The following is a 53899-nucleotide window of genomic DNA, read 5'->3' as shown; positions in this document are numbered from 1 at the left end:
CGGCAGCGGCGCACGATCGCGGGAGATCCCCGGAGAAGTTCGCCCAGAAGGTCAGCACACGAGCTGTCCAGGGTCACCTGGCAGCCTTCCAGCGCATCGCGGACAAGAACGACGGCAACCGCGCCGCCCTGACGTCCGGCTACGAGGAGAGTGCCCGCTACGTCGAGCGCACGCTGCGCAAGGCCGGGTACCGCACCGAACGAGACCCGTTCACGTTCGACCGGGAGATCATCGACACGGCCACCCTGACGGAGAACTCCCCCGGCTCCGCCGCCTACGAGGTGGACCAGATGGAGTTCTCCCCGAACTCCCCGGTCGGCGGGGTCACCGCCGATCTCGTCGCCCCCGCCAACCCGCTCGGCTGCACCGCCGCCGCGTGGTCCGGTGTCGTCGCCACCGGCAAGATTGCCCTGGTCAGCCGCGGCGAGTGCCCGTTCGGTGACAAGGCCGTCGCTGCTGCGACCGCCGGCGCGATCGGCGTCGTCATCTACAACAACGTGCCCGACGTGCAGCTGTTCGGCACCCTCGGCGCCGAGGGTCTGGTGAACGTGCCCGTGGCCGGCGTCCGTCAGGCCGACGGCCAGGCGCTCCTCGCTGCGCTGACCGCCGGCACCGTGAACGTGACGTTGGACCTGACCAGCCACACCGAGGTGGCCGAGTCGTTCAACGTGATCGCCGAGACCAAGCAGGGCCGGGACGACAACGTCGTCATGCTCGGCGCCCACCTGGACGGCGTCGAGGAAGGTCCCGGCATCAACGACAACGGCACGGGCTCGGCAGCGATCCTCGAGGTCGCCGTCCAGCTGGCCAAGTCCCACTCGCCGCACCACAACACCGTGCGGTTCGCCTGGTGGGGCGCCGAGGAGCTCGGCCTGATCGGCTCCACCGCCTACGTCGAGGAGCTGGCCACGCAGGAGGGTGAGCTCGACCGCATCGCGACCTACCTGAACTACGACATGGTCGGCTCGCCCAACTACATCATCGGCGTGTACGACGCGGACCAGTCCACCTACCCCGCCCCCACGGGCGTCCCGATCCCCGAGGGGTCCGAGGCCACCGAGGACGTCCTGACCACCTGGTTCGACACCATCGGGCAGCCGTGGGTCGACACCGAGTTCTCCGGACGGTCCGACTACCAGGCGTTCATCCTCAACGGCATCCCGGCGTCCGGGCTGTTCACCGGTGCCGACGACGTCAAGACCGAGGAGGAGGTCGCCCTGTTCGGTGGGACGGCCGGGATCACGCACGACCCGAACTACCACTCCGTCGGTGACGACCTCTCGAACGTCAACACGACCGCCCTCGGCATCATGACGAAGGCGATCGCTGCGTCGACGTACAGCCTCGCGTGGGACACGTCGGCCATCAACGGCGTCTCCGGGCCCGGCAAGGGCTGGCAGCACCCAGCCCACGGCCACGGACCGGGCAAGCACCTCGCACCCGAGGACCGCGTCCTGCTGGAGCGCGCCTCCTGACGACCGGGGTGGCGCGCACGGGCCTCGTGCGCGCCATCCCCGGTCAGTCCAGGTCGAGCAGCCCGGCGAGCGCTCGGTCGATCGACTCCATCTCCGCGAGGGACAGGTACCCGACGCTCTCGCCCAGGCGCGCCTGCGGGTCGACCGCCGTCAGCGCGTCGCAGAGCGCCAAGGTCTCACCGTGCCCGGGGATCGTGACCGGGGGGCGGAAGATGTACGGGTTGGCGCGGGTCGACGTCGGGACCACGAGCCAGGTGCTCAGGTGGTCGAAGCGCGATGCGAGCACGACCACGGCGAACCTGGGACCGGCCTGTTCATGCCCCCGGGTGCCGCTTTCCTTGAGTCGGTAGACGTCTCCGCGCATCAGCCGGCGAGGTCGCGCAGGACCGACGCGATCTCGGCCCGGTCGGCAGGATCGGCCGCGGCCGCCCGGGCGTCGATCTCGGCCTGGCGGCGCCACTGCTCCCGACGCAGCAGCGCGATGCCCTCGCTGATGACCGCCTCGACCGGTTCGTTGCGCTCAGCGCTCAGCGCGTTGAGCGCGTCGCGGGTGGACGTGCGGACGCGGACGGTCGTGCTGTCTGACATGATCCGCAGTCTACACGTCGTCTACAAATGACGTGGCCTTGACTGCCGGGAATCGCCTGCCCTAGCGTCGACCCGCCGCCGGGCAAGCGCTTTCTCGTAGGAGTTGAGATGCACGTACGACGACGTACGGGTCTGTTCATGGTTGCGTTCACCGTGCTCGGAGTGGTGGCGAGCGGACTGGCCGGAACGGCCGCCGCCCACGACGGGCGAGGTCGCGACCGCCCCGACGCCGTCGTCGCGGCCGACGGCAGCGCCGACTTCACCAGCGTGCAGGCGGCCGTCGACGCCGCTCCCACCGGAGCCACCGAGCCGTGGGTCATCGCGGTCCGGCCCGGCGAGTACCGCGAGCTGGTCAAGGTCCCCGCGACGAAGCCGTTCCTCACGCTCGTCGGCACCGGCCGGCACGCCCGTGACGTCGTCATCGCCTACGACAACGCGAACGGCACCCCCAAGCCCGACGGCTCGGGCCCGTACGGGACGTCGGGCAGCGCCAGTGTGACGCTCGACGGCGCGGACTTCACGGCCCGCAACCTGACGTTCGCCAACCTCTTCGACGAGGCCGCGCACCCGGAGATCACCAACCGGCAAGCCGTCGCGGTCCTCACGCGCGCCGACCGGCTCGTGTTCGACGGCGTCCGGTTCCTCGGCAACCAGGACACCCTCTACGTGAACAGCTCGTCGGCAGCCGTCGTCGCCCGGGCGTACTTCCGCGACTGCTACGTCGAGGGCGACGTCGACTTCATCTTCGGCCGGGCGACCGCGGTCTTCGACGGCGGTGAGGTGCGCTCGCTGACCCGCGGCTCGACGACGAACAACGGCTACGTCACCGCGCCGAGCACCATGATCGACAACCCCTACGGCTTCCTGTTCACCCGGGTCCGCTTCACCAGCGACGCACCGGCCGGCACCGTCTTCCTCGGCCGGCCGTGGCACCCCAGCAACGACCCGAACGCCATCGGTCAGGTGCTGGTCCGCGACTCCTGGATCGGTGACCACATCGGTGCCGTCGCGTGGAGCGACTTCTCGGGCGGCTGGTCGTGGCGCGACGCCCGCTTCGCCGAGCACCACAACCGCGGACCCGGCGCCCTGGTGACGCCGGACCGTCCGCAGCTGACCCGGTCCGAGGCAGCGGCTTTCACCGTCCGCGCCTACCTGTCCGGCACCGACGGCTGGTCACCGGACGCACGTCGGCGCTGACACCGGACGTGCTCGGCGAGCGGCCACCAGTGCCGTTCGCCGAGCTCAGGCACGCCGGTACACCGACACGTGCGAGCGGGACTCGGCGGTGAGCTCGCCGCCCGACCAGTCGGCGTGGCGGCTCTCCAGCGTGAACCCGGCGAGCTGACCCATGAGGTCGAGCTCCGCCGGCCAGATGTACCGGTGCGGCGTGCGGCCGAGCTCGGCCTGCCGGCCCTCGTCGAACCGGAAGTGGTGCGAGACCACCCGCTGGTGCAGCACGTCGTAGGTGTCGAGGCCGATGTAGCCCGGCTCGTTCAGCCAGACCGTGGCCTCCACGCCCGGCGGCAGCTTGCGCAGCTCGGGCACCCAGAGCTCGATGACGAAGCGTCCGCCCGGGACGAGGTGGCGGGCGGCGTTGCGGAAGCACGCGACCTGCTCCTCCTGCGTGAGCAGGTTGGCGATGGTGTTGAACACCAGGTAGACGAGGCTGAACTCGCCGGGCGCGGTGGCCGTCGCCATGTCCCCGAGGACCACCGGCACGGCGTCCTCGTCGACCTTGGTCCGCAGCTGCTCGACCATGTGCGGGGACAGCTCGATGCCCGTGACGGGGACGCCGCGCTCCGCGAGCGGAACTCCCACGCGACCCGTCCCGATCGCGAGCTCGAGCGCACGGCCGCCGTCCGCGAGCGCGACGAGCCGGTCGACGGTCGGCCCGAGCACCTCGGGGGCGAACATGCCGACGCCGGGGGTGTCGTAGCGCCGTGCGGTCTCGGCGTCCCAGAGCTGCTCCATCCGGCCGACGATGGCAGCGGACCGGCAGCGGCGTCCACGAAAAACTCTCGGCCCCGCGGTCAGTCCAGCGCCGCGAGCTTGCGCGCCAGCACTGCTCGCTCCCGCTCGTTGCCGCACAGGTCGAGCGCGCGCTCGAGCTCGTGCCGGGCCTCGTCGCGGCGACCCAGCCGCGTCAGCAGCTCGCCCCGGACGCTCGGCAGCAGGTGGGCGCCGTCCAGCGTGCCTGCCGCCACCAGCTCGTCGACCACCGGCAGCGCCGCGGCCGGACCCTGCGCCATCGAGATCGCGACCGCGCGGTTCAGCTCGACCACGGGCGAGGGCGCCAGGCGGCCGAGCGCCTCGTAGAGCACCACGATCCGGTCCCAGTCCGTCGCCTGCACCGACGGGGCGACCGCGTGGCACTCGGCGATCGCGGCCTGGACCCCGTACGCACCGAGGCCCCGCCCCACCCGGCCGGCCGTGGCGAGGGCCGCGCGACCGCGCCGGATCGCGGCGCGGTCCCACCGTCGGCGGTCCTGCTCCTCGAGCAGGACCGGTTCACCGTCGTCGCTCACGCGGGCCGGGAACCGTGCAGCGGTCAGCTCCAGCAGGGCGAGCAGGCCGTGGACCTCGGGCTCGTCGGGCACCAGCTGCGCCAGCACCCGCGCCTGGCGGACCGCCTCATGGGCGAGGTCCTGGCGGATCCAGTCGCTGCCCGACGTCGCCGACGACCCCTCGGTGAACACGAGGTAGAGGACGTTGAGCACCGACGCCAGCCGGGCGCGGCGCTCGTCCGCCGGCGGCACCTCGAACGGGACCTGTGCCGCGCCGAGCGTCTTCTTCGCGCGGGTGATCCTGGCCTGGACCGTGGCCGTCGGCACCAGGAGCGCGCGGGCGATCTCGTCGCTGGTCAGACCGCCGACCACCCGCAGCGTCATCGTGATCTGCGCCTCGCGCGACAGCACCGGGTGGCACGCGACGAACATCAGCGCCAGCACGTCGTCGTCGATCCGGTCCGGGTCGTACAGCAGGTCGTCGACGCCCTCGCTCAGGTCCCGCGCGAGGGTGGCGTGCCGCTCGTCGAGCGCGACCCGGCGCCGGTAGGTGTCGACCGCGCGCCGGCGACCCACCGTGAGCAGCCACGCCGCCGGGCTGCTGGGGATGCCGTCGCGCGGCCACGCCACCAGCGCCGCGGCCAGCGCCTCCTGGGCGAGGTCCTCAGCCAGGCCGAAGTCGCCGGTGTAGCGGGCGAGGGTCGAGACGATGCGCGCGGACTCGATCCGCCACACCGCCTCGACCGCGTCGCGCCCGCTCCCTGACCGCGTCAGAGCCGGCCCGTCCGCTCCCGCCACGCTCGCACTCGCCTTCCCGCGGCTCTCCCCGACGACGTCAGAGCTGGCCCGTCCGCTCCCGCCACGCCCGCTCCTTCTGGATCCACTCGTTGTCCTGCGGGAAGTCGTCGATGCTCGTCACGCGACGGATCTCCGTCTTCTGGCCCGGGCCGGTCATCGGTGCGCGCTTGGCCCACTCGACGGCTTCCTCCTTCGACGCCACGTCGAGGATCCAGAAGCCGCCGAACAGCTCCTTGGTCTCGCCGTACGGGCCGTCGCTGACGACCGGCGGCTGCGAGGAGAAGTCGATGACGACCCCGTCGGCCGCGTCGTCGAGACCCTCGGCGGCGACGAGCACGCCGGCCGAGATCATCTCGTCGTTGAACCGGCCCATCGCCTCCATGATCTCGGCGAAGTCGACGTCCTGGAACGCGGCGTAGGCCTCGTCGGTGGCGCGCATGATCAGCATGTACTTCACGGTTCTTCTCCTGCCGTGTCGGGGTCCCCGTCGGACCCTCTCACCGATCAGTCGAACGGCGCAGCCACCTGATCGACATCGCCGCCGAACGAATCAGGAGAAGGTGACGGGGACGTCCTCGAAGGTCGGCCAGCGGGAGTCGACGCTGACGGCGAGCGCCTCCGTCGGGTAGAGCGGCGCCGGGAGCGTCGCCTCGAACCGCACGGGGACACCGGGCACGAGGTCGAGCGCGACCGGGTCGGTCGACCAGCGCTGGCCGGTGTTCGACAGCGTGCGGTACTCGACGAGGCGCGTGCGGTCGGCGACGCCCGGACTGAGCACGGCCTGGTCCATCAGCTCGTAGAGCGTCACGGGATCGCTCGGCCCGTCCAGCCGTTCGAGGACGATCCGCAGCCGCATCGAGCCCCCGCGCACCTCCAGGCTCTCGACCCCGATGCGCAGCTTCTCGCCGGGACGGCCGGGGGCGTCCACGGTCTGCTCGGCCTCGAGCGACTCCGGCACCGGCACGACGAGGCCGGCGCCCCCGTAGGGCCCGGCAGCCGCGGCACCGGCCGTCGGGGTCGGCGTCGGTGTCGCCTCAGGGGCCGACCCCGTGTAGGTCACCTCGACCCGCCGGTTCTGCGCCCGGTCCTCGGCCAGGTCGTCGCCGCCCTCGGGGACCTTCAGCCGCGACTCGCCGTACCCGTGCACGTCGAGCACGACGTCGGGGCGGGCTGCGGCGACCGCGGCGGCGACCGACTGGGCGCGGCGCTCGGACAGGGCCTGGTTGTACGCGTCGTCGAGCACGGAGTCGGTGTGGCCGTCGACCGTGACGGTCGCACCGGCGGGGACCTGCGCGACGAGCGCGCCGATGGCGGCGACCGCCGGCTCGGACAGGTCGCTGCCGTCGACCGTGAACAGGATGTCCGACGCGAGGGTGACCGACGTCTGGTCCTGCTCCTGCTCGACCTGCTCCACCTGCTTGGTGGCGGGAGCAGGGTCGTACGGCCGCACCGTGAAGAACGCCGGCGACTGGCTGTAGTCCCGCACCGCGAACAGGGGGTTGGTCAGGACGCCGTCGGTGAGGGCCGGGAAGTCGTCCAGCGTGAGGGGTTCGTCGTCGGTGGCCGGGGAGGCGGCGGAGACGAGCAGCCCGACGCAGACCATGAGGGCGGCCGCGGCGGGCCACCGGCGGGTGAGGGGTCGCACGGCTCAGTCCTCGTACGTCACGGGGACGTTCTCGAACGGGGCCCACGACGCGACCAGCGACAGGTCGAGCGCCTCGACCTGCTCGGTCGGTGCGGCGAACCACGCCTGGAACAGCACCGGCTCACCGCCGGCCGCCTTGGCGCTCACCGTGTCGGTCGCCCACTTCTGGCCGGTCTCGCTCAGCACGAAGTACTGCGTGAGGTGCTCCAGGTCGTTGAGGGCCGGCTGCAGGTCCCCGCTCCCGGTCAGCTCGTAGATGTTGGCCGACTCACCCTCGTCGAGGGAGTCGGGGGTGAACCAGACGCGCAGCTCCATGGTCTTGCCCTGCACGACGAGCGGTTCGACCTCGACCCGCACCGTGTCGTCCGGCTCCCCGGGGACCGGGAAGGTGGCGTCGAACACCGTGCCGGCCTGCTGCACCGTCCCGGCGGTCCCGCCTGCGGCCGATGCCGACGCGGTCGGGGACGGCTCCGGCTCGTCGCTGTCCGTGCACCCGGCGAGCCCGAGGACCCCCAGAACCACCACCGTCACGACGACCGACGAACGCATCTGTCCCTCCCTGTCGCCCGGAACGTCCGGGTCAGCGGGTACGACGGTACCGGCCGTGGGCCCGCTCGCAGGTGTCGTGCCCACCCTGTGCACGACGGGGACCGCCCTACGATGCGGCCATGGACGACCCCACCCCCACCGTCCGACGCGTCCGGGCCGACGAGTGGGAGGCCGCCCGCGCGCTGCGGCTCGACGCGCTCCAGGACGAGGCGGCCGGCATCGCGTTCCTCGAGACCTACGAGCGCGCGGCTGCCGCACCCGACGAGTTCTACCGGGACCGCACCGCCGGTTCGGCTGCCGGGGACGACGCCGTGCAGCTCGTCGCCGACGACGGCTCGGCCCTGGTCGGCTCGGTGACCGTGATCGCCCAGCGGGTCGGGTCGGTCGACTACCACGGTCGGCCGATCGAGCGGAGCCGCGCGACCGTCGTCGGGGTATACGTCCGCCGCGAGCAGCGGGGCACCGGGCTCATCGACCGGCTGCTCGACGCGGCGGCCGACTGGGCCCGCGACCTGGGGTTCGGCGAGCTCGACCTCGGCGTCCACCGCGACAACGCGCGCGCCCAGGGCGCCTACCGGCGTGCCGGCTTCGTGCCCTCGGGTGTCGAGTTCAGCAGCACGATCGGCCCGGAGATCGAGATGGTGCGGCGGCTCTGACGAGCGACGCTCAGGGCTGGCGGCGGTGGACCGACCATGCGGCGGCCGTGTCGAGGCCGCCGGCGCCCACCCGCGTGAACACCAGCCGGTCGTGCAGCCGGTCGCGCCGGCCCGCCCAGAGCTCGACCTCGTCGCACTCGATCCGCCAGCCGCCCCACCCGTCCGGCACGGGGACGTCGTCGGCCGAGCCGGTGTCCGGGTAGCGGGCCGCGTACCGCTCGTAGGCGGCGACCAGCGCTGCGCGGTCGGCGATCGGCTGCGACTGGTCCGACGCCCACGCGCTGATCCGGGAGCCCCACGGCCGGGAGGCGAAGTAGGCGGTGATCTCGTCGCGACCCACGGGCACCGCACGACCGCGGAACCGGACCGCCCGGAACATGGCCGGCCACGTCAGCGACGCGGCGACCGTCCCGGTGGAGCCGATCTCCTGGCTCTTCGCGGAGCCCAGGTCGGTGACGAAGCCCGGTCCGCGCTCGTCGAGGAAGCGCATGAGCACCGTCCGGACGTTGGGGCGACCGTCGGCGTCGACCGTGGCGACGGACAGCGCCGTCGGCTCGACGACGTCACCGCGCTCCGCCTGCCGGGCCGTCGCCTCGTCGACCCACCGCCGGACCTGCTGGAGCGGTGTCGCCGCGAGCTCGCTCTCGCTGAGGCCCTCACCCGAGTACTCGCTGCGCACGCTGCCACCCATCGCTCTGCCGCCCGGACCTCGGCGAGCGTACGTCGAGCAGCCGCATCCCGCAGCGAGCCGTGATACAGGACTTGTCTCATAGGAGACTCGTCTAGTAGGTTCCCACCATGTCCCTCAAGCACGCCGTCCTCGGGTTCCTGTCGATCGCCCCGATGACCGGCTACGACCTGCGCAAGCACATGGAGGAGTCGGTCGCGCACTTCTGGCCGGCGGACCAGGCGCAGATCTACCGCACGCTCGGTCATCTGGCCGCCGACGGCCTGGTCGACGTGCGGACCATCCCGCAGCAGGGCAATCCGGACCGCCGCGAGCACTCGATCACCGACGCGGGTCTCGCGGAGCTGGACTCCTGGCTCGCGGCGCCCGTCGAGTACGTGCCGTCGCGCGAGGTGTTCCTGGTGCGGCTGTTCTTCGTCGGGCGGCTCGGCACCGACCGCGTGCGAGCCGTGCTCCAGGAGCGTGCCGAGGAGGCGCGCGAGCTGGCGGCCGTGCTGGAGCAGACGAGGGATGCCGCACGGCAGGCGATCGCCAACCCCGGCCTGGACGTCCGCCTCCGCCTGGCCACGCTCGCCAACGGGCTCATGCACGCGCGCGCCGAGCTCGAGTGGGCCGAGGACCTGCTCGCCGAGCTGACCGACTGAGCCACCCCGACCGGACCGACCGCCACCCGGCGGCCGGGCGATGCCCCACGCCCGAAGGAGCCACCATGACCACCACCGCACCTGCACGCCCCGCCCGCACGCGTCGTCCCGCGAGCCGTCGCGGCGTGCTGGTCTACGCCGTCGGCGTCCTGGTCCTGTCCGTGCTCGGTGGCCTGGTGATGGCCTCGTCGCCGGACCCGGAGACCAGCGCGGGCGCGCTGCTGTTCGTCATGAGCCCGATCCTCCTGGCCGTCGGGCTGCGCACGATCGGTCGCGAGGGCTGGGCCGATGCGGGCCTGCGCCTGGGCCGCGAGCGCGGCTGGTACGCGGTCGCGCTGCTGCTGTTCCCGGTGCTGTTCCTGGTGCCGGTCGCGCTCGGGGCGCTGCTCGGAGACGTGCACCTGGCGCCGGGCGCGGCGGAGCGGTTCGCCGTGCTGTTCGCGACCGGCCTGGCCGCGCGGCTCACGTTCGCGGCGTTCGAGGAGTTCGGGTGGCGGGGCTACCTGGAGCCCCGGCTGGCCGCTCTCGGCGTCCCCGCGCTGCGGCGCCACCTCGCGGTCGGCGCGCTGTGGGCCGTGTGGCACGTGCCGTACATCGTCGCGTTCGGCGACGGGTACACCGGGGTCCCGCTCGGCCTCCAGATCCCGATGTTCTCGGTCGCGGTGCTCGCGATGGCCGTGATCTGGGGGGTCGCCCGGGACCGTACCGGCAGCGTGTGGCCCGCGGTGCTGGGCCACGGCATGGCCAACGCGGTGGCGTGGCCGCTGCTGTCCGCCGACGTGCTCGTCCTCGACAGCCCGCTCGTCTTCGGAGCCCGTCCTGAGAGCCTCGTCGTGCTGCCGCTCCTGGTGCTGACGGCGGTCGTGGTCTACCAGCGCTGGGGTCGTACGTCCGTCGGTACTGTCCCTGCATGACGGAGCAGGCAGTGGCGCGACGAGTCCCGTGGGCGACGATCATCGGCTGGGTCGCGCTGGTGCTGGCGGTGGTCGGCGCGACCGGTGCGGTCGTCGCCGGGGTGTTCGCCGTCGAGGGTGCCCGCAACCCGCAGTCGTTCGGCACGCTCGGCGCGGTCGTGCTCCTGATGGCCTCGCTGATCCCGTCCGTGCCTGCGCTCGTCGCCGGGATCGTGCAGGCCCGGCAAGGGCGGGCGCCTCGCTGGCGCAACCGGACCACTGTCGTCCTGGCGGCGCTCGCACCCGCCGCGGCGGTGGTCCTGCTCCTGGCCGTCGCCGTCCGAGACCTCGTCGGCTGACCGCCGCCGCACCCGGGGACGAGCACATGTCGACGAACGTCCGCGTCGTGAAGGGCAAAGTCGTCGTCGAGGACAGCTTCACGGAGGCCGAGCACCAGCTCCTTGCCGGGAGACACCGGTCCAGGACCGAGCTCGAGCTCTGGCGGACGCGCCACTCGTCACTGGTGTTCCTGCGGGACCTGCCCGCCCTCGAGAGCCTGAGCCTCATCAACGTCCGGGTCGACGACGCCCGCGCTCTCGCGGAGGTCGGCACGCTGCGGAGACTGTTCCTCAACGGCATCAAGCCCACGCCCGGCTGGGACTTCCTGGCGGGGCTGGCCCAGATCGAGGAGCTGCAAATCCTCAATGTCCGAGGACCGCTGGTCCTCCCTGACCTCTCCGGGCTCGACCGTCTGGCCACGTTCCGCATCTGGGGGTGTCGGGGACTCACGGACGTCTCCGTGCTCGAGAACACCCCTCTGCTCGAGGAGGTCGAGCTCGTCGACGCGGGGTTGACCCCGGACGATCTCGGGTCCCTCCTCGAGAAGTCGACGCTCGCGTACCTGAGCTGCACGTTCGCGACGAGACGGGACACCGACCGGTTCCACCAGGACCTGGACCGGTACGGCAAGAAGGAGCACGGCGACACTGCACCGTGACCGGACGGATATCTCCGTGCTGCGGGCAGGTCGCCGCCCCTAGGTTGTCGCGATGGAGCAGCCCCCGATCCACGACCACTACGACACCGCCTACGACGAGGACCAGCGCCTGCGGCAGGGCCTCGGCCGGCTCGAGCTGGCGCGCGTGCAGGAGATCGTCCGTCGCCACCTGCCGCCGGCCGCGCGGGTGCTCGACGTGGGTGGGGCGACGGGGGTGCACGCCGAGTGGCTGCTCGACGACGGCCACACCGTGCACCTCGTGGACCTGCTCCGGAACCACGTCGCCACGGCCTCGGCGAGGCTGGGCGATCACCCGCGGTTCACCGCATCCGTCGGCGACGCCCGCTCGCTCCCGCTGCCTGACGCGTCCGTCGACGCCGTCCTCCTGCTCGGCCCGCTCTACCACCTGACCGACCGTGCCGACCGGCTGGCCACGTGGCGGGAGGCGCTCCGCGTCGTGGTGCCCGGCGGGGTGGTGGTCGCGATGGCGATCAACCGGTTCGCGTCCTTGTTCGACGGGCTCGCGCAGTCCTACCTGTTCGACCCGGCGTTCCGCGCGATCGTCGCGCAGGACCTGGCGACCGGGGTGCACGAGAACCCCACCGGAGACCCCCGCTGGTTCACCACCGCCTACTTCCACCGGCCCGAGGAGCTCCCCGCGGAGGCGGCCGAGGCCGGGCTCGTCGTGCGGGAGACCGTCGGCGTCGAGGGCCTCGCGCACTGGATCAAGCCGCTGGCGTCCGCGCTCGACGACGACGACCGCCGCGAGGTTGTGCTCGACGCGGCGCGGGTGATCGAGGCCGAGCCCAGCCTGCTCGGCCTCAGCTCGCACCTGCTCACCGTGGCAGCGCGTCCCGCCGACTGACACCCCGGCCGACGTGGGTAGCCGAGGTCGGCTTCCAGGCACCGGAACGGCGGGCGCCCTCACACCGACGTGCGCCGTGGGCTGACTACTCGGGCGCGGCCGCCCAGACCCCCAGCTCGTTGCCCGCCGGGTCGTGGAAGTGGAACCGCCGGCCGCCCGGGAAGGCGTAGGGGCCGTTCACGACGGTCCCGCCGGCAGCCACGACCGCGTCGACGGTGGCGTCGAGGTCGGCCGAGAAGAGCAGCACGAGCGGCCCGCCGGTCCCGGGCACACCGTCCGCGCTCAGCCCGCCCACCTCGCCGTCGCCGTCGGCCGCACGGATGCCGGCGTAGCCGGGGCCGTAGTGCGTGAACTGCCAGCCGAACGCCCGCGCGTAGAAGTCGACGGCCGCCGGGAGGTCCGGCGCGGCGATCTCGACGTAGTCCAGGGTGTGATGTGTCGGCGTCATACCGGGACGCTAGGGGCAGCCACCCACACGACAGGTCTTGCACCTCACGTGACGTGAGGGCCTAGCGTCGGGCGCAGCGGTGACGACGGAGCGCCGCCCGAGCCGAGGAGCGAGCATGACGAGCCTGGTCCCGTACCTGACGGTGCACGACGCGGCCGCCGCGATCGCGTTCTACGCGTCGGCGTTCGGCGCGCAGGAGACCGGCGAGCGCGACGAGGGCGACGGCCGGATCGGCTTCGTGGCCCTCACCATCGGCGGCGACCCGTTCTACCTGTCCGACGAGTTCCACGACTACGGCGCCTACGCCCCGGCCACGCTCGGGCACAGCACGTGCGCGCTCGTGCTCGGGGTCGACGACGCGTCGGCCGTGTACGCGGCCGCGGTGGCAGCTGGTGCGACGCCCGACCGTGAGCCGTCGGACCAGGGGGACGAGAAGCGGGGCTGGCTCGTGGACCCGTTCGGCCACCGCTGGGCCATCCACTCACCCGCGCACTGAGGTGCCCGACCAGTGGCGGGTGGGCGAGCTGGCCGACGTCTCCGGGCTGACCGTCCGCACGCTGCACCACTACGACGACATCGGGCTCCTCACGCCGGACCGCACGCCCGCCGGCCACCGCGTCTACCGGCGCGAGCAGGTCGAGCGCCTGTACCGGATCAGCGTGCTGCGCCGGTTCGGCACTCCGCTCGACGAGATCGCGGCGGCGCTCGACGACCCGACCTGGACGCTCGACGGGGCGCTGCGCACGCACCTTGCCACTCTGGAGGACCAGGTGCTGCGGATGGAGCGGCTGCTGCACCGGCTCACGGTGGTCCCCGCCGACGGGCCTGCTGACGAGGACGTGTGCCGGCGGCTGCTCGCCGTGCTCGAGGACACCGCAGTCAGCGCCACCGAACCGTTGCGCCGGATCGCGGTCCTCGTCTACGCCGACCTGGAGGCGGCGCACCGGCACCTCGTGGACGTGTTCGGGCTCGAGGCGGGACCGCTGCGGCGGGACGACGCGGGGACCGTCGTGCACGCCGAGGTGCGGACCGCCGACGGCGTCGTGATGCTCCACCGCGTCGCACCCGAGTGGGGGCTCGCCTCACCGGCCGGGCTGGGGGCGGCGACCGGGATGCTCGTCGTGACCGTCCGGGACGTCGACGCCCACCACGCGGCCGTCGTCGCGCGCGGCGGCACGGTCACCTTCCCGCCCGCGGACCAGCCCTACGGGGTGCGCGAGTACGGGGCGCTGGGACCCGAGGGCGAGCCGTGGTCGTTCTGGTCGCCGCTGAGCTGAGGCTCCTGCCCCTCGGGCCGCGGTCCGACACGGTCAGCGGGCCGCTCGCGCCAGCCGGGCCTCCCGCTGCTTGCGCTTCTGGGCGGCCAGGTCCTGCTCGCCCTTGAGCGTGGTGCTCTCCACCCAGGCGAGCAGTCCGTCGTCGGAACGGTCGGACCCGTGGAAGACCTGGCCGTACCGGATGCGCGTGAAGACGTCGGGCATCCGGGTGCTCAGGTACCCGATCGCGACCCGGGCCAGCACCCAGGCGGCGCCGACACCGTTGACCAGCCCCACGACCACGGCTGCTACGACCAGCGCCGGCTCGCCCGTGACCTGCGACCAGACGACCATCGCGGCCGTGGGCAGGACGGCCACCGGGACCACCAGCAGCACGATCCACACGTGCAGGGCGATGTTGCCGTTGGCGTCGTTGGGGCCCATGCGCCTGCGCGGGTCGACACCGGGCGAGACCCCGAGGGCCGACACCAGGACGGCGACGCCCGCCGCGGCGCCGAAGACGGCGGGGATCGCCGCGAGCAGCACCGGGACCGTCCACCACGCCTGGCTGAGCAGCAGGAACGGCACGGTCACGACGAGCGCGCGCGGCAGGAAGACGATGAGCATGGCCCACTGCCGGCCGTGCACGTCGGACCGCACGGACGTCTCGTCCTGTCCGACCACGTTCTGCCAGACGGCGGAGCCGTCCTGCCCGTAGAGGTTGCACGCGCTGAGGCCGAGCATGAAGGCGACGATCAGCCCCGCGAACGACGCCACGGACTCGTACCCGGCGAGCAGGGCGAACACACCGATCGCCGCCCCGGTCCAGACGGCGGTGCTGCTCTCGAGCGCACGCCAGGCGTCGCGACGCCACTGCCGCACCTCCTTCATCGCGACCGCGCCCGTCTGCGTGGCGGGCAGGATGCCGCCGCCCGCGACCAGGCCGCGCGAGCGCATGCGCTCGCTGCGCTTGGTGACGGCGGCGCTGCGGGGGACGAGCAGGGGGACGGTCGCGAGGACCAGCACGGCGTCGAGGGCCGCGAGCGCGAGCAGCAGGCCGCCCGCACGTGCCCAGTCCCCGGCCGCGGCGGCGTCGACGGACAGCACCATCCACGAGGTGGGCAGCGCGTCGACGACGGTCGTGATCGGCCCCTCGGGCAGCCCGTCCTGCAGCAGCCTGGGCACGCTCTGGACGGCAACCTGCACGATCATCCAGCCGGCGAACCACCCCGCGAACATGAGGCCGAACTGGACGCCGGCGATCTCGACGCCCAGCTTGGTCTTCATCGCCGCGCCGAGCAGCCCGTAGACCAGGCGGGACAGGGACACGACGAGCACCCAGGTCAGCGGGGCGCCGACGAGCACGACGACGACGGTGACGGGGTCGACGCGCAGCGCGTGCACGGCGGTCGCCAGGAGGGCCAGCAGCACGAAGCCGGACGCGATGCTCACGAAGACGCTCACCAGCAGCCCGCGCCCGAGCGCGGCCCGCGGCAGGGGGAGCAGCGTGAAGTAGTCGGGGCGCAGGACGCCCGCCCCGCTCGTCATGACCGGCCCGACCGCGGCCCCCGCACCCCACAGGGCGAACACGAGGGTCAGCGCGGACGACCGCACGGCGTCGCCCGAGGCGAGGATCGCGACGGCCCACGTGGCGAGAACCGCCACGCCCCCGACGATCCAGCCCGCCTTGCGCAGCCCCGGGGTCGTGTTCCGCAGCATCGTGAACTTCAGCGAGATCAGGTCGCGATCCATGCGAGCTCCTCCTCGTCCGCCTCGGGTGCGCCCACCAGCTCGACGAACCGGTCCTCGAGGGACGCTCCGCGGCGGACCTCATCGAGGGTGCCGTCGGCCACGACCTGCCCCCGCGCCACGATGGCGACGCGGTCGCAGAGCTGCTCGACCATGGCCATCACGTGGCTGGAGATCACCACCGCGCCGCCGCCCTCGGTGAACCGGCGCAGGATCCGCGTCAGCACACGGGCGGAGACCGGGTCGACCGCCTCGTACGGCTCGTCGAGCACCAGCACCTTGGGCGCGTGCAACAGGGCCGTGGCCAGGCCGATCTTCTTGCGCATGCCCGTCGAGTACTCACCCACCAGGGTGCCGAGCGCCTCCGCCTCGTCGAGCTCCAGGATGCGCAGCAGCTCCTCGGTCCGGGCGGCCACGACCTCGCGCGGCAGGCGCCGGAACCGGCCCCAGTAGGTGAGCAGCTCCCCGCCGGTCAGCCGCTCGGGGAGGGCGAGCCCGTCGGGCAGCACCCCGAGCCGCTGCTTGGCGCTGATGGGGTCCTGCCACACGTCGATCCCCTGGACGAGCGCGCGGCCGCTCGTGGGGCGCAGGAGGCCGACCGCCATGGACAGGGCGGTCGTCTTGCCCGCGCCGTTCGGCCCGACGACCCCGTAGAACGACCCGTACGGGACGCGCAGCGACATGTCGTCGACGGCCACCTTCTCGGCGAACTCCCGGCGGAGGTCGATGAGCTCGAGTGCGTGTTCGTCTGCCATGCCCCCAGTCTCGGCAGCGCCGTCCGCGGTCCACCTCGGTCGATCGGCCAGAGCGCCCGGCCGTCCGGCCAGAAGTCGTCGGCCGACCGTCACCGTCGGGTCGCTGCTCCGTATCCTCGGAGGATGGCTGAGGGGACGCGTGCGCGCAGGTGGGTGCGCGCCCTGTCGCCGCTGACGCCGCACCGGACCCGCCGCGAGTGGGTCGCCGACGGCGTCCTCTTCGCCGTCTCGCTCTGGTCCTGGTACTACTACGCCTTCCTGATCCACCCGTCGTTCGTCGACGGGGTGAGCGACTGGTTCTGGCCGGTCGACCAGGTCCTCGGGTTCGTCGCGTGCCTGCTGCTGTGGTGGACACGCCGGTACCCCCGCACCGTCGGGCTGCTGCTCGTGCTCCCCGGCGCGCTGGCCATCACCGCCTCGTTGCCCACCCTCATCGGTGTCTTCCGGATGGCGAAGTGGTCGCGGCCGCTCAGCTCCGTGGCCATCACCGCGCTGCACATCGCGACCGCGCTGCCCTACCACTGGGTCTTCCCGCTGCCGGACATGCCCCTGATCGTCTGGCTCGTGACGATCCCGCTCATGTACGCGCTGGTCCTGTGCGGCGGGCTGCTCGCGCGGTCGCGCCGCCAGGTCATCGAGGGTCTGCGCGAGTCCGCGGCGCGCGACCGCGAGCGCTACGAGGAACGGCTGACCAGCACGCGTCGCGACGAGCGCGAACGGATCGCCCGCGAGATGCACGACGTGCTCGCCCACCGGGTGTCCCTGCTGTCGGTGCACGCGGGTGCCCTGGAGTACCGCACCGACCCCGACCGCACGGCGACCCCGCCGACCACGCAGGAGATCCACGAGGCCGCGGTCGTCATCCGCGAGAACGCGCACCGGGCCGTCGAGGACCTGGGCGAGCTCCTCACCGTGCTGCACGAGGACGAGGTGTCGATGCGCCCGCAGCCCCGGCTCCGGGACATCCCGCAGCTGGTCGCGGAGGCGCGGCTGGCGGGCGAGTCGGTGGACATCGAGATGGCCGTCCCGAGGGACGGTCTGCGCGAGTCCATGCAGCGCACCGCGTTCCGCGCGGTGCAAGAAGGGCTCACCAACGCCCGCAAGCACGCCCCGCACGCGACCGTCCGGGTGGTCGTCGCCGAGCAGGACGACGACCTGCTGGTCGAGGTGGAGAACGCGGTGCCCGTCGGGCTGACCTCCGCCGAGATCCCCGGGGGCGGCCGGGGGCTCGTCGGGCTCGCGGAGCGCGTCCGGCTGGAGGGCGGCCGGATGGACGCCGCGGTCCGCGACGGACGGTTCCGGCTGACGGTGGTCCTGCCGTCCGGGGCGCGATGACCGACCAGACGATCCGGGTCCTGCTCGTCGACGACGACCCGCTGGTGCGGACCGGCCTGAAGCTGATGCTCGCCGGTGCCGACGGCATCACGGTCGCCGGGGAGGCGTCCGACGGCGACGAGCTCGACGACGCCGTCGCCCGCACCGACCCGCAGGTGGTGCTCCTCGACGTCCGGATGCCGCGCCTGGACGGTGTCGCCGCGCTGCGCCGGCTGCGCACCACGCCGCACGGGTCGGCCATCGCGGTCATCGTGCTGACCACCTTCCGGACGGACGCGGTCGTCCTCGACGCCCTGCGCGCCGGCGCCGCGGGGTTCCTGCTCAAGCACACGCCCCCGGAGCAGATCGTCGACGCCGTGCGCACCGCCGCGGCCGGGCAGCCGATCGTCTCCCCGAGCGTCCTGACGCAGCTGATCGAGCACGCCCGCTCCGGAGGCAGCCCGGCAGCGCCCGACCTGCGCGAGGCCGGGCTCAGCGAGCGGGAGGAGGAGGTGGCGCTCGCGGTCGCCGACGGGCTCAGCAACGCCGAGATCGCCGAGCAGCTGTACCTGTCGCTGGGCACCGTGAAGTCGCACATCTCCAGCGCCCTGACCAAGCTGGGGCTGGAGAACCGGGTCCAGCTCGCCATCCGCGCGCACGACGCCCGCCCGAGGGACTGAGTGTGCTCGGATGAGCCCGTGAGCGACGACTTCCCCGAGCTGGTCTCCACCGGCACCCTGCCCCGCCTCGAGCTGGTCGAACGCCTGATGCAGGAGGCCCACGACCGGTACGCGGGCGTCGACGAGGGGGCTGTCGCCGACTACATCCCGGCGCTGGCCGACGCCGACCCCGCGTTGTTCGGCCTGAGCATCGTGTCGGTCACGGGTGCGTCCCACAGCGTCGGCGACGCCCGGCACGAGTTCTCCATCCAGTCCGTGTCCAAGGCGTTCGTGTTCGCGCTCGTGTGCGACGCGCTCGGTCCGGAGGCCGTGCTGGAGCGGGTCGGGGTCAACAACACGGGCCTCGCGTTCAACTCCGTGATGGCGCTGGAGCTCAACGGCGGCAGCCCGATGAACCCGCTGGTCAACGCCGGCGCCCTTGCCACGACGAGCCTCGTCCCCGGGGCGACAGCCGCCGAGAAGTGGGCGTTCCTGCAGGCCGGGCTGTCCGCGTTCGCCGGGCGCCCCCTGACCCTCGACGGCGACGTCTACGCCTCCGAGGCGGCGCACAACCGCCGCAACCAGGCCATCGCCCGCCTGCTCGAGTCCTACGGCCGCATCGCCCACGACCCCCTGGAGACCACCGACGTCTACACGCGCCAGTGCTCCCTGCTCGTCTCGGCGACGGACCTCGCCGTCATGGGCGCCACCCTCGCCGACGGCGGCGTCAACCCGGTCACCGGCGAGCGCGTGGTCGACCCGTCGGTGTGCCGGTACGTGCTCGCCGCCCTGGCCACCAGCGGCCTCTACGAACGCTCGGGCGAGTGGCTGTTCAGCATCGGGCTGCCCGGCAAGAGCGGCGTCTCCGGCGGCATCGTGACCGTCGCGCCCGGCAAGGGGAGTCTGAGCACCTTCTCGCCCCGGCTCGACGCGGCCGGCAACAGCGTGCGCGGCCAGCTGGCCACCCGCTACCTGTCGGGCGCGCTGGGCCTGAACCTGTTCGCGTCCCGCCCGGAGGCCGGGTCGTGACCGCTGACTCCCCGGTCCGCAGCCGTACCGGCACACCCGAAGGAGCCGATGCCCCGTGATCGTGGAGTCGTCGGTCATCGTCCCGATCCCGCCCGAGACCGCCTTCGCGGTGTCCCAGACCACCGGCGAGACCCGGCTCCGGTGGGACCCGTTCATCCGTCGGCAGGCGTTCCTCGACGACGCCACCGCGCCCGCCAAGGGCGTCCGCACGCTCACCCGGCACCGCTCCGGCCTGCGCATGGTCAGCGAGTACGTCTCGTACCAGCCGCCGACGAACGTCGGGATGAAGATGGTCGACGGTCCATGGTTCTTCGCCGTCATGGCGGGCGGCTGGCGGTTCGCCGCACTGCCCGACGGCAGCACGAGGGCGGTGTGGCGGTACAGCTTCACCTGCCGGCCGCGCTGGCTGGCGCCGGTCGCCGAACGCGTCGGTCGGGTGGTCCTGCAGCGCGACATCGACCGCCGGATCGCCGGCTTCGCCCGCGGCTGCGCCGACCCCGCGGTGCTGGCCGCGGTCGGCGGCTAGATCAGCCTGTCGCGGCACGCGTTCCCGGCTTAGGCTCGGGGGACCCGCCGCAGCCCGCGACCCGACCCACGGGAGCACCCGTGACCGACACCATCGACCGGCCGGTCGACCTCGACCTCGACGACGACCTCCTCGAGCGCCCCGTGGTGACCCGGCGTCCGCTGCACGCGCCGGCTCCCGCCTACCAGCCGCTGTCGGCCACGGTGCAGTACCCGCCGGGTCCGGTGCCGGACGTCGAGGACGCGGTGCCCGAGCCGCTCCCGGTCCGTGCGCGACGTGAGTGGCCTCGTCTGCGGCTGCGGCTCCGGCTCGAGCTCCGGCCGTCGGCCTGGCCCCGGTCCCGGGTCGCCGCCGGGCTGCTCGGGATCTTCCTGGGCGCCTTCGGCCTGCACCGCATGTACCTCGGCTACTGGCGTCGCGGCCTGACGATGCTCGCGATCACGGTGGTCGGCGGGTTCTTCACGCTCGGGCTGGCCGCGCTCGCCATGGGCCTGTGGGGGTTCACCGAAGGGCTGCTCGTGCTGTCCGTCCGCCGGGGCCGGTACGCCCGCGACGCCTACGGCAAGCAGCTGCGCGGCTGATCAGGCTCGAGCGCGTCCACGAGGTGCGCGACGGACCCGAGGTCGACGACCCCGCTGCCCGCTGCCCGCTCGCTGACCGCGGGCCGGAGCGCGTCCAGCGCCCGACGGCCGGCGGCGCGGTGGCCGGTCTCGACGACGGCGCGGCCGACGAGGCACCACATCGCCTCGAGCAGGAGGTCGCGTGGCGGGTCGGGGACCGCGTCGAGCGCCGCGACGGCCTCGGACGTGCGGCCCGCGCGGGCCAGCAGGAGCGGGCGGACCCACGGGTCGTAGGGGCCGGCGTCCACGTCGGGCAGCGGCCGGTCGTCGCGCACGGCGTCGGTCACCCCGCTGAGAAAGGCGATGCCGTGCGCGAAGCCGGGCATCTCGTCGGCGGGCGGCGGCACGACGGAGGCGTCGGTGAACGTCCGGCGGAACCACGCGGTGAACACCCTCGCCAGGGGGCGTTCGTGCCGGGCGGCCAGGGCGTCGACCGCATCGGCCTCGACGGTCGCGGCGGGGACGTCGTCGAGCGCGCACAGCGCCTGGAGGCGGATCAGGCGTCCGTGGATCTCGGACGTGGGCAGCTCGGCGGTCGTGGCGACGGCGACGACCTCCGCCCCGATCGCCTCGCGCTCGCGGGCTCGTCCGGCCGTCCCGAAGCACTGCATCCACCGGGCGCCGAGCGCGAAGCACAGCAGCTGCGGGTCGCCGGTCGAGCGGGCCAGGCGCACGGCCTCGTCGGCCTCCGCCACGCGGTCCGCGGTGCCCCGCGACTCCATCGCGACCGTCGCCAGGAGCCGTGCCCGGGTGCGGCCGGTGGCGGTGGGCAGGAGCCGGAGCGCCGCGCCGACGAGCGCGGCAGCCTGCACGGGGTCGTCGGACCGGGTCCAGATGCCGGGGACGTCGAAACCCCCGACGATCCGGGCGGTGAGCTCCGCGTCGCCGAGCTCCTCCGCCGCGGCGATCGCAGCGAGCCGCTGCTCCCCCACGAGCCCGAGCCCACCGGACGTCGCCAGGCCGGGGAGGAGGGCGTTCGCACTCTCCAGCTGCGCGCGGGCACCCGACCGGGCGTGCGCCGTGGCGGCCCGCAGCAGGAGCGACCCGCCGGTGTCCGGCACGTCGCCGCGCAGGAGGTCGCGCTCCAGGTCGGCCAGCCGCGGGCCGGGGTCGAGGCCGAGCTCGTCGACGAGCTGCGTCCTCGCGCGGCGCAGGACCGCGAGCGCCTCGGCCCGCCGCTCGCTGCGGTAGAGCGCCAGCGCGAGCAGCCGCCAGCCGTTCTCCCGCCACGGGTGCGCCTCGACGTGCTGCTCGAGCAGCGGCACCACCTCGGCCCCTCCGCCCTCCGCCGCGCGCTCAACGGCGTCGGCCCGGAGCGCGGCGAGCCGAGCGCGTTCGGGCTGCGCCCAGGGGCGGTCGGCGAACTCCTCGAACGGGAGGTCGGTGATCTCGTCGTCCCGGACGGTCCACAGGTCGACCGTCGCGCCCCGCAGCGCGTACCCGGCGCCCGCCGTCACCAGCACCGTCGGGTCCGTGCGTGGCGGCCGGTCGGGTTCGAGGACGCGGCGCAGCTCGCCGACGAACGTCCGCACCGCACCGACCGCGCCGGCGGGTGGGTCGGGCCAGAGCTCGTCGACCAGCCGGTCCGTCGAGACCACCCGGCCGTGCGCGGCGACGAGCAGGCCGAGGAGCTCGCGGTGCCGGGGCTTGGTCAGACGGAGCGGGGTGCCGTCGAGGTCGGCCTCGATCGGACCGAGGACCCGGATCCGCGGCGCACCCACGCGGTCACTGTAGCCGCGGTGACCTGGCGATGATCCGCCGCTGATCGGGCGCTGATCGGACCCCGTGAGGGTGGGCGCCATGACGATCACCCTCCCCGGATTCGACTACCACCGCGTCCCCGCCGCCGACGGCGTGAGCATGTCCGTCGCGGTCGCCGGCAGCGGCCCCGCGGTCGTGCTGCTGCACGGCTTCCCGCAGACGCACCTCATGTGGCGGCACGTCGCCGCCGACCTGGTGGCCGACCACACCGTCCTGGTTCCCGACCTGCGCGGCTACGGCGCCAGCGACAAGCCCGCCGAGGCGGACGAGGACACGTACTCCAAGCGCACGATGGCGGCGGACGTCGTCGCCACGGCCCACGCGCTCGGCGTCGAGTCGTTCGCGCTGGCCGGGCACGACCGCGGCGCCCTCGTCGCGACCCGTGCCGCCCTCGACCACCCCGCCACGGTCACGCACCTGCTGACCCTGGACGTGCTCCCGACCCTCGACATGTGGGACATCCTGCGCGGTGCCGACGCGAAGGTCGCGTGGCACCTCTACCTCATGGCCCAGCCGGTGGGGGTGCCCGAGCCGATGATCGAGGCGACCGCCGACCGGTTCTTCGCGTCGTTCCTCGACCACTGGGTGCAGCATCCCGACGCGATCCCGGCGGAGTACCGCGCCGAGTACCTGCGCGCGTCCCGCGAGGCGGTGTGGTCGATCGTCGCCGACTACCGCGCCTCGGCCGGGGTCGACGTGCGTCACGACCGCGAGGACCGCGCGGCGGGCCGGACCCTGCAGATGCCCGTCACGGTGATCCAGCAGGACTGGGGCGCCGCGCTCGGCTACGACGCCCCGGCGCTCTGGCGCGCGTGGGCTCCCGGCGTCGACCACCGCACCCTCGATGCCGGGCACTTCATGGCCGAGGAGGCCCCGGACCAGGTGATCAGAGCGCTGCGAGAGCTGATGACCCGGTGAGGTCGTAGCTGCGGGCGACGAGGCGGGTCGCTGCACGCGGGCTGATCGTCAGCCCGAGGCCCATCGAGCGGAGCACGGCGACGACGGCCGTGGCGTGCAGCGACCCGTGCCGCTCCAGCACCAGGTGCACGCGCCCGCGCGACCGCTCCGCGCGGTGCAGCCCGAGGATCGTCGTGGACACGGTGGTGTGCAGGGGGAACCGGTCCCGGGCCACGGCGTCGTCGTCGTGCTCCAGGATCACCAGGTCCGCACCTCCCAGCTCGGCCCGCAGACCCTCGACCCGCCAGTGCACGGGCGCGTCGAGGCCGCCGGTGACGTGCCGGGACCGGTTCGCCGACGAGATCGCGAGCGGCTCGCCGCCGACCGCGGCGGAGGCGGCGGCGAGGAACGTCTGCGACGGGCACGCGTCCCCCGGCACGATGACCTGCGTCGTGGCCAGGTCCCCGTCGCGGCCGGTCAGGTCCGCCGGCACGTGCCCGGCGGCCGGGCCGCGGAACCCGAACGGGCCGAGCGCGCTGAACGCGTCGACGACGTCCCGCACCAGCGACGGCGGCACGGTCGACGGCAGCGCGGACAGGTCGAAGGCGTCCAGGACGTGCCCCGTCGGCGCGGTCACGCTGCCGGTCTGGTCCAGCGGCCGGCCCTTGAGCGCGTTGACCCGCCGGACACCGTCGCCGCGGGACGTCAGCGCGTAGATCGCGCCGAACCCGTGCGCGACGGGCGTCCCGGCGGCGAGCAGGGCGGCCGCGCGCCGCGCGTCCGCGGGACGGTCGAGGACGAGGCGCGCTGGGGCGTCGGACATGGTGGTGCCTCCCGGGGGTCACCAGGGAGGACGACCGAGGCCGCCCGTGGATACCGCTGTCACACCGCGTCCTCGGCCGGTGTCTTGTGTCCGACACCCGCTCACCAGGAGGAGACATGACCAGCACCACCCGCGTCCCGGCCGTCGCGATCACCGGCCTCTACGGGACGGTCGTGAAGACGTTCAGCACGAAGATGTTCGGCAAGGTGCCCGAGTCGCTCGGCGTGCTGTGGAACAACCCCGCGGTCCTCAAGCTCTCCATGACGCTGGGGCAGAAGTCGTCGCGGTGGCACGCGTGCGACGAGGACCTGAAGTCGTACGCGCACATGGCGGCGGCCTCCCTCATCGGCTGCTCGTGGTGCCTGGACCTCGGCTACTTCCAGGCCCACAACGAGGGGCTCGACCTGACGAAGGCACGGGAGATCCCGCGGTGGCGCGAGTCGGACGTGTTCACGCCCCTGGAGCGCGACGTCCTGGAGTACGCGGAGGCGATGTCGCAGACACCGCCGACGGTCACCGACGCGCTGTCCGCGCGGCTGCTCGACCAGCTGGGGGCGCCGGCGCTGGTCGAGCTGACGTCCTGGGTGGCGCTCGCCAACCTCTACGCGCGGACCAACGCCGCGCTCGGCATCGAGTCGGAGGGCTTCGCGGCGTCGTGCGGCCTGCCACCCCTGGCGCAGCAGCGCGACGTAGCGTCACAGGCATGACCGACCCCTTCGTCGCGCACCGCAGCCTGCTGTTCACGGTCGCGTACGAGCTGCTCGGCTCGGCCGCCGACGCCGAGGACGTCGTGCAGGAGACGTGGCTGCGGTGGGCGGACCTGGGCGACGACGGCCGGGCGGAGGTGCGCGACGCGCGGGCGTACCTGGTGCGCATCGTCACGCGGCAGTCGCTCAACCGGATGCGCACGCTGGCCCGACGGCGCGAGGACTACGTCGGCGAGTGGCTGCCCGAGCCGCTGCTGACCAGCCCCGACGTGGCCGACGACGTCGAGCTGGCCGACAGCGTCTCGTTCGCGATGCTGACGGTGCTGGAGACGCTGGACCCGACCGGTCGCGCGGTCTTCGTGCTGCGCGAGGTGTTCGACGTCCCGTACGACGAGATCGCGCAGGCCGTGGGCAAGTCGCCGGCCGCGGTGCGCCAGATCGCCCACCGCTCCCGCGAGCACGTCGCCGCCCGACGACCGCGCCACCGGGTCAGCAGGACGGAGCAGGCGGCCGTCGTCGACCGGTTCCTGGCCGCCGTCCGCGGCGGGGACCTGCAGGGGCTGCTCGACGTGCTCGCACCGGACGTGGTCGTCGTGGCGGACGGCGGTGGCGTGGTGTCCGCGGCTCCGCGCCCGATCGTCGGCTCGGACAAGGTGGCAGCGTTCCTCAGCGGCCTGGCCCAGCTGACCGTCGAGTTCACGACGACGCCGATGTGGCTCAACGGGGCACCCGCCGCGCGCGTCGACCTCGGCGGGGAGCTCAACACGGCGATGAGCCTTGTCGTCGAGGACGGCCGGATCACGCGCATCTACGCGGTCCGCAACCCCCACAAGATGGCGCGGCTGGAGGAGGAGACGACCCTCAGCCGGTGACCGCGCGCAAAGGTCGGCTGCGGGCGTCGTGGCGCAGCCGTGCCACGGCCAGCTCGGTGTCGGTGTCGGCAGGGAGCAGCACGACGATCTGCTGCGCGTCGGCCGCGGGCAGCTCCATCGTCTCCCGGTCCCAGCGCAGCTCGTGGCCCGACGGGTGCCGCAGGCCCAGCGGGACGGTCGGGGGCGTCAGGTGCCGGTGCAGGCGGCGGGTCAGCTCGTCCCCCGCGAGGGGGGTCAGCTGGTCGATGAACCACTCGGTGCTCTCGAGGGAGGGGCCGAGCCACAGGTCGAACGCCCGCTCGTCGGCCACCTGGTCCCAGTCGAGGAAGAACGTGCGCGCCCGGGGGTCGGTGAACACGAACCGGGTGAGGTTCGGCTCCGCCGGCTCCAGCAGCCCGACGTCCTGCATGACCAGCCCGAAGGTGCTGGTCCACGCCAGGACGTCGCCCCACCGGTTGGTCACGAACGCCACGGCCGGCTCGAGCAGCTCGAGGGTCTGCCGGGCGCCGGCTCGGACGTGGCGACTGGGCGGGGCGGGGACCCGCGCACCGGTGCACGCCGCGCCGTCGGTGATCTTCATCAGGTAGCGCAGGTGGTCACGCTCGGCGGGGTCGAGGCTCAGCGCGTCCGCGACGGCGTTGACCACCCCCGGGGACGGATGACGGTCCCGGCCCTGCTCGAGCCGCGTCAGGTACTCGACGCTGATCCCAGCCCGCGTCGCCAGCTCCGAGCGCCGCAGCCCCGGCACGCGCCGACGGTCCCCGGGCGGCAGCCCCAGCGTCTCGGGCTGGATGCGGTCCCGCGCGGCCCGGATGAAGTCCCCCAGCGGCGTGCTCACGTGGCGAGCCTACGATCCGGGACCGGGCAGGTCACCAGCTCAGCGTGGCCCTCGTGGGGCCAGCCTGGACCCGGCCTGGTCATGGGTGCGGCGACGACGCACGGTGGCCGCATGAGCGAGAACACGAGCAAGCTGGTCATCATCACCGGGAGCGTCCGCGAGGGCCGGTTCGGTCCGGTCGTCACTGACTGGGTCGCAGCCCGGGCCCACGAGCACGGTGGCTTCGACGTCACCGTCGTCGACCTGGCAGACGTCGACCTTCCCCTGGCGCTGCCGGACGGATCACCCCGCTCCGACTCCTATCCCCGTCCCGACGGCATGCGCGCCGTCACGGAGCGGCTCGACGAGGCCGACGCGTTCGTCGTGGTGACCCCGGAGTACAACCACAGCTACCCCGCGTCGCTGAAGGCCCTCATCGACTGGCACTTCACGCAGTGGGCTGCCAAGCCGGTCGCCTTCGTCAGCTACGGCGGCGCCGCGGGCGGCCGGCACGCGGTCCTGCACCTGGAGAACGTCTTCACCGAGCTGCACGCCGTGACCATCCGCGACGGGCTCGCCTTCCCGCACTACTACGCCACCTGGGAGGAGGGCGCGCCACTCGACGACTCAGCCGCCGTGTACGCGAAGACCTTGCTGGAGCAGCTGTCCTGGTGGGCCGACGCGCTCCGCACCGCGCGGGAAGCGGTGCCCTACCCGGGCTGAGCGACGTGCGGCATCGTGGGGAGATGACGGAAGCCGCCACCCCTGACGCCGCTCGTCCGGCCGGTCTGCTCCGGGCGGTCGACAGCGTGCAGCTCCCGGTGCCGACCTCGACGCGGCGCTGGCCTTCTACCGCGACCGGCTCGGGCACGAGCTCGTCTGGCGGACGGCGACCGCGGCGGCGGTCCGGCTCCCGCAGGACGAGACCGAGCTGGTGCTCCAGCTGGAGCGGCCGGAGGCGGAAGTCGACTTCCTCGTCGCGTCGGTGGACCAGGCCGTCTCCGAGCTGGTCGCCGCGGGCGGCACCCTGGTCGAGGCGCCGTTCGACATCCCTGTCGGCCGCGTGGCGCGGGTGGCGGACCCGTTCGGCACGGTGCTGACGCTGCTCGACCTGAGCAAGGGTCGCTACGCGACGGACGCCGACGGCAGGGTCACGGCTGTGCGGCCGGTGCACCGGGGTCCAGGTCCCGCTGCAGCGTCTCCAGCTCCGTGAGCATCGCCTCGACGCGGACGCGTTCCGCCGCCGCAGCAGCCTCGGCGGCCGCGACCGCTGCGTCACGCGCCGGCACGTCCACCTCGTCGCGGGCCAGCAGCGCGGCAGCGGCGGCAAGCGTCTCGTCGGCGGGCGCCATCGGCAGGACGGTGCCGTCCCACCACTCCCACGACAACCGCAGCCGCTGACGGTCCGACGCGGACATCGACGCGACCTCGGCACGCTTGGCCTCGTACGACTCGCGGTAGAAGGTCAGGGAGGCCGTCTCACCGCTGACCGTCGCGCGCGCCTCGGCGTTCGCGTACTCCTGGGCGACCAGGGCGTCCGACGCGGCCTGGATCTCGGCGGTCAACCCGTCGAGCACCGCGACCCAGTCCGCGTGCACCGCCGCGAGTGCGGCCCGGTCGGACACGAAGCGGGAGTAGGCGGCCTCGAGCTGTCCGTCCAGCCCGCCCGCGACCCAGGCCTGCGTCCCGACGTACGCGAAGAGCTCCGTGGGGCGGTTCTCCGTGGTGCTCCCGACGGAGGCGGCGATCTGCTCGTGGATCGTGTCGTCCGCCGGGAGCGACGCCACCACGGACTCGAGCAGTGCGGTCAGCCGGGTCTGCTCGGCCGGGTCCAGCGTCTCCCAGGCCGCGTGGAGCGTCTCGTGCGCCACCGTCTCGACCAGGAACCCGCGCAGCCGGGGGTCGGACGGGGCGTAGGCGATGATCGAGCCCGTCTCGGCGAGGTAGCAGCCGACGGCTCCGTCGGCACGCACCCTCGGCAGGGTGCCGACCCCCCGGCAGCGTCCGGCGAACTCGTCGGCCCCGAGGATCTCGGTCCGCGCCCGGTAGAGCAGCTCGCGCCCCTCGTCGGACAGGTGGGCGGCGTCCGCGAGCGCGACGACCTCGGCCGACGGCGGCGGCGGTGCCGGCTGCACCAGTCCCTCCAGCGACGAGGTGACCCCGTCGGGCAGGGCGGGTCCCCCGCTCGTCCACCACCAGGTGCCGGCGGCCAGCACGGCGACCACACCGATCACCAGGCCGGGCCTGCGCCGCCGCCGCCGGACCGTGACGAGGGGCGGGAGGTCCTGGCCTGCGGCGCTGCGCTCGTCGATGACCCACTGCGGGACCCGCCCGCTGGGCGAGCGCGGCAGGTCCTCGGGTGACAGGGGCACCTGGTGACCATCGGACGCCGGAGGTCCGGACTGGAGCGGGCCGGTCACGCGGCGTGCCGCTCGAGCAGGTCCGCGGCAGCGCGGGTGCCGCCGAGGGAGCGGAGCTCGGCACCCAGCCGTGCCGCCGTCGACCGGTAGCGGGGATCGGCGGCGACGGCCCGGTACGCGTCCGCGATCGCCGCGGGCCGCGGGGTGCCGGTGCGCAGGTTGATCCCGGCACCGTGCCAGCCGATCCGCGCCGCGATCTCGGGCTTGTCCAGGTCACCCCCGGCGACGATCAGCGGGATGTCGTGGCGCAACGCCTGGAGCACCGCGCCGTAGCCGCCGTTGGTGACGACGACCGACACGTGCGGCAGCAGCTGCGGGTACGGGACCATCGGTGCGACGCGAGCGTTCGCCGGCAGCGGCCCGGGCAACGGGTCCGTGCGGTGGCCCAGCCCGACGACGACGAGCACGTCCTCGTCGGCGAGCGCCTCGAGCGTCGGCAGGATCAGGTCCGTCGGGTCCACGTTCGCCGTCCCCTGCGTCACGTGCACCACGGGGACGCCTGCCTGCTCGACGTCCGTCCACCACGACGGGAGGGCTGCCGGCCGGCCCGGGACGCCGTCGTCGGTGAGGTCCCCGACGAACCGGACGTGCGCCGGCAGGTCGTGGCGCGGGTAGTCGATCCCGGGCGAGCCGGCCGCGACGACGAGCTGCGGTGAGAACCACATCGTCGCGAACGTCTCCCGGTCCCGCGGCAGGCCCACCTGCTCGCGGGTGCCCTGGTACAGCCGGGTGAGCGCGGCGGTGCCCGCGCGGGCACCGGCTCCGAGCACGGCGTCCCGGGCCGTGCCGACGAGCCCGCGTCCCGGGGTCAGCCCGAGCCCCGTCGGCGGGATGCCCTTGCCGGGGGGCCAGACCGCGATCGGGGAGACGGTCGCCCAGCGGGAGCCCAGCCGCTCGGCGGCGAACCGGGTGCCCAGGGCCATCGGGTCCCCGGCGATCAGGTCCCACGGCTCGTCGGCCGCGAGGGCGAGCAGGTCCTCGCACTGCGCGGGGGCGGTACCCAGGAAGAGGTCCTGCAGGTTGATGAGCACCTGCCGGAAGCCCTTGGCGTCCCGCATGCGCGGGAACGTGGCGCCGAGGTCACGCTCGTCCAGGTCCGGCGCCGCACGCCACGGCACCCCGCGCGCGCCGACCTCGTCGAACATGCCCGTGTACGACCTGCCCGTGTAGACGCGCACGTCGTGACCGCGGCGGACCAGCTCCGCGGCCACCGCGCGCACGGGTCGGGCATGGCCGGCGAACGGCATGCTCGTCATCAGGATCGACGCCATCGGGCGAGTATCCCGCCCCGGCTGCCGCGACGGGGCGTCCGTGGCATCGTGGACCGGCATGGCTGTGATCCTCGACATCACCATCTCCCTCGACGGCTTCGTCACCGCCGCGAACGCCGGGCCGGACAGCGGGCTCGGCGACGCCGGTGAGGCCCTGCACGAGTGGGCGGTCGGCGCCGACCGCACGCCGCAGGACGTGGAGCTGCTGGCGTCCCTGACCGCCGCGACCGGTGCGGTCGTCATGGGGCGGCACACGTTCGACGTGGTCGACGGCCCGAACGGCTGGAACGACGACATCCACTACGGCGCCGACCAGGGCGACGTCCCGCCGCCGTGCTTCGTCGTCACGCACCAGGCCCCCGAGCACGTGCGGCTCACCGACCGGATGACGATCGTCACGACCGGGCTGCATGACGCCCTCGACCAGGCAGCCGCAGCCGCGGGCGAGAAGGACGTGTTCATCATGGGCGGCGGTGAGCTGGGCGGGTCGGCGCTGCGCGAGGGTGTGGTCGACCGGCTGCACCTGCACGTCGCTCCCCTCCTGCTCGGTTCGGGCACGCCGCTCTTCGAGGGGTCGCGCGTGCGGCTGCGGCTCGACGAGCCGGCGACGGTCGTCACCCGCAACGCGGCGCACCTGCACTACGACGTCGTGCGGTGACATCCCCTTGTCAGGGGCGTCTGGGAGCGTGGACGACATGGAGATCACACGTCTGCAGCCGGCCGGTCTCGTGCGGAGCCCGGCGTTCAGCCATGTTGCCGTCGTGCCCGCAGGTGCGACGACCATCTACGTCGGCGGTCAGAACGGCGTCGACGACACGGGGACGGTCGTCTCCGCCGACGTCGCGGAGCAGTCGGTCCGCGCGATCGACAACGTGAGCACCGCGCTGGAGGCGGCCGGCGCGACGCTGGCCGACGTCATCCAGTGGACGGTGTTCATCGCCGAGGAGGCGGACCTCGCTGCTGCGTACGGCGCGATCGCCCCTCGGCTGGCCGGCAGCGGGGCGCCGCCCCTGGTCACCGCCGCGATGGTGAGTGCCCTGGGTGTGCCGGGTGCACTGCTCGAGGTGAGCGCGATCGCGGCGGTCGTGCGCGACTGACGGGTCAGAGCGCCTCGACGAGCTGCTTGAGCAGGGCGAGGTCGGCGGTCACCAGTGCGGTGTCCCGGTCCAGGTCGGCATCCGACATCCCCTGCCCGCGGCGCAGCGTGAACACCACCTCGCACCCGTCGCCGTCCGCGACGGCGCGCAGCGGCACGTAGACCGTCTCCCCCGACGGGGTCCGCACCACGTGGTCGAGCACGCCGTACTCGTTCTGCGGCGCGAACGTGAGACCCACCCGGCCCTGCGACGTCTCGACGAACCAGCCGTCGCCGTCCGGCTCGATCTCGCTGCCCAGCCCGGGCGCCCACCGGGGCAGGTTCCGGGGGTCGGAGGCGAACGCGTACACGTCGGACAGGGGGCGGTCGATGGACACGCTCAGGTGCCGGGACTCCGTCATCCGTCGATCGTGCCACCGCCCCCCGACACGGGCGTGGGCCGAGGCTCCGATCACTCCCGCGGCAGCACCCGGAGCGTCACGGGGACGACGTCGGGTCCCACGACGGTGCCCACGATCCCCGGCCCGTACCGGTCGTACTTGGCGTGGTACGCCGCGTCGAGGGCGGGGTGCACGTCGGGCGCCGGCTCGGCGAACACGACGTCCTGTTCCAGGCCGGGAACGGCGATCCTGCCTGACCCGGACGTCCGCGCCCGGCGGAACCAGCCGTTGTCCGGGCCGTAGGCGGACCGGATGTAGACGTCGTCGCCGACGCGGACCACCCAGATGGGCACCGCAGGACGGAGCGTGCCGTCGGGCCGGTACGACGCGATGCGCAGCTCGTCGGCGGCGCCGATGGCCGTCAGGGCGTCGGCGGACCACGCGCTCACCGGTGCGCCTCCTCGTCGGAGACTTCCTCGGCCCACGTCGTCTCGGACCCGTCGCGTGCGTCGGTCGTCTCCCACATCGCCAGGTGCTCCATGAACCCGTCCGGTCCGGCGCCGTGCCAGTGCGCCTCGTCCGGCGGGCACCACAGCGTCTGACCGGGCCGGACCTCGACCACCGAGCCGTCCCGCGTGCCGACGCGCGCGACGCCCTGGGTCACCCGCAGCGACTGCCCGACGGCGTGCGAGTGCCAGAACGTGCGAGCTCCGGGCGCGAACCGGACCAGGTTGACCCGCAGCCGCGACGGCGCCGGGGGCGCTGCGACGACGTCGAACCAGACGTCACCGGTGAACCACCGGGACGGCCCCTTCGTGGTCGGTGCCGGGGTGCTGAGCTCCATCGTGTCCTCCTCGTTCGGCGTGCTCGTTCGGCGTCGGACCGCTGCCTCCATGCAACCGCAGAGCCCGTCATCCCGGGAGGCCCTGCCGTGACGCGTACTGGCAGGACCTCCCTCGTCGGCCAGGACCGTCGTACGGTCGAGGTCCGTTCGCGAGACCACGGAGGCTTGGACATGCACACACGGACGCTCGGACAGGGGCTCGAGGTCTCGGCGGTCGGCCTCGGCGCGATGGGCATGTCGATGAGCTACGGCCCCAACCCGGGCTCGCGCGACGACATGATCGCGGTGCTGCGGGGTGCGGTCGACCTCGGCGTCACGTTCGTCGACACCGCCGAGGTGTACGGCCCGTACGTGAACGAGGAGCTCGTCGGCGAGGCCCTGGCACCCGTCAGGGACCAGGTGGTCGTCGCGACGAAGTTCGGCTGGAACATCGTCGACGGTCGCATGCAGGGCACCGACAGCCGGCCCGAGCAGATCCGCCGGGTCGCCGACGCGTCGCTGCGCCGGCTGGGCACCGACGTGATCGACCTCTTCTACCAGCACCGGGTGGACCCGGCCGTGCCCATCGAGGACGTCGCCGGGACGGTCGGCGAGCTCGTCGCCGCCGGCAAGGTCCGTCACTTCGGGCTCTCGGAGGCCGGTGCGGCCACGATCCGTCGCGCCCACGCCGTGCACCCGGTCACCGCCGTGCAGTCCGAGTACTCCCTGTGGACCCGCGACCCCGAGCCCGAGGTCCTGCCGACGCTGGCGGAGCTGGGCATCGGGTTCGTGCCGTTCAGCCCCCTGGGCAAGGGGTTCCTCACCGGGACGGTCGACTCGTCGACCACCTTCGCCGAGGGCGACATCCGCAACCGTGTGCCGCGGTTCACGGCCGAGAACCGGGACGCCAACGCCGCTCTCGTCGAGCACGTGCGTGCCCTCGCCGAGGGCCACGGGGCGACACCGGGGCAGGTCGCCCTCGCGTGGCTGCTCGCCCAGCAGCCCTGGATCGTGCCCATCCCCGGGACCCGTCGGCTCGAGCGCGTCCGGGAGAACGCCGACGCGACCACCGTGGCGCTGTCCGCCGACGAGCGCGCCGAGCTCGACGGCCTCGCCTCGACCGTGGGCGTCGCCGGCAACCGCTACGACGACAACGGCATGGCGATGGTCGGGCTCTGAGCGGGCCGTCAGACGATCAGGTGCTCCCCGGAGGGACGATCGACCGAGCGTGACCCGCGCGGCAGCGCCGGCGCGAGCACGCTGCGGAGCGTCGCGACGTCCTGGGGCGTGACCGCCGCAGGATCCGGCCCGAGCGTCAGCCACGTCCGTCCGCCGCCGACGTCGCGAACCACGACGGCCGGCAGCACCTCGCGCAAGGAGTCGAGCACCACGCGCCCGCCCACGGCGTCGACGTGGACCGGCGACAGCAAGGTCCCCCAGCCGTATCCCCAGAGCGTCCGCGTGACGTCCCGCAGCGCCGGCAGGCACCCCGTCACACGCTCCCACGGGCTCTCCGCGTCCTCGGCGGTCACGCGGTCGAGCGTCGCGTACCCAGCGTCGGCATCGAGCCTGTCCGCAGAGTCCAGGAGCCACGGGGTCAGCACATCCGCCACGCGGACGAGGTCGTCGCCGCCCCCGTACAGCGCCCAGCGGTGCATCGAGAGCCCCACGACGAGACCGCCGCCATCACCCCGACCGTGGGGGACGTCGACCGGCATCGTCGCGCGGACCGTCACCGGGAGCCATCGCGGGTGCCAGTCGTAGCCCTCCAACGCAGTCGCCGTCGCGGACAGGGTCACCGCCAGCAGCGGCTCACCGCGCCCGAGCGCGAAGGCCCAGTCGAGCCCCGGCCGGCCGATGTCCGCGTTCCCGGTCGACAGGTCGTCGGACGCCACGACCGCCGTCGTCGTCCACGTGAGGTCGACCCCGAGGCACGACGCGACGACGTGCTCGACACCGTCCCGCAGCACCGCCACGACGTCCTGGTCCGAAGGTCGACCGGACTGGACCGCCACGCCGCCGAACATCGCGAGCTCCCGGCTGCCGGCCTCGTCCTCGCCGCCCATGCCCACCCCTCACCCGTCCGTCGTCACCGCATCAGGAGGTAGCCGCGACGGTTCCGAGCCCGAAGAGCGTCGCCCAGCCCCACGTGACCATCCCACCACCTGCCGCCAGCGTCACAGGGTCGTCCAGGATCCCCACGCCTGCCGTGGCGACGTCCTCGGCGAGCGTGCCGACGATGAGCGCGACGCCACCGACGACGACGATCCCGCCGACCACCGGGCCCAGCCAGCTCGGCGGCTGCCATCCCGTGCTCGGTGAGCTCGGGGCCGGCTGGGGTGCCGGCTGCGGGACGGGCACCGGCACGGGGACGGGGACCGGCACGGGCACGGGGACCGGCACCGGGACGGGGACCCGGGGTGTCTGGCCGGCGCGGAAGTAGTACCAGAGCATGCCCCGCATGCCGTAGGACTGCACCACCATCTGTCCCCGCTGGTAGGGGAACCAGTACTGGCCGTACACGGCACCCGTCGTGCCCGGCAGATGACGGACGTAGGCGGCGAGCTGGTTGACGGCCATCTGGCGCTTGACGGGGTCACGGTGCCAGCGGGCGGTCTTGACCTCCCAGATCTCGGGGTCGTCGACGATGTCGGCGCGACCACCGTTCCCGTTCACCCCGGCGTTGGGCACCCACACCTCGAGGCGGGCGTCCGGTCGCTTCACCGCGGCGAAGTGCACCTGCACCGCTCGGTGCTGCGCCGACCACTCGGTGATGTCGGGCGCGGACGGCGTGGCCGACGCGACCACCGAGCCGACCCCCAGACCGGCCATGGACGCGTCAGCGATCGGGCTCAGACCCAGCGGGTCGACTAGGTCGAGCGGGTCGTTGGCGACGTACGCGTACTCGTTGGTCGCCGACGGCGACCCCCCGGGCTGGCTGACCGGGTCGGGGCTGAGCAGCTGACCGGTCTCGGGGTCGTAGCTGCGCTCGACCAGGTAGTAGTCGTCGCCGATCGTGAGCTCGCCCCGGTAGCCGAACGTCGGCGTCAGGGTGAGGTCGGACAGCGACAGGCTCAGGTCGGCCTCGCCGAAGGCGTCGTAGCCGGCTGCCGTCGCCACGTCGGCCGTGGTCAGGGTCGTCGTGACCGACCCGAAGGCGTCCTTGGCGAAGCTCGCCGTCGTCCCGTTGGCGCGGACCACACCGAGCGGGCCGAGCACACCGTGCACGTACGACTGCGAACGCCCCGACGCGGTCGTCGCCAGCAGCTCGGGGGTCGGCCCGGTGGGGTCCCACGCGAGCGCGGTCGCCACCGTCCGCGAGCCGCGCGTCGACGCCGTGCCGACCAGCAGGCCGTCACCGTCATAGGTGCGGCGCTCGGTCACGGAGAGGAGACCCTCCCGTGTGGCGGTGGTGGCGAGGCGCCCGGCGGCGTCGTACGTGAACGTCTGCGACGTGCCGGACCCGTTCTCGCTGGTGCGACGCCCGGCGGCGTCGTACCCGAACGTCGTCGTGCGCCCGCGGGTGGTCTCGGACGCGAGGCGGCGCCCTGCGTCGTAGGCGTATCGGGTCTGCACGCCGTCCGTCGTCTCCGTGACCCGGTTGCCCGTGGCGTCGTACGTCCACGCCTGGGCGGCCGGGGTGAGCAGGTTGAGGTCGGACGTGCGCGCGGAGACCAGCTGGCCGGCGGCGTCGTAGCGGTAGCTCGACGTCCCCGCGGCCAACCCGCCCGTCGTCGCGGTCCCGGTGATGCGCCCGGCGGCGTCGCGGGTGATCCGCACGTCCGACGAGGCCCCGCTGATCGACTGGCGGACCCGGCTCAGCAGCCCGTTGCCGTCGTAGGTCATCGTGCGGGACTGCTGACGCGGGAGGCTCTCCGTGGTCACGCGACCGTCGGCGTCGAGCGTCCAGGTCGCGGTGCCCCACGTCGGGTGGGTCGCGGACACCCGGCGACCGGCGCCGTCGTAGGCCTGGGTGAGGACCTTGCCGTCGGGGTAGGTGACCGACGACGTCCGCCCGGCCGCGTCGTACGCCCAGGCCTGGGCGCCGTCCGGGCCGGCCTTCCGCACGAGGCGGCCGACGGCGTCCGACTCGTACGTGGTGGTGCCGCGCGGGTCGGTCATCGACGTCCGGACGCCGTTCGCGTCGTACGTGTAGGCCACCGACGCGCCGCCCTGGTACGTGCGCAGCGTGAGGTTGCCGAGGGCGTCGTACGTGCGTCGCTCGGTCCGTCCGGTGGCGTCGACCACTGCGGAGGTGCGGCCCAGGGCGTCGTACCCGTAGGTCGTGGTGCCACCGCTGCGGTCGGTCACCGTCGCGAGCCGTCCGGCGGCGTCGAACGTCCGCGTCTCCGCCGCGCCTGACGCGTCCACCGTCGACGTGAGCAGACCCGCCGTCCAGACGTACGTCGTCGTCGCCCCCAGCGGGTCCTTGGCGGAGGTCAGCTGGCCGGCGGCGTCGTAGCCGTAGGCGATCCGACCGCCCGTCGGCTGGACCAGCCCGACGAGGTTCCCGGCGGCGTCGAGCTCGCGCACCTCGGCGGAGCCGTCGGGCCGGGCCGTCCGCACGGCGCGTCCGGCGGAGTCGTACCCGTACGTCACCGACCGGCCGGCGGCGGTGGTCTCGCCGACGAGCAGGCCGTCCGCGTCGTAGGCCATCCGGTGCACACCACCCAGGGCGTCCTGCACCGTCACGTTGTTGCCGGCAGCGTCGTAGCCGTACGTCGTCGTGACGCCCGAGCCGTCGGTGCTCGACGCCACCCGGCCGCCCGGTGTCCACGCCGTACGACTGGTCGCCCCGGTCGGGTCGGTGACGGCGACGGCGCGGCCGAGCACGTCGTACTCGGCGACGGTGCGCCCGCCCTCCGGGTCGACCGCGACCGCGACGGCGCCGCGGGCGTCGTACTCGTAGGTCCGCACGCCGCCCGCGGCGTCCGTCGCCGACGTGATGCGCCCGAGCGCGTCGACCTCCTGCGAGGTGACCCCGCCGGCGGCGTCGGTGACCGTCGCGACGCGTCCGTCGGCGTCGTAGTCGTAGGAGGTCACCTCGCCGGTGGGCCCGGTGACCGACTCGACGCGTCCCAGAACGCCGTACGCGTACGTGGTGGTGCCGCCGCGGGCGTCCACGGTCGTCGCGATGCGACCGGCGTCGTCGTAGGTGGTGCGCCCGGTGTCGCCGACGGCGTTCGTCGCCGTGACCTGACGGCCCTGGTCGTCGAGCTCGTAGGTGGTCACGCCACCGGTCGGACTGGTCTCGGTGAGCACGTGCCCCACGGCGTCGAACGTGTACGAGCGCGTCCCCGCAGCGTCCGTGACGCGCGTCGTGCGGCCGAGCGCGTCGTAGGTGTACGAGGTCACGCGACCGGCAGCGCTGGTCTGCGTGACGATGCGTCCGGCGGCGTCGCGCTCGTAGGTGGTCCGGCCACCGAGCCCGTCGACCAGCGCCGAGACGTTGCCGACCGCGTCGTACTCGAACGCCTGCGCGACGCCGTCGGCGTCGGTCACCGACAGGAGGCGCCCGTCGTCGACGACCGACCGGGTCACCGCGCCGTCGGCCGTCGTCGTCGTGGCGGCGAGGCGCTCGTCCCCGTCGTACCCGAAGGTGGTGGTGGCGCCGCCGGCGTCGGTGTGCCCGACCACCCTGCCGAGAGCGTCGTACTCCCAGGTCTGGCTCCCGCCCAGCGCGTCGACCGCGGACAGGACGTTGCCGTCCTCGTCGTAGGTGACGGTCGTCGTGGCCTCGCTGCGGTCCGTCGACGACACGAGGTTGCCCTGCGCGTCGTACTCCAGGGTCACCCGCTCGCCGGCCGCGTCCGTCAGAGCCGTCGGGTGACCCTGCGTGTCGTGCGCGACGACCGTCTGCTCCCCGGTGCGGGCGTCACGGACCACGGTGGTTCCCTCGAGGTCGTCGTACGTGAACGACACCTCGCCACCGCCGACCACCTGGGTGAGCACCCGGCCGGCGGTGTCGTACGTGTTGGTCATGACCTCGCGACCGTCCGGTCCGACCTGGGTCAGCAGGTGTCCGGCACCGTCGTAGGTGGCGGTCGTGACGCCGCCCAGGCTGTCCGTGACACCGGTCAGCGCGGCGCCGTCGTACGCGTACCGGACGGTGCGGCCGTCGGACGCCTCGATGTGCGTGACCTGCCCGGTGCCGTTCGACGTCACCGTGAGCTCCGGACCAGCCGAGTCGACCACCCGGACGACGTCGCCCGCTGCGTCCCGGACGAGGCTCAGCTCCGTCCCGACGGCGTCGCGGACGACCGAGAGACCACCCTCGTCGTCGAACGTCCACGACGACCCGTCCACGAAGTCGATGCGGTCGCGTCCCTGGTCGTCCTGCGTCGGGACGCCCGCGAACTCCTCGGGCGTCGACCAGCCATCGGTACCGTCCGGCGTGAACGAGACGATGCGGCCGTCGGGCTCGGCCAGCTCGAGCACCCCGCCGTCGGCCGGGGTCAGCCGCACGTCGAGGAGGCTCGACCAGCCGGATCCGAAGCGGCCTGTGCGTCCGTCACGGGAGTTGTAGGTACGGGAGACGTCGAAGCCGCTGCGCCCGCCCACGGCGTCCAGGTCCGTCACCGGCAGCACGAGGTTGCCCGTGGCGGAGTTCACCGGGTCGCTCACGTAGAACGAGCTCAGCCGGATGCCGTTGAGCTCCTCGGCTGGGCGCGCCAGATGGTTCGGTGAGCCGTTGGTGATGGAGAAGACGTAGCGACCGGGCACGGACGACCCGCGGCTGCCGTGGGCCAGCCCTGTGGCCGACGAGTCGAGGAGGGCGCCGTTGATCCCGGACCCCGCGAAGGAGTACGAGGTGTCGGCGGTCCCGGAGCCGCTCGAGAAGCCGGCGTGCGCGGAGCTGCCACCGAGTCCGCCGTTGCCACCCGATGCCGAGCCGGTCTCCCACTCGACCTGGTCGTAGTTGAAGACGATGTCGAAGTCCGCGTCGCCGCGGTCCGAGCGGTCGACGAGGAGCAGCTGGAACGTGTTGAGCTTGTCGACCGCGTTGGGGTAGTAGCCGACCTCCGGCCACACGACGCAGAACGCCGTTCGGCCGCTGTAGGTCGTGGTGCCGTACGTGACGACGCCGGCGCCGCCACGGGTGTCCACGTCTGCGAAGAAGGGCGCGATGATCGGCCGCATCGTCGCCACGAGCCCGAACGGCGTGTACGTGCCGAGCTGCTCGTCGAACGTGATATTGCCGTTGTTGTTGACGAACGCCTGGCCGTAGCCCTCGCCGTAGAAGTTCAGCTCGAAGGGCAGGTCCACGACCCCGGTCGACGAGTCGTCGTTGCGCCCCAGGATGTTGTCCGAGCAGCCGGGCAGATCGAGGACCGCCCCCGGGGCGGCATGCGCCGCCGGCGCAACCACCAGACCGACGAGCGCGGTGGCCGCCACGGCCAGCCCGGCGACAAGTGTGTGCGTGCGTCCGCGAGCGCGCCCTGCAGGCATGCCGTTCCCCCTGAGCTGGATGGCCCGGGACGGCTCCAGGGCGAGCCCGAACCTAGCCAGCGGCTGCCCGGAGGCGGGCGGATTGTGCCCACGCTTCACCTGATCGGAGGCAGTTTCGGGCGCCTCCTGACGGTCAGAGGGGCAGCGGGCGATCCTCGACGACCGATCGCATGACGAGCGTCGAGCTGACCCGCTGCACGCCCGGCAGGCCGGACAGCTCCTCGTCGTAGAGGCGCTGGTAGTCGCTCAGGTCCTTGGCGACGACGCGCAGCAGGTAGTCGGGGTCGCCGAACAGGCGCTGGGCCAGCAGGACGTTCGGCAGCTCGGCGACGGCCGTCTCGAACGTCGCGATGGAGGTGCGGGTGGCCTCGCGCATGGTGACGAAGAGGAGCGCCTCGAACGTCAGGCCGAGCGCGGCCGGGTCGATGCGTGCGTGGTAGCCGGTGATGACCCCGGACTGCTCGAGGGCGCGCAGCCGGCGGTGGCACGGAGAGACGCTGAGCCGGACGCGCTCGGCCAGGTCGGTCAGCGTCTGACGGCCGTCGCGCTGCAGCTCGGCAAGGATCTGTCGGTCGATCGCGTCCATGCGGAAGATCCTTCCACGAGCGCCGCCGCGTCGCGAAGAAGTCGGAACCACCTTCGCCCGCTCCCGCCATAGCGTTCCTCCTGGCATCGAGCGGAGGGAGCTGGCCATGGACGTTGCCGACGTGCTCGCGTTCTGGGCGGTCTCGTTCGTGTTCGTCGTCGCGCCCGGCTCCGACTGGGCGTACGCGATCAGCGCCGGCCTGCGCGGCCGGGTCGCCCTGCCGGCGGTCGGCGGGATGCTCGCCGGGCACCTCGCGGCGACCGTCCTCGTGGCCGCCGGCGTGGGCGCGCTGGTGGCCGGCGCCCCCGGGCTGCTCGGCGCGCTGACCCTCGTCGGCGGTGCCTACCTGCTGTGGCTCGGGTTCCAGACGTTCACGCGGTCGGCACCGCCGCAGGAGAGCATCGACGCCGCCACCGGGTCCTCCCGCGCACGGTGGCTGTGGAAGGGGTTCGGCGTCAGCGGCCTCAACCCCAAGGTGCTCCTGCTGATCCTGGCGCTGCTGCCCCAGTTCACGTCGACGTCAGCGCCGTGGCCGGTCTGGGCGCAGGTCGCGGTGCTCGGACTGGTGCACCTCGCGACCTGCGCGGCGGTCTACCTCACCGTCGCGGTGACCGCGCAGCGGGTGCTGTCCGCCCGTCCGGGGGCGGCCCGGGTGGTGTCGCGGACGTCGGCGGTCGTCATGACCGGGCTCGGGGTCGCGCTGATCGTCGAGCAGGCGCTCGTCTGACCGGCGAAGATGCCCCCATGGATGCAGCCGCAGTGCTCGACGACCTGACGACCGCGCACGTGGCCGACGCGTGCCTCCGGCTCGGCGTCACCGTCCGGTGCGCCCCGGCGACCCTGCGACCGGCGTGGGACGGCATCCGCCTCGTCGGCCGCGCCCGCCCGGTGCGGCACGTCGGGAGCGTCGACGTGTTCCTCGAGGCGCTCGGGCAGGCCGAGCCGGGGGACGTGCTCGTCGTCGACAACGAGGGCCGGACCGACGAGGCCTGCGTCGGTGACCTCGTCGCCCTCGAGGTCGCCCGCGCGGGCCTGGCCGGCATCGTCATCTGGGGGCTGCACCGCGACACCGCCCAGCTGCGCGAGATCGCCCTGCCGGTCCTGAGCCTGGGCGCGTACCCGAACGGACCGGAGCGCCTCGACCCGCAGGCCGCGGACGCCCTGGCCTGGGCCTGGTGCGGTCCGCACATCGTCACCGCCGACGACGTCGTCCTCGCCGACGACGACGGCGTGGTGTTCGTGCCGGCGGCGCGCGCGACGGAGCTCGCCGCCGTCGCCGCCCGGATCCGCGACACCGAGCGCAGCCAGGCGGAGCGCATGCTGTCGGGGACGACGCTGCGCGAGCAGACCCGCTTCGACGACTACCTGGTCGCCCGCGAGCGCGACGGCATCACCTTCCGCCAGCACCTGCGCTCCCTCGACGCGGCGATCGAGGAGTGACGGGCGTCCTCGTGAGGACGACGAGCTGCTGCGTCGCGCGGGTCATGGCGACGTAGCGGTCGACCGCCCCCTCGACGCCGGTGCCGAACGACTCGGGGTCGACGAGGACGACCAGGTCGAACTCGAGACCCTTGGCCAGCTCCGGGGTCAGCGAGCGGACCCGGGACGTCCCCTCGAACGTCGGGTCACCGATCACGCACGCGATCCCCGCGTGCTCGGCGAGCCAGGCGTCGAGGATCACGCCCAGCTCCGAGGCCGCGCCGTGCCGGACGGGGACACCGGTGCTCCGCACGGACGTCGGCACGTTGGCGTCCGGGAGCGCCGCGCGGATGACGGGCTCCGCCTCCGCCATCACCTCCTGCGGCGTCCGGTAGTTGATGCTCAGCGACGCCAGCTCCACCTGGTGCAGCCCCACGCGCTCCAGCCGGTCCTGCCACGACTCGGCGAACCCGTGCCGCGCCTGCGCGCGGTCGCCGACGACGGTCAGGCTCCGCGACGGGCACCGGCGCAGCAGCATCTGCCACTCCGCGTCCGTTAGCTCCTGCGCCTCGTCCACGACGACGTGCGCGAACGGTCCCGCGAGCGCGTCGGGGTCGACCGTCGCGAGGGCCGACTCGTCGACCAGCTTGTCGCGCATGTCCTCTCCGCGCAGCATCGACATGAGCTTGAGCTCGGAGTCGTCGGTCGCGATGAGGTCGTCGACGATCGTGTCCATGTACGCACGCTCGGCGGCCAGGCTCGCCTCCTGGCGACGACGACGCCGGGACGCCTCCGGGTCACCGAGCCGTTGGCGGGCGGCGTCGAGGAGCGGCAGGTCGGAGACCGTCCACGCCTGGGCGTCGGAGCGCTGCAGCACCCGGATCTCGTCCCGCGTCAGCCCGGGGGCGCACAGCCGCAGGTAGGCCGGGACGGTCCAGAGGTCCCCGACGAGATCCGTCGGCTCGAGCAGCGGCCACGCCCGGTCGAGAGCCGCGTTCAGGTCCGTGCTCGCGCGCAGCGCCCGGCGGAGCTGGTCACGCTCGACCTCCTCGTCGTCGACCTTGTCCACCAGGATCTCCAGCAGGGCGTCCCGCACCTGCTCGCGCGCCTCGTTGTGCGGGGTGCCGGGCTCCGGCGCCTCGAACGCCTCGGCCCAGTCGTCGGCGCTGACCCAGACGTCGAACCAGGAGGTCTCGACCTCCAGCCCCTTCGTCGGGGGCTTCTCGTAGAACCGGACGGCCGGCTCGATGGCGCGCACCATCTGCACGGACGCCTTGAGCCGGGCGACCTCCGGGTCGGTCTCGACCGCTGCCGTGGCACCCTCCGCGACGAGGTCCCGCAGAGTGCACGTCCGGACGCCCTCCTCCCCGAGGCTGGGCAGGACGTCGCCGACGTAGTCGAGGTACGGCTGGTGCGGGCCGACGAACAGCACGCCGCCGCGGCGGTGACCGAGGCGCGGGTCGGAGTACAGGAGGTACGCCGTGCGGTGCAGCGCGACGACCGTCTTGCCGGTGCCCGGACCGCCGTCGACGACGAGCGCGCCGGCCGACCCCGCGCGGATGATGGCGTCCTGGTCGGCAGCGATGGTGCCCAGCACGTCCCGCATCCGGTCCGACCGCTCGGCCCCCAGGCTGGCGACGAACGCCGACTGGTCGTCGAGCGCGGCACTGCTGCGCAGGCCCTCGGCCGTGAACACCTCGTCCCAGTAGTCGCTGACCCGGCCACCGGTCCAGCGGTACCGGCGGCGGCTCACCAGGCCCATCGGGGTGGCGTGGGTCGCCCCGAAGAACGGCTCGGCCGCGGGCGAGCGCCAGTCCAGCAGGAGCCGCCGTCCCGTGCTGTCGGTCAGACCGAGCCGCCCGACGTACACCGTCTCGCCGTCCGCGCCGACGGTGCGGCCGAGGCACAGGTCGAGGCCGAACCGCCGCAGCGTGCGCAGCCGGGAGCTGAGCCGGTGGATCTCCTGGTCGCGCTCCAGCGCCATCGTGCCGCCCCGCCCGGGGGCCCGGCGTGCGGTGTCGAGCCGCTCGGTCAGCTCGGCGATCGACTGCGCGAGGGTGGTCGCGACGGCCGCGAAGTGCTCCTCGTCGGGCCCGATCGACGCCGGGTCCGCCTTGGCGGCGAGGTCGTCGGGAAGGTGGAACGCGCTGGTGGTCACAGGGGTCACGGTCGTCATCAGCTCCGCACTGGGTCGCCCGCCCGGGGGCACGACCCGGGCACGGTCGGAGATTCTGCGCCGCGACGGGGGCCTTGCCGCAAGACCCCCTGTCGGCTATACCTTGAAAGTGGCGGGACCGGTCATCCGGTGCCCGCCGTTCTGATGCCCGCTCACGCCGGCGTCAGGCTCGACTCCTTGTGCGCCGCCCGGGCGCCCGTCTTCTCGGACTCGACGATCCAGTACGGCTCGTCGTCGGAGGCCCGGAACTGCTGCCCGTCGAACGTGAAGTCCGACGTGCGCCGCTCCACGGTCGTGCCCGTGGTCCGACCCTGCGACGTGTTCCAGTGCACCTTCTGCCCCTTGCGCATGCTCACGACACCTTTCCCTTCAGCAGCCGGTGCCAGTACACCTGTGGCTCCACGTAGCGGTCGAATAGCAGCAGGCTGCGGCGCGGCCGCACCAGGTCGGGCACCGGCGTCGTCGGCTCCGGCCGGCCGTCGCGGTCGAACTCGGCGAGCAGGAGCCTGCGGCGCGACGTGGTCACCGGGCCGATGGAGTACCCGTCGTACCGCCGCATCGTCGCGCCGGTCCGCCGGGCCGCGATGTTGTGCGCCACCACCGGCACCTGCTTGCGCAGGGCCCCGCCCGAGGGCAGGGCATCGACGGACGCCGCGTCACCCAGGCCCCACACCGTCGGGTGGTCGCGGTGCTGCAGGGTCCAGGGGTCCACGGCGAGGAAGCCGTCGCTCGCCGGCGAGGTCAGTCCGCTGGACGCCAGCCAGTCGGGCGCCCGGTGGGGTGGCGCCAGGTAGAGGGCGTCGTAGCGCACCTCGGTCGGTCCGTCGGGCGTGCGCACCCGCAGCGACCGGGTCGACGCGTCGATCGACTCGACGCTCGTCCCGGTGCGCACGTGCACGCCGTACGACTCCGCGGCGGCGCGCAGCTCGTCGTCGGCACGCGGCAGGTCGACCAGGCGGTCGCCGGCGACGAGGAGCTCGATCGTGATCGCGTCGAGCACGCCGGTCCGGCGCCAGTGGTCGGCGGCGGTGAACAGGGGCTTCAGGCCGACCGGTGCGCAGGGCACGTGCCGGTCGGAGATCGCGAACACCGCGGTCCCGGCCACCAGCGACGAGAGCCTCGTCCACGTCCCGGGCGCGAGCTCCGGCAGGTAGCTCGTCGACGCCGCCGGTGTGCCCATCGCCTCCTCGGCGCCCGGGATCGCGTCCCAGTCCACGCGCGAGCCGGGGCACACGGCGAGGTCGGTGTACGTCAGCTCCTTCCCGCTCGCCAGCCGCACGAGGGACCGTTCGGGCTCGATGCCGACCACCGCGTCGGAGTGCCACCGCACCCCGCGGGGGATCACCTCGGACTGCGGCCGGCGCAGGTCGTCGAGGGTCGCCATGCCCGACGCGACGTACGACAGGAGCGGCCGGTACTCGTGCACCTGCTTGGGCTCGACGACGGCCACGTCCCGGCAGCCGTCGCGCCGCAGCTTCGCGGCGAGGGAGATGCCGGCGTTGCCGCCGCCGACCACCAGGACGTCATGGTGCCGGGGTCCGGCCATGAGCACACCGCCTTCCGGGAGCCGCGTCGAGACACCGTAAGTGCCGTCACGCGGCGACGCGCGCCGAGGTGACCGAGGCCCACCGCCCGAGTTGGGTGCGGTCTCGCTGGCACAGCCGGACTCAAAGGGCATTCCCAGGCGGGCGTCCTACCGTGAGAACGACCAGCCGAGACGTCCCCGGAGGAACCATGACCACCGAGCCCATCCCCCGTCCGACCCCCGACCCGGCGTTCACGACGCCGTCGCCGACGCCGCCGCCCCCGGCCACCAGCCCCGTCACGTCGGCACCCGTCGGCTGGGTCATCGCCGCGATGATCCTGTTCTGGCCCACGGGGATCCCCGCGCTCCTCGCCTCGCACCGTGCGGCTCGCGCGATCGGCGCCGCGGATGCCGTGACGGCCGACCGGGAGGCCTCGAACGCGCGCCGCTGGGGCATCATCAGCGTCATCGTCGGCGCCGCCCTGATCGTGCTCTCGATCCTCGCCTCGATCCTCTGGGCGCTCATCGCCATCGTCGCCGTGCACGACTACAACGGCGGCGACTGGGGGAACGGGCCGCGCTGGAGCGACGAGCGCTCGTTCGACGACGAGGTCAGCCCGATGTTCCCGGACAGCCCCGGCTCCGACCGGTAGCCGACGCTCGCGCGTCATGGGCTCTCCGGCTGCTCCTCGCTCTGCTCCCATGCGGCGAACCAGCCGCGCTGGACCACGCAGAGCGCGGCGGCGACCGCGAACAGCCCCCCGGCGACGGCGAAGGGGACGAGGTAGCCGAAGGCCGACGCCAGCAGACCGCCGACGACGGCACCGACCGCCAGCCCGACGAGCCCGAGCAGACGGGACACCGACCCGACGCGGCCCATCATCGACGCGGGCGTCGCCTTCTGGCGCACGGACGCGGCCATGATGTTCCACACCACCGCGTGCGCGATGTAGGCCGCGAGCGCGACCGCCACGACGACGAGGTTCGTCGTCATCGACAGCACCGCGAAGGCGAGCGCACCGACGCAGAGCGCCGACACGATGGTCGCGCCGTACCCGATCCGGCGGCGCAGGCGGGAGGCCACGGCCGCGCCGAGCAGGCCCCCGAGCGCCGAGAACGAGAGCAGCAGGCCGTACCCCGTCGGTCCGAGCCCGAGCTCGTCCTGCGCGTAGAGGACCAGGTACGAGAACGGGATCATGTACGCGACGCTCGCGAGGGCGCCCACGACGACGAGCAGACGGACCACCCGGTGCCGCCAGGTCCACACCGCTCCCTCGCGGATCGCCCGGAGCACCCCGTCCGACGGTCCTGCACCCTCGACGCGAGGCACCACGTACGTGCCCCGGAGCCGCCAGAACGCGAACCCGGCGAGGAGGTAGGCCGCCGCCGTGAGCGCGGACGGCGCGAACGCCGCCGCGGCGAAGAGCAGGCCGCCGAGCGGAGGGCCGACGAACTCGTCGACGACGGTCTGCGTGGCCGCGACCTGCGAGTTCGCCCGGTCGAGACCCCGGGGTCGGACCGCCTGCGGGAGGACGGCGAACGCCGCGCTGTCGGAGAGCGTCTCGACCACGCCCAGCACGGCGTACACGAGGTACAGCACCGCGAGCGGGGTCGCTCCGGTCAGCACGAGCGCGGCGAGAGCGGCGAACAGGGCCGCGCGGGAGAAGTTCGCGAGGTACAGGAGCCGCCGCCGGTCCACCCGGTCGATCAGCACCCCGATCCCGAGCACGGAGAGCGCCCGCGGGGCGGCGTAGGCGACGGCGAGGCCGGCGATCGCCAGCGGGCTCTGGGTGAGCGTCGCCGCCAGGAGCGGGAGTGCGACGAACGTGATGCCGTCGGCCAGGTTCGACGATGCGTTGCCGGCCCAGATCCGGCGGTACTCGCTGCCGAGGGTCACCCCTACGACGCCAGCCGCTCCGCCGCTCCTGGCGCGCTGACCTCCGCCCACACCGCGTCCAGCGAGAGCCCGAGGACGGCGGCGATCGCCGCGATCGTGGGGAACGCCGGGGTCGCGACGCGGCCGGTCTCGATCTTCCGGAGCGTCTCGGGCGAGACGCCCGCATCGAGGGCGACGTCGAGCATCGAGCGCTGTGCTCGTGCGCGGCGCAGCAGCGCACCGAGACGCCGTCCGCGTTCGATCTCCTCGGGGGTGAGCGGCAGCCTGACCATGGCGCCGATCGTAGCCGGTATAACATTGCCGGGATAGTTATTGGTCCCCGACGAAGGACGCCGCATGATCGAGATCCTGAGCGCCACCGAGCTGGCCCGAGCGCGGGAGACCGGTGCCCTCGTCGCGCACATCCTGCAGACCCTCAAGGACCGCGCCACGGTCGGCACCAACCTCCTGGACATCGACCGGTGGGCCAAGGACATGATCCTCGAGGCCGGTGCGGTGTCCTGCTACGTCGACTACGAGCCGTCGTTCGGGCGCGGACCGTTCGGCCACTACATCTGCACGTCCGTGAACGACGCCGTGCTGCACGGCCGGCCCCGCGACCACACGCTCGCCGACGGTGACCTGCTGACGCTGGACCTCGCCGTCTCCACGGGCGGGATCGCCGCCGACTCGGCCGTCAGCTTCCTCGTCGGCAGCGCGCGGCCCGCCGAGAGCGTCGCGCTGATCGATGCCACCGAGCGTGCGCTCGCCGCGGCGATCGCGGTCGCCGGGCCGGGTGCACGCATCGGCGACCTCTCCCACGCCATCGGCACGGTGCTCGGCGAGGCGGGGTACCCGATCAACACCCAGTTCGGCGGGCACGGCATCGGGTCGACGATGCACCAGGACCCGCACGTCACCAACACCGGTCGCCCCGGACGCGGGTACACGCTGCGGCCGGGTCTGCTGCTCGCCCTGGAGCCCTGGGTCATGGTCGACACCGACGAGCTCGTCACCGATGCCGACGGCTGGACCCTGCGCAGCGCGACCGGCTGCCGGACCGCCCACAGCGAGCACACCGTCGCGATCACCGACGACGGCGCCGAGATCCTCACCCGGCGCACGGCCGCGTGAGCGGTCAGCCGACCGCCTCCGCGATCTGCGCCCCGACCTCCGTCGGCGTCAGGTGGGTGGTGTCGACCACCTCCGCCTCGGCATGCAGCCAGGTGCGCGCCGCCTCGGCGTAGGGCTCGAGGTACTGGAGCCGGAAGGCGTCTCGCCGACCTTCTCGGCGTCGAGCACCCGAGCGTCCGGGAGCAGCGGCTGCACCAGCGCGCCGACCGTCGTCTTGCCCGCGCCGTGGGTGCCGTTGAGCCAGACGATCACGGCGGTGTCCCGTCGGTCAGGATCCCGCGGAGCAGGCCCTCCAGCGCCGGGTGCGCGAGCGTCGCCGTCGGGAGCTCGTCGAGGCCGAACCACGCGAGCTGGTCGTGCTCCTCGGGCGACCGGTTGACCGGCGTCCCGGTCCACGACGTGACCAGCCACAGGTCCAGCTCGACGGCCGGGTCGGTCGCCGCGCGCCCCGGCACGCGGATCCGCTCGTGCTCACGTGCCGACCCCACCGTCACGCCCAGCTCCTCGCGGACCTCGCGGTCCAGCGCAGCACGGCCCGACTCACCCGCCTCGACGTGACCGCCGGGGACGTCCCAGACGTCCGGGTACCACCGGCGGTGCGGGCTGCGATGCCCCAGCAGCACCCGGCCCTCGGCGACGAGCAGCCCGCCGACGACGTGCACGGGCGGCGGTGTGAGGGAGGTCGTCACGACGCGAGTCTGGCAGGCAGCACCCGGCGGGCACGGCTCGGTCTCGGTCCGGTGACGATCGCGCCGACCGGACGACATCCGCCGACGACGGGTGCGAGCCTGACGTGCATGCCCGTCCGACTACGCGCCGCCCTCGTCCTGCTCGTCGCCCTCGTGCTCGTCGGCGGCTGCGCGTCCCGCGCCGCTCGCTCGGGGGCCGCCGACCCGTCCGCGTCCGTGACGCCGACCGCGGCGTGCCCGATCTACGAGGGTCAGGAGATGCCGGACGACTGCGTGCCCTACGACGGCGAGGCGATGATGGCGCAGAACGACGCGTACCGGCAGCGGTTCGAGCCGACCGACGAGAGCCGCACCGAGGTCGAGCCACAGCGGGCCGCCGCGCAGGCGGCGCTCGCCACGCTCGTCGGCGGACCGCTCTCGGTCGACGCCGTGCGCGACGCGCTGGAGGCCGCCGGGTTCGACCGCGACGCGCCGTGGGTGGAGGCGGCCGGAGACCCTGCGGCGGCGTCGTCGATCGGTGTGATCATCTCCGTCGGTGGGCTGTGCCTCGTCGGGACCCTGGACGGGGAGCACGCGGAGGTCGAGACCGACGGGATGATCGCCGACGGCGGCTGCGTGCCCGCCCAGTGACGGTCGCCGTCCCGGCTCGGTGGGCACCTCGGGCGTGGTGTGCCGGGCCGGGGCGATGACACGATGGAGCGCATGACCACCGGTCCGCAGCCCTTCGAGGTGCACGAGTCGGGGGCCCTCTTCCACGGCACGAAGGCGGACCTGCGGGTCGGCGACGTCCTCGAGCCGGGCCGGCGCTCCAACTACGGCGGCGGCAGGACGGCTGGGCACGTCTACCTGACCGCCACCCTCGACGCGGCGACGTGGGGCGCGGAGCTGGCCCAGGGCGAGGGACGCGGCCGGATCTATGTCGTGGAGCCGACCGGAGCGCTCGAGGACGACCCGAACGTCACCGACAAGCGGTTCCCCGGCAACCCCACCCGGTCGTACCGCACGCGCGAACCCGTCCGGGTCGTCGGCGAGGTGGAGGACTGGGTAGGGCACACGCCCGAGCAGCTCACGATGATGCGCGACCACCTGGACGAGCTCGAGCGGTCCGGCACCGCGGAGATCGACGACTAGGAGACGACGCGTCGGTACGTCGTCGTGAGGCGGTAGTCCTTGCGGGGGCCGACGGCGTGCCAGACCTCGACGAAGCAGTCCGCCCCGACCAGGTGTCCGGCCACGGTGTAGGCGTCGTCACCGCAGCCGTGCTCACCTGCCCAGTGGTCGTCGAGGAGCTCGAACCGGTAGAACGGGCGGCCGTCGCCGAACAGCACGTCGACCCACGCTCCGCCCGCGTCCCGCAGCAGCAGCCGCCGACCCGCCGGCCGGACGTCACCGCCGAGCGAGAGCACCCCCTCCTCCACCCACGACAGGCCGCCGTCGCCCGTCGGCTCGCACCGCGCGGTCCCGTCCAGGTGACCCTCCAGCCCGGCGCGCCCGTCCGCGATGGCCCGGTCGATCGGCCACACCCCGGCGAACCTCTCGACAGTCACGAGCGAGCCCCGTCCGGTCAGCCGACGACCGGGATGCTCTGCGCCCACAGGCCCACGAGCGCCACGAGCAGCAGCAGGATCCCCACGACCAGCAGCACGATCCCGACGATGGTGACCGTCCAGCCCGGGCCGACCTTGCCCTGCGGGCGGGTCTTCACGTCGGTGGGGTCGGCCGGGTTGACGTAGACGTACCCGTGGAACATCGGCGTCGCCCCGAGGCCCTGGCGGAACGCCGCGAAGACCTCGCGGCGCAGTGGCGCCCCGTCGGGACCGGGGTACTCGACGGTGATGACGTCACCGGCCAGGACGGAGACCTTGCTGACGGCGCGGGCGGGGAGCCGGATCCGCGGGACGGCACGGGCGCGGGTCAGCAGGCGGATGCCGACGGGCAGAGCGACCACACCCAGCACCAGCACGACGACCGCGACGGTGAGGACGACGTGGGGACCGCTCATGGTGGACGAAGGTAGCCGCTGCTCGGGTGCGTCAGAGCAGGGAGTGCGCGCGGAAGACGCGGTCGAGGATGTCGCGGATGGTCGGCGCCTTGAGCTCGTTGTAGTCCATCGCCAGGCCGCCTCCCTCCCGCAGCCGGTCCGCCGCCGCACGCTTGGCCGCCGCGTACGCCGCGCGGTCCTCCGGGTGCTCGCGGAGCCAGTCGCGCAGGAGCAGGTGCCGGACCGCCTCCGGGCAGTCGGGGCTCCAGACGTGCAGGTGCGCGCGCGGCTCGTCGCTCAGGTAGAGACGGTGCTCGTGCCACGCGCGCTCGCGGAGGATCAGCGCGAAGCCGGCGGCCTCGAGCCGCGGCCGGTAGCGCGACTCGTCGGTGGAGTCGGCCACGGTCAGGTCGAGGTCGATGATCGGCTTGGCCGCCAGGCCCGGCATCGACGTGGACCCGACGTGGTCGAGCGCCAGCACGTCGTCGCCCAGCGCCTCACGGACACGGTCCTCGAGCAGCGCGTACGTCGCCGGCCAGGAGGGGTCGTAGTCGACGACGGTGATGTCGCCGGGCTGCGGCGGCACGAGCCACTCGACGCCGTCCGGGTCGAAGGGATGCTGACGGACGATCTCCTCGGCGCTGACCACCGCCCGAGGCTAGCGACCGACGAGCTCCGTGACGACCTCCGCCAGCACGTCGTGGAACGTCGGGAACGTCTTCTTGACGCACGCCGGGTCGTTCAGCGTGATCCCCGGCGTCCGCAGGCCCGCGATGCTGAACGCCATGGCGATGCGGTGGTCCCGGAACGTCTCGACCCGGCCGGGGACCGGTGTGCCCGGGTGGATCCGGATCCAGTCCGGGCCGGTGTCCACCGTCACCCCGAGCCGCCGGAGGTTGCCGGCGCACGCCTCGAGCCGGTCGCACTCCTTCACGCGCGTGTTCGCCACGTCCACGATCGTGGTCGGGCCGTCCGCATACGGGGCGATGGCGGCGAGCGTCGGCATGGTGTCGGAGATGTCCCGCATGTTCACGGTCACGCCGTGCAGCCGGCCCCCGACGACGGTCGTGCCCGAGCTCGTCTGACGGACGTCGGCGCCCATCTGCTCGAGCACCCGGACGAATGCCAGGTCGCCCTGCACGGCCTCGTGCCCGAGACCCGGCACCGTCACCGTGCGGCCCAGCAGCGCGGCGGCCGCGAAGAAGTAGCTGGCCGACGACGCGTCCGGCTCCACCTGGTAGGTCCGCGCGCGGTACGTCGCCGCGGGGACCGTGTAGGTGCGGCCGTCGACGGCGACCTCGACGCCGAAGTCGCGCATCATCGCGAGCGTGATGCCGACGTAGGGCACCGAGACGAGGTCGGCGACCTCGATCGTCAGCCCGTCGCGGAACAGGGGACCGACGAGCAGCAGCGCCGTCAGGAACTGCGACGACGTGCCGGCGTCGAGGACGAGCCGGCCGCCGTCGACCCCGTCGGCGACCACGTCGAACGGGTGGTGGTCGGGCTCCCCGTGGAAGACAAGGTCCGCACCGAGCGAGCGCAGCGCCTGGGTGAGCGGTGCCATGGGCCGACGACGCATCTGGTCCGAGGCGTCGAACCGGTAGGTACCGTGCCCCGTGGCGGCGAGGGCCGGGAGGAACCGCGACGTCGTGGCCCCGTCGCGGCAGAAGACGTCGGCCTCCGTCGAGCTCGGCCCCTGCGGTCGACCGTCGACGGTCCACTCCCGACCGTCGGTGTCCAGCCGGTACCCGAGCGCGCGCAGCCCGAGGACGAACGCCTCGGTGTCGTCGGAGAGCAGCGGGTCGACCAGGGTCGTACGACCGTCCGCGGCGGCGGCGAGCAGCAACGCCCGCGCTGTCACGGACTTGGACCCCGGGACGGTGACGACAGCCATGGTCCGCGACTGTAGCGAGTGGCCGTGCGCGCGTGGGAAGGCTACGGCCGGGCGGTCGGCGGGAAGCCGGTCCACCGCAGCACGGCGGCGGGCCGTCGCGGGTGACGGCGGCTGGGTCGACCGCACCGACGTGGACTCCTGCCACCGCGTGTGGTTCGAGCTGCACGAGGACCTCGTCGCGACCCTCGGGATCGACCGGCACTCGCACCCGTGACCCGCCCCGACCGCACGGCGACCTCCGTCGCGTAATCGTTTTGCTCGGCCGCTGGCCGGTCGCAGGCGCTCTCCGCTGTGCCAGGGTGTCGGGAAAACCCGGCATGTTAGCGCTAACACTCCGGGCCCCGACACGCTCCACACCCGCAGCAGGAGACCGTCATGATCGACAACGATGTCGATACCGATGTCACCCGAACGTCCCGGCGCCGCTCGAGCCGCCGTTGGCAGGCGCTGCTCCTCGCCCTGACGGTGGCGGCCACGGGCGCGGTCGCGATGGTCGCGGCGCCCGCAGCGACCGCCGCGACGGTCGACACCACGGCGTGGTACGTCCTGGTCAACCGCACCAGCGGCAAGGCCCTCGACGTGTACAACCTGTCCACCGCCGACGGCGCCCGCATCACCCAGTGGACCCGCAACGACGGCGCCCAA

61 protein-coding genes and 2 pseudogenes (1 of these 63 cut by a window edge) are annotated in these 53899 nt (G+C 73.4%); 31 read left to right on the top strand and 32 right to left on the bottom strand.

The genetic code is table 11. The features are described from left to right. Positions 1-1475, top strand: partial view of a M20/M25/M40 family metallo-hydrolase gene (locus CXY01_RS11680; RefSeq protein WP_146927614.1) — the 3' portion only. 73 nt of this gene lie to the left of the window's left edge; 1475 of the gene's 1548 nt are visible here — the last part of the coding sequence; the start codon falls outside the window, past its left edge; its stop codon occupies positions 1473-1475. A gap of 43 nt (positions 1476-1518) precedes the next feature. Here the strand turns inward: CXY01_RS11680 and CXY01_RS11675 are convergent, their stop codons facing one another. Both CXY01_RS11675 and CXY01_RS11670 read right to left on the bottom strand, forming a co-directional pair. Next, entirely contained in the window at positions 1519-1839 is a 321-nt protein-coding gene (locus CXY01_RS11675) for a type II toxin-antitoxin system PemK/MazF family toxin (RefSeq protein WP_146927613.1), read from the bottom strand. Then, positions 1839-2063 (bottom strand): hypothetical protein, encoded by a 225-nt coding sequence (locus tag CXY01_RS11670; protein ID WP_146927612.1) that lies wholly within the window; start codon positions 2061-2063, stop codon positions 1839-1841. The genes CXY01_RS11675 and CXY01_RS11670 overlap by 1 nt, the downstream gene beginning before the upstream one ends. A gap of 138 nt (positions 2064-2201) precedes the next feature. Here CXY01_RS11670 and CXY01_RS11665 point away from each other — a divergent pair, with 138 nt between their 5' ends. Then, on the top strand, positions 2202-3260 hold the full coding sequence (locus CXY01_RS11665) for a pectinesterase family protein (RefSeq protein ID WP_146927611.1): 1059 nt from the start codon (positions 2202-2204) through the stop codon (positions 3258-3260). A 45-nt stretch (positions 3261-3305) separates the two neighbouring features. On the opposite strand, the gene CXY01_RS11660 is transcribed toward CXY01_RS11665, so the two are convergent. The 5 genes from CXY01_RS11660 to CXY01_RS11640 form a co-directional block, all read right to left on the bottom strand. Then, positions 3306-4034, bottom strand: a complete 729-nt coding sequence (locus tag CXY01_RS11660) for a class I SAM-dependent DNA methyltransferase (RefSeq protein WP_146927610.1) — start codon at positions 4032-4034, stop codon at positions 3306-3308. Between the two features lie 59 nt (positions 4035-4093). Continuing rightward, positions 4094-5365 (bottom strand): RNA polymerase sigma factor, encoded by a 1272-nt coding sequence (locus CXY01_RS11655; protein WP_146927609.1) that lies wholly within the window; start codon positions 5363-5365, stop codon positions 4094-4096. Between the two features lie 37 nt (positions 5366-5402). Beyond that, positions 5403-5822 carry a YciI family protein gene (locus tag CXY01_RS11650; RefSeq protein ID WP_146927608.1) on the bottom strand — a complete coding sequence of 140 codons (420 nt, stop codon included), beginning with the start codon at positions 5820-5822 and terminating at the stop codon, positions 5403-5405. Positions 5823-5915: 93 nt separating this feature from the next. After that, entirely contained in the window at positions 5916-7010 is a 1095-nt protein-coding gene (locus tag CXY01_RS11645) for an OmpA family protein (RefSeq protein WP_146927607.1), read from the bottom strand. A 3-nt stretch (positions 7011-7013) separates the two neighbouring features. Beyond that, entirely contained in the window at positions 7014-7559 is a 546-nt protein-coding gene (locus CXY01_RS11640) for a hypothetical protein (protein WP_146927606.1), read from the bottom strand. Positions 7560-7678: 119 nt separating this feature from the next. Here CXY01_RS11640 and CXY01_RS11635 point away from each other — a divergent pair, with 119 nt between their 5' ends. Continuing rightward, positions 7679-8215: a GNAT family N-acetyltransferase gene (locus CXY01_RS11635; RefSeq protein ID WP_146927605.1), complete on the top strand. Its 537-nt coding sequence runs from the start codon at positions 7679-7681 to the stop codon at positions 8213-8215. A 10-nt stretch (positions 8216-8225) separates the two neighbouring features. On the opposite strand, the gene pdxH is transcribed toward CXY01_RS11635, so the two are convergent. Then, positions 8226-8894 carry a pyridoxamine 5'-phosphate oxidase gene (pdxH, locus tag CXY01_RS11630; protein WP_307724395.1) on the bottom strand — a complete coding sequence of 223 codons (669 nt, stop codon included), beginning with the start codon at positions 8892-8894 and terminating at the stop codon, positions 8226-8228. Between the two features lie 119 nt (positions 8895-9013). Here pdxH and CXY01_RS11625 point away from each other — a divergent pair, with 119 nt between their 5' ends. The 5 genes from CXY01_RS11625 (at position 9014) to CXY01_RS11605 (ending at position 12302) form a co-directional block, all read left to right on the top strand. Further along, positions 9014-9547 (top strand): PadR family transcriptional regulator, encoded by a 534-nt coding sequence (locus CXY01_RS11625; RefSeq protein ID WP_146927603.1) that lies wholly within the window; start codon positions 9014-9016, stop codon positions 9545-9547. Between the two features lie 65 nt (positions 9548-9612). Beyond that, complete coding sequence (locus CXY01_RS11620) at positions 9613-10461, top strand: CPBP family intramembrane glutamic endopeptidase (RefSeq protein WP_146927602.1); 849 nt, start codon at positions 9613-9615, stop codon at positions 10459-10461. After that, entirely contained in the window at positions 10458-10799 is a 342-nt protein-coding gene (locus CXY01_RS11615; protein ID WP_146927601.1) for a hypothetical protein, read from the top strand. The genes CXY01_RS11620 and CXY01_RS11615 overlap by 4 nt, the downstream gene beginning before the upstream one ends. A gap of 26 nt (positions 10800-10825) precedes the next feature. After that, positions 10826-11437, top strand: coding sequence for a hypothetical protein (locus CXY01_RS11610; protein ID WP_146927600.1), 612 nt, complete (start codon positions 10826-10828; stop codon positions 11435-11437). Positions 11438-11489: 52 nt separating this feature from the next. Then, positions 11490-12302: a class I SAM-dependent methyltransferase gene (locus CXY01_RS11605; RefSeq protein WP_146927599.1), complete on the top strand. Its 813-nt coding sequence runs from the start codon at positions 11490-11492 to the stop codon at positions 12300-12302. A gap of 85 nt (positions 12303-12387) precedes the next feature. Here CXY01_RS11605 and CXY01_RS11600 read toward each other — a convergent pair whose 3' ends face one another. Beyond that, a complete protein-coding gene (locus tag CXY01_RS11600) occupies positions 12388-12750 on the bottom strand; it encodes a VOC family protein (RefSeq protein ID WP_146927598.1) in 363 nt (120 codons plus the stop codon). 115 nt (positions 12751-12865) lie between these two features. Between CXY01_RS11600 and CXY01_RS11595 the strand changes: the two genes are divergently transcribed. After that, positions 12866-13246, top strand: a complete 381-nt coding sequence (locus CXY01_RS11595) for a VOC family protein (RefSeq protein WP_146927597.1) — start codon at positions 12866-12868, stop codon at positions 13244-13246. A gap of 1 nt (position 13247) precedes the next feature. Next, positions 13248-14027, top strand: a complete 780-nt coding sequence (locus CXY01_RS11590) for a MerR family transcriptional regulator (RefSeq protein WP_146927596.1) — start codon at positions 13248-13250, stop codon at positions 14025-14027. A 33-nt stretch (positions 14028-14060) separates the two neighbouring features. Here the strand turns inward: CXY01_RS11590 and CXY01_RS11585 are convergent, their stop codons facing one another. Continuing rightward, positions 14061-15758: a hypothetical protein gene (locus CXY01_RS11585; RefSeq protein WP_146927595.1), complete on the bottom strand. Its 1698-nt coding sequence runs from the start codon at positions 15756-15758 to the stop codon at positions 14061-14063. Then, positions 15743-16510: an ABC transporter ATP-binding protein gene (locus CXY01_RS11580; protein ID WP_146927594.1), complete on the bottom strand. Its 768-nt coding sequence runs from the start codon at positions 16508-16510 to the stop codon at positions 15743-15745. The genes CXY01_RS11585 and CXY01_RS11580 overlap by 16 nt, the downstream gene beginning before the upstream one ends. Positions 16511-16633: 123 nt before the next feature. Between CXY01_RS11580 and CXY01_RS11575 the strand changes: the two genes are divergently transcribed. The 5 genes from CXY01_RS11575 to CXY01_RS21040 all read left to right on the top strand — a co-directional run bounded on the left by CXY01_RS11575 (position 16634) and on the right by CXY01_RS21040 (position 20619). Next, the gene (locus CXY01_RS11575) at positions 16634-17845 is read left to right on the top strand and encodes a sensor histidine kinase (RefSeq protein WP_146927593.1); all 1212 of its coding nucleotides are present in this window, start codon (positions 16634-16636) and stop codon (positions 17843-17845) included. Next, positions 17842-18504, top strand: a complete 663-nt coding sequence (locus CXY01_RS11570; RefSeq protein ID WP_146927592.1) for a response regulator — start codon at positions 17842-17844, stop codon at positions 18502-18504. Before CXY01_RS11575 ends, CXY01_RS11570 begins: the two co-directional genes overlap by 4 nt. Positions 18505-18522: 18 nt before the next feature. Further along, complete coding sequence (glsA, locus tag CXY01_RS11565) at positions 18523-19512, top strand: glutaminase A (RefSeq protein WP_246125269.1); 990 nt, start codon at positions 18523-18525, stop codon at positions 19510-19512. A gap of 55 nt (positions 19513-19567) precedes the next feature. Continuing rightward, positions 19568-20038: a type II toxin-antitoxin system RatA family toxin gene (locus CXY01_RS11560; protein ID WP_146927591.1), complete on the top strand. Its 471-nt coding sequence runs from the start codon at positions 19568-19570 to the stop codon at positions 20036-20038. Between the two features lie 80 nt (positions 20039-20118). Next, entirely contained in the window at positions 20119-20619 is a 501-nt protein-coding gene (locus tag CXY01_RS21040; RefSeq protein WP_222594540.1) for a TM2 domain-containing protein, read from the top strand. Here the strand turns inward: CXY01_RS21040 and CXY01_RS11550 are convergent. Continuing rightward, the gene (locus CXY01_RS11550) at positions 20595-22379 is read right to left on the bottom strand and encodes an AfsR/SARP family transcriptional regulator (protein WP_146927590.1); all 1785 of its coding nucleotides are present in this window, start codon (positions 22377-22379) and stop codon (positions 20595-20597) included. The two genes, CXY01_RS21040 and CXY01_RS11550, sit on opposite strands and share 25 nt — an antisense overlap. Before the next feature lie 79 nt (positions 22380-22458). Here CXY01_RS11550 and CXY01_RS11545 point away from each other — a divergent pair, with 79 nt between their 5' ends. Beyond that, complete coding sequence (locus CXY01_RS11545; RefSeq protein ID WP_146927589.1) at positions 22459-23337, top strand: alpha/beta fold hydrolase; 879 nt, start codon at positions 22459-22461, stop codon at positions 23335-23337. Here the strand turns inward: CXY01_RS11545 and CXY01_RS11540 are convergent. Then, positions 23306-24139, bottom strand: a complete 834-nt coding sequence (locus CXY01_RS11540; RefSeq protein ID WP_146927588.1) for a hypothetical protein — start codon at positions 24137-24139, stop codon at positions 23306-23308. The genes CXY01_RS11545 and CXY01_RS11540 overlap by 32 nt on opposite strands. A gap of 116 nt (positions 24140-24255) precedes the next feature. Between CXY01_RS11540 and CXY01_RS11535 the strand changes: the two genes are divergently transcribed. Beyond that, positions 24256-24846 carry a carboxymuconolactone decarboxylase family protein gene (locus tag CXY01_RS11535; RefSeq protein ID WP_146927587.1) on the top strand — a complete coding sequence of 197 codons (591 nt, stop codon included), beginning with the start codon at positions 24256-24258 and terminating at the stop codon, positions 24844-24846. Continuing rightward, positions 24843-25718: an RNA polymerase sigma-70 factor gene (locus CXY01_RS11530; RefSeq protein WP_146927586.1), complete on the top strand. Its 876-nt coding sequence runs from the start codon at positions 24843-24845 to the stop codon at positions 25716-25718. The genes CXY01_RS11535 and CXY01_RS11530 overlap by 4 nt, the downstream gene beginning before the upstream one ends. Here CXY01_RS11530 and CXY01_RS11525 read toward each other — a convergent pair. Beyond that, complete coding sequence (locus CXY01_RS11525) at positions 25708-26556, bottom strand: helix-turn-helix domain-containing protein (RefSeq protein WP_146927585.1); 849 nt, start codon at positions 26554-26556, stop codon at positions 25708-25710. The two genes, CXY01_RS11530 and CXY01_RS11525, sit on opposite strands and share 11 nt — an antisense overlap. 111 nt (positions 26557-26667) lie before the next feature. On the opposite strand from CXY01_RS11525, the gene CXY01_RS11520 reads away from it, so the two are divergent. Together CXY01_RS11520 and CXY01_RS11515 are read left to right on the top strand one after the other, a co-directional pair. Continuing rightward, positions 26668-27258 (top strand): NADPH-dependent FMN reductase, encoded by a 591-nt coding sequence (locus CXY01_RS11520; RefSeq protein ID WP_146927584.1) that lies wholly within the window; start codon positions 26668-26670, stop codon positions 27256-27258. A 112-nt stretch (positions 27259-27370) separates the two neighbouring features. Next, positions 27371-27748, top strand: a pseudogene (locus CXY01_RS11515) (VOC family protein); the annotation flags it as partial. On the opposite strand, the gene CXY01_RS11510 reads toward CXY01_RS11515, so the two are convergent. Continuing rightward, positions 27687-28907 (bottom strand): hypothetical protein, encoded by a 1221-nt coding sequence (locus tag CXY01_RS11510; RefSeq protein ID WP_146927582.1) that lies wholly within the window; start codon positions 28905-28907, stop codon positions 27687-27689. The pseudogene CXY01_RS11515 and the gene CXY01_RS11510 overlap by 62 nt on opposite strands. Before the next feature lie 44 nt (positions 28908-28951). Further along, a complete protein-coding gene (locus CXY01_RS11505) occupies positions 28952-30226 on the bottom strand; it encodes a glycosyltransferase (protein WP_146927581.1) in 1275 nt (424 codons plus the stop codon). 58 nt (positions 30227-30284) lie between these two features. On the opposite strand from CXY01_RS11505, the gene CXY01_RS11500 reads away from it, so the two are divergent. Both CXY01_RS11500 and CXY01_RS11495 read left to right on the top strand, forming a co-directional pair. Continuing rightward, positions 30285-30884 (top strand): dihydrofolate reductase family protein, encoded by a 600-nt coding sequence (locus tag CXY01_RS11500; protein ID WP_146927580.1) that lies wholly within the window; start codon positions 30285-30287, stop codon positions 30882-30884. A 37-nt stretch (positions 30885-30921) separates the two neighbouring features. Continuing rightward, positions 30922-31323 carry a RidA family protein gene (locus CXY01_RS11495; protein WP_146927579.1) on the top strand — a complete coding sequence of 134 codons (402 nt, stop codon included), beginning with the start codon at positions 30922-30924 and terminating at the stop codon, positions 31321-31323. Positions 31324-31327: 4 nt separating this feature from the next. Here the strand turns inward: CXY01_RS11495 and CXY01_RS11490 are convergent, their stop codons facing one another. The 3 genes from CXY01_RS11490 to CXY01_RS11480 are packed head-to-tail and all read right to left on the bottom strand — an operon-like array spanning position 31328 to position 32546. Next, positions 31328-31723, bottom strand: coding sequence for an SRPBCC family protein (locus CXY01_RS11490; RefSeq protein ID WP_146927578.1), 396 nt, complete (start codon positions 31721-31723; stop codon positions 31328-31330). Between the two features lie 50 nt (positions 31724-31773). After that, the gene (locus CXY01_RS11485; protein ID WP_146927577.1) at positions 31774-32151 is read right to left on the bottom strand and encodes a DUF2255 family protein; all 378 of its coding nucleotides are present in this window, start codon (positions 32149-32151) and stop codon (positions 31774-31776) included. Further along, on the bottom strand, positions 32148-32546 hold the full coding sequence (locus CXY01_RS11480; protein ID WP_146927576.1) for a (R)-mandelonitrile lyase: 399 nt from the start codon (positions 32544-32546) through the stop codon (positions 32148-32150). Before CXY01_RS11480 ends, CXY01_RS11485 begins: the two co-directional genes overlap by 4 nt. A gap of 171 nt (positions 32547-32717) precedes the next feature. On the opposite strand from CXY01_RS11480, the gene CXY01_RS11475 reads away from it, so the two are divergent. Continuing rightward, the gene (locus tag CXY01_RS11475; RefSeq protein WP_146927575.1) at positions 32718-33704 is read left to right on the top strand and encodes an aldo/keto reductase; all 987 of its coding nucleotides are present in this window, start codon (positions 32718-32720) and stop codon (positions 33702-33704) included. Positions 33705-33712: 8 nt separating this feature from the next. Here the strand turns inward: CXY01_RS11475 and CXY01_RS11470 are convergent, their stop codons facing one another. The 3 genes from CXY01_RS11470 to CXY01_RS11460 all read right to left on the bottom strand — a co-directional run bounded on the left by CXY01_RS11470 (position 33713) and on the right by CXY01_RS11460 (position 40560). Continuing rightward, positions 33713-34591, bottom strand: a complete 879-nt coding sequence (locus CXY01_RS11470; protein ID WP_146927574.1) for a hypothetical protein — start codon at positions 34589-34591, stop codon at positions 33713-33715. A 31-nt stretch (positions 34592-34622) separates the two neighbouring features. Continuing rightward, positions 34623-39974, bottom strand: coding sequence for a nidogen-like domain-containing protein (locus CXY01_RS11465; protein WP_146927573.1), 5352 nt, complete (start codon positions 39972-39974; stop codon positions 34623-34625). 133 nt (positions 39975-40107) lie between these two features. Continuing rightward, positions 40108-40560: an Lrp/AsnC family transcriptional regulator gene (locus tag CXY01_RS11460; RefSeq protein WP_146927572.1), complete on the bottom strand. Its 453-nt coding sequence runs from the start codon at positions 40558-40560 to the stop codon at positions 40108-40110. A 106-nt stretch (positions 40561-40666) separates the two neighbouring features. On the opposite strand from CXY01_RS11460, the gene CXY01_RS11455 reads away from it, so the two are divergent. Together CXY01_RS11455 and CXY01_RS11450 are read left to right on the top strand one after the other, a co-directional pair. After that, positions 40667-41287 (top strand): LysE family translocator, encoded by a 621-nt coding sequence (locus CXY01_RS11455; RefSeq protein WP_146927571.1) that lies wholly within the window; start codon positions 40667-40669, stop codon positions 41285-41287. 17 nt (positions 41288-41304) lie between these two features. Then, positions 41305-42000 (top strand): RraA family protein, encoded by a 696-nt coding sequence (locus CXY01_RS11450; RefSeq protein ID WP_146927570.1) that lies wholly within the window; start codon positions 41305-41307, stop codon positions 41998-42000. On the opposite strand, the gene helR is transcribed toward CXY01_RS11450, so the two are convergent. The 3 genes from helR to CXY01_RS11435 all read right to left on the bottom strand — a co-directional run bounded on the left by helR (position 41951) and on the right by CXY01_RS11435 (position 45701). Then, positions 41951-44155, bottom strand: coding sequence for an RNA polymerase recycling motor ATPase HelR (gene helR, locus CXY01_RS11445; protein ID WP_222594539.1), 2205 nt, complete (start codon positions 44153-44155; stop codon positions 41951-41953). The two genes, CXY01_RS11450 and helR, sit on opposite strands and share 50 nt — an antisense overlap. A gap of 152 nt (positions 44156-44307) precedes the next feature. Beyond that, positions 44308-44505 carry a hypervirulence associated TUDOR domain-containing protein gene (locus CXY01_RS11440; protein WP_146927568.1) on the bottom strand — a complete coding sequence of 66 codons (198 nt, stop codon included), beginning with the start codon at positions 44503-44505 and terminating at the stop codon, positions 44308-44310. 2 nt (positions 44506-44507) lie between these two features. Further along, positions 44508-45701, bottom strand: a complete 1194-nt coding sequence (locus tag CXY01_RS11435) for an NAD(P)/FAD-dependent oxidoreductase (protein WP_146927567.1) — start codon at positions 45699-45701, stop codon at positions 44508-44510. 188 nt (positions 45702-45889) lie between these two features. On the opposite strand from CXY01_RS11435, the gene CXY01_RS11430 reads away from it, so the two are divergent. Further along, positions 45890-46333, top strand: a complete 444-nt coding sequence (locus tag CXY01_RS11430) for a CD225/dispanin family protein (RefSeq protein WP_146927566.1) — start codon at positions 45890-45892, stop codon at positions 46331-46333. Positions 46334-46347: 14 nt separating this feature from the next. On the opposite strand, the gene CXY01_RS11425 is transcribed toward CXY01_RS11430, so the two are convergent. Next, complete coding sequence (locus CXY01_RS11425) at positions 46348-47577, bottom strand: MFS transporter (protein ID WP_146927565.1); 1230 nt, start codon at positions 47575-47577, stop codon at positions 46348-46350. Positions 47578-47579: 2 nt separating this feature from the next. Continuing rightward, complete coding sequence (locus tag CXY01_RS11420) at positions 47580-47849, bottom strand: helix-turn-helix transcriptional regulator (protein WP_146927564.1); 270 nt, start codon at positions 47847-47849, stop codon at positions 47580-47582. Between the two features lie 64 nt (positions 47850-47913). Between CXY01_RS11420 and map the strand changes: the two genes are divergently transcribed. After that, positions 47914-48690: a type I methionyl aminopeptidase gene (map, locus tag CXY01_RS11415; RefSeq protein WP_146927563.1), complete on the top strand. Its 777-nt coding sequence runs from the start codon at positions 47914-47916 to the stop codon at positions 48688-48690. 248 nt (positions 48691-48938) lie between these two features. Here the strand turns inward: map and CXY01_RS11405 are convergent, their stop codons facing one another. Beyond that, positions 48939-49379: an NUDIX domain-containing protein gene (locus CXY01_RS11405; protein WP_246125267.1), complete on the bottom strand. Its 441-nt coding sequence runs from the start codon at positions 49377-49379 to the stop codon at positions 48939-48941. Positions 49380-49487: 108 nt separating this feature from the next. Here CXY01_RS11405 and CXY01_RS11400 point away from each other — a divergent pair, with 108 nt between their 5' ends. Beyond that, a complete protein-coding gene (locus CXY01_RS11400; protein WP_146927561.1) occupies positions 49488-50009 on the top strand; it encodes a hypothetical protein in 522 nt (173 codons plus the stop codon). Positions 50010-50072: 63 nt separating this feature from the next. Beyond that, positions 50073-50510 carry an NAD(+)--rifampin ADP-ribosyltransferase gene (gene arr, locus CXY01_RS11395; protein WP_281285312.1) on the top strand — a complete coding sequence of 146 codons (438 nt, stop codon included), beginning with the start codon at positions 50073-50075 and terminating at the stop codon, positions 50508-50510. Here the strand turns inward: arr and CXY01_RS11390 are convergent. Genes CXY01_RS11390 through aroA form a run of 4 tightly spaced genes read right to left on the bottom strand, consistent with a single transcriptional unit; the run spans position 50507 to position 53254 of the window. Continuing rightward, entirely contained in the window at positions 50507-50926 is a 420-nt protein-coding gene (locus CXY01_RS11390) for a DUF6314 family protein (protein ID WP_146927559.1), read from the bottom strand. The genes arr and CXY01_RS11390 overlap by 4 nt on opposite strands. A gap of 17 nt (positions 50927-50943) precedes the next feature. After that, positions 50944-51381 carry a hypothetical protein gene (locus tag CXY01_RS11385; RefSeq protein ID WP_146927558.1) on the bottom strand — a complete coding sequence of 146 codons (438 nt, stop codon included), beginning with the start codon at positions 51379-51381 and terminating at the stop codon, positions 50944-50946. 31 nt (positions 51382-51412) lie between these two features. Continuing rightward, the gene (locus tag CXY01_RS11380; protein ID WP_146927557.1) at positions 51413-52009 is read right to left on the bottom strand and encodes a GrpB family protein; all 597 of its coding nucleotides are present in this window, start codon (positions 52007-52009) and stop codon (positions 51413-51415) included. 9 nt (positions 52010-52018) lie between these two features. After that, the gene (gene aroA, locus CXY01_RS11375) at positions 52019-53254 is read right to left on the bottom strand and encodes a 3-phosphoshikimate 1-carboxyvinyltransferase (RefSeq protein ID WP_146927556.1); all 1236 of its coding nucleotides are present in this window, start codon (positions 53252-53254) and stop codon (positions 52019-52021) included. Positions 53255-53363: 109 nt separating this feature from the next. Between aroA and CXY01_RS11370 the strand changes: the two are divergent. Together CXY01_RS11370 and CXY01_RS11365 are read left to right on the top strand one after the other, a co-directional pair. Continuing rightward, positions 53364-53468, top strand: a pseudogene (locus CXY01_RS11370) (transcriptional regulator); the annotation flags it as partial. 161 nt (positions 53469-53629) lie between these two features. Beyond that, a partial coding sequence (locus CXY01_RS11365) for an RICIN domain-containing protein (protein WP_146927555.1) occupies positions 53630-53899 on the top strand: 270 nt, incomplete at its 3' end.

The sequence above is a fragment of the Cellulomonas xylanilytica genome, assembly GCF_007989805.1.
GTDB classification, from domain to species: Bacteria; Actinomycetota; Actinomycetes; order Actinomycetales; family Cellulomonadaceae; genus Cellulomonas; species Cellulomonas xylanilytica.
This window is presented reverse-complemented; position numbering and strand designations above follow the sequence as displayed.

Bases quoted from the DNA above. Each gene is read 5' to 3' on its own strand.
- CXY01_RS11675 (WP_146927613.1), bottom strand. From the start codon at position 1,839: ATGCGCGGAGACGTCTACCGACTCAAGGAAAGCGGCACCCGGGGGCAT.
- CXY01_RS11670 (WP_146927612.1), bottom strand. From the start codon at position 2,063: ATGTCAGACAGCACGACCGTCCGCGTCCGCACGTCCACCCGCGACGCG.
- CXY01_RS11665 (WP_146927611.1), top strand. From the start codon at position 2,202: ATGGTTGCGTTCACCGTGCTCGGAGTGGTGGCGAGCGGACTGGCCGGA.
- CXY01_RS11660 (WP_146927610.1), bottom strand. From the start codon at position 4,034: ATGGAGCAGCTCTGGGACGCCGAGACCGCACGGCGCTACGACACCCCC.
- CXY01_RS11640 (WP_146927606.1), bottom strand. From the start codon at position 7,559: ATGCGTTCGTCGGTCGTCGTGACGGTGGTGGTTCTGGGGGTCCTCGGG.
- CXY01_RS11635 (WP_146927605.1), top strand. From the start codon at position 7,679: ATGGACGACCCCACCCCCACCGTCCGACGCGTCCGGGCCGACGAGTGG.
- CXY01_RS11625 (WP_146927603.1), top strand. From the start codon at position 9,014: ATGTCCCTCAAGCACGCCGTCCTCGGGTTCCTGTCGATCGCCCCGATG.
- CXY01_RS11620 (WP_146927602.1), top strand. From the start codon at position 9,613: ATGACCACCACCGCACCTGCACGCCCCGCCCGCACGCGTCGTCCCGCG.
- CXY01_RS11615 (WP_146927601.1), top strand. From the start codon at position 10,458: ATGACGGAGCAGGCAGTGGCGCGACGAGTCCCGTGGGCGACGATCATC.
- CXY01_RS11610 (WP_146927600.1), top strand. From the start codon at position 10,826: ATGTCGACGAACGTCCGCGTCGTGAAGGGCAAAGTCGTCGTCGAGGAC.
- CXY01_RS11605 (WP_146927599.1), top strand. From the start codon at position 11,490: ATGGAGCAGCCCCCGATCCACGACCACTACGACACCGCCTACGACGAG.
- CXY01_RS11600 (WP_146927598.1), bottom strand. From the start codon at position 12,750: ATGACGCCGACACATCACACCCTGGACTACGTCGAGATCGCCGCGCCG.
- CXY01_RS11595 (WP_146927597.1), top strand. From the start codon at position 12,866: ATGACGAGCCTGGTCCCGTACCTGACGGTGCACGACGCGGCCGCCGCG.
- CXY01_RS11585 (WP_146927595.1), bottom strand. From the start codon at position 15,758: ATGGATCGCGACCTGATCTCGCTGAAGTTCACGATGCTGCGGAACACG.
- CXY01_RS11580 (WP_146927594.1), bottom strand. From the start codon at position 16,510: ATGGCAGACGAACACGCACTCGAGCTCATCGACCTCCGCCGGGAGTTC.
- CXY01_RS11575 (WP_146927593.1), top strand. From the start codon at position 16,634: ATGGCTGAGGGGACGCGTGCGCGCAGGTGGGTGCGCGCCCTGTCGCCG.
- CXY01_RS11570 (WP_146927592.1), top strand. From the start codon at position 17,842: ATGACCGACCAGACGATCCGGGTCCTGCTCGTCGACGACGACCCGCTG.
- CXY01_RS11545 (WP_146927589.1), top strand. From the start codon at position 22,459: ATGACGATCACCCTCCCCGGATTCGACTACCACCGCGTCCCCGCCGCC.
- CXY01_RS11540 (WP_146927588.1), bottom strand. From the start codon at position 24,139: ATGTCCGACGCCCCAGCGCGCCTCGTCCTCGACCGTCCCGCGGACGCG.
- CXY01_RS11535 (WP_146927587.1), top strand. From the start codon at position 24,256: ATGACCAGCACCACCCGCGTCCCGGCCGTCGCGATCACCGGCCTCTAC.
- CXY01_RS11530 (WP_146927586.1), top strand. From the start codon at position 24,843: ATGACCGACCCCTTCGTCGCGCACCGCAGCCTGCTGTTCACGGTCGCG.
- CXY01_RS11520 (WP_146927584.1), top strand. From the start codon at position 26,668: ATGAGCGAGAACACGAGCAAGCTGGTCATCATCACCGGGAGCGTCCGC.
- CXY01_RS11505 (WP_146927581.1), bottom strand. From the start codon at position 30,226: ATGGCGTCGATCCTGATGACGAGCATGCCGTTCGCCGGCCATGCCCGA.
- CXY01_RS11500 (WP_146927580.1), top strand. From the start codon at position 30,285: ATGGCTGTGATCCTCGACATCACCATCTCCCTCGACGGCTTCGTCACC.
- CXY01_RS11495 (WP_146927579.1), top strand. From the start codon at position 30,922: ATGGAGATCACACGTCTGCAGCCGGCCGGTCTCGTGCGGAGCCCGGCG.
- CXY01_RS11490 (WP_146927578.1), bottom strand. From the start codon at position 31,723: ATGACGGAGTCCCGGCACCTGAGCGTGTCCATCGACCGCCCCCTGTCC.
- CXY01_RS11480 (WP_146927576.1), bottom strand. From the start codon at position 32,546: ATGGAGCTCAGCACCCCGGCACCGACCACGAAGGGGCCGTCCCGGTGG.
- CXY01_RS11475 (WP_146927575.1), top strand. From the start codon at position 32,718: ATGCACACACGGACGCTCGGACAGGGGCTCGAGGTCTCGGCGGTCGGC.
- CXY01_RS11470 (WP_146927574.1), bottom strand. From the start codon at position 34,591: ATGGGCGGCGAGGACGAGGCCGGCAGCCGGGAGCTCGCGATGTTCGGC.
- CXY01_RS11465 (WP_146927573.1), bottom strand. From the start codon at position 39,974: ATGCCTGCAGGGCGCGCTCGCGGACGCACGCACACACTTGTCGCCGGG.
- CXY01_RS11460 (WP_146927572.1), bottom strand. From the start codon at position 40,560: ATGGACGCGATCGACCGACAGATCCTTGCCGAGCTGCAGCGCGACGGC.
- CXY01_RS11455 (WP_146927571.1), top strand. From the start codon at position 40,667: ATGGACGTTGCCGACGTGCTCGCGTTCTGGGCGGTCTCGTTCGTGTTC.
- CXY01_RS11450 (WP_146927570.1), top strand. From the start codon at position 41,305: ATGGATGCAGCCGCAGTGCTCGACGACCTGACGACCGCGCACGTGGCC.
- helR (WP_222594539.1), bottom strand. From the start codon at position 44,155: ATGACGACCGTGACCCCTGTGACCACCAGCGCGTTCCACCTTCCCGAC.
- CXY01_RS11440 (WP_146927568.1), bottom strand. From the start codon at position 44,505: ATGCGCAAGGGGCAGAAGGTGCACTGGAACACGTCGCAGGGTCGGACC.
- CXY01_RS11435 (WP_146927567.1), bottom strand. From the start codon at position 45,701: ATGGCCGGACCCCGGCACCATGACGTCCTGGTGGTCGGCGGCGGCAAC.
- CXY01_RS11430 (WP_146927566.1), top strand. From the start codon at position 45,890: ATGACCACCGAGCCCATCCCCCGTCCGACCCCCGACCCGGCGTTCACG.
- CXY01_RS11420 (WP_146927564.1), bottom strand. From the start codon at position 47,849: ATGGTCAGGCTGCCGCTCACCCCCGAGGAGATCGAACGCGGACGGCGT.
- map (WP_146927563.1), top strand. From the start codon at position 47,914: ATGATCGAGATCCTGAGCGCCACCGAGCTGGCCCGAGCGCGGGAGACC.
- CXY01_RS11400 (WP_146927561.1), top strand. From the start codon at position 49,488: ATGCCCGTCCGACTACGCGCCGCCCTCGTCCTGCTCGTCGCCCTCGTG.
- arr (WP_281285312.1), top strand. From the start codon at position 50,073: ATGGAGCGCATGACCACCGGTCCGCAGCCCTTCGAGGTGCACGAGTCG.
- CXY01_RS11385 (WP_146927558.1), bottom strand. From the start codon at position 51,381: ATGAGCGGTCCCCACGTCGTCCTCACCGTCGCGGTCGTCGTGCTGGTG.
- aroA (WP_146927556.1), bottom strand. From the start codon at position 53,254: ATGGCTGTCGTCACCGTCCCGGGGTCCAAGTCCGTGACAGCGCGGGCG.